The following is a 54,170-nucleotide window of genomic DNA, read 5'->3' as shown; positions in this document are numbered from 1 at the left end:
CGGCCGTGCCCACCGCCGTCGCGCAGCGCCTCCCCGAGATCGCCGCCGCCATCGACGCCGTCGCGGAACGGATGGCCCAGGGCGGCCGCCTCATCTACGCGGGCGCGGGCACCGCCGGGCGCCTCGGTGTGCTCGACGCCTCCGAGTGCCCGCCCACCTTCAACACCGACCCCTCCCAGGTCGTCGGCCTCATCGCGGGCGGCCCCGAGGCCATGGTCGTCTCGGTCGAGGGCGCCGAGGACTCCAAGGACCTGGCCCGCACCGACCTCGACGCCCTCGCGCTCACCCCCACCGACACGGTGGTCGGCATCTCCGCCTCCGGACGCACGCCGTACGCGATCGGCGCGGTGGAACACGCCCGCACACAGGGTGCGTTGACGATCGGCCTGTCCTGCAACCCGGCCAGCGCCCTGGCGGCGGCCGCCGAGCACGGCATCGAGATCGTCGTGGGCCCGGAACTCCTCACCGGCTCGACCCGCCTGAAGGCGGGCACGGCCCAGAAGCTGGTCCTCAACATGCTCTCGACGATCACGATGATCCGCCTGGGCAAGACCTACGGAAACCTGATGGTCGACGTCCGAGCCTCCAACGACAAGCTACGAGCCCGCTCCCGCCGCATCGTCGCCCTGGCCACGGGCGCCGACGACGCAGACATCGAGCGTGCCCTGACCGAGGCGGGCGGCGAGGTGAAGACGGCGATCCTGATCCTCCTGGCGGACGTGGACGGGCCGACGGCGACCGGGCTTCTCGACGGTGCGAAGGGTCATCTGCGGGCGGCGATGAGCGCGGGCGGGCGGGCGCAGGACCGCTGACCGGACCCGTCGGCCGTATCAACTCCCCTGTTAGCGCGGCCACATGACGGCACCGAAGACGTTCCGCATCGGCGGCGATCTGGAAGTACGACGACTCGGGTTCGGGGCCATGCATCTGCGGCCGGAGACCGACGAGGCCCGGGCCGCCCACCTCGCGGTCGCCCGGCGGGCCGTCGAACTGGGCGTCACGCTGATCGACACGGCGCACCTGTACGGCTGGGGAGCGAACGAGGATCTGCTCGCCGAGGCCCTGCACCCGTACCCGGCCGACCTCGTGATCGCCACGAAGGTCGGGTTCCGCCAGACCACCTCGGGCGAGGGCTGGCGGCACGCGGGCGCGCCCGACGACCTGCGCGAACAGGTCGACGAGGCCCTGCGCCGCCTCCGCCTCGACCGCATCGAGCTGCTCCAGCTCCACCGGCTCGACCCCGGCGTACCGCTCCCCGACCAGCTCGGCGCGCTGCGCGACCTGCGCGCCGAGGGCAAGGTGGGCCGGATCGGCCTGTCCGAGGTCACGGCCGCCGAGCTGGCGGAGGCCCGGACCGTCGTCGACATCGCGAGCGTCCAGAACCGGTACAACCTCCTCGACCGCGAGCACGAGTCCGTACTCAAGGCCTGCGAGAAGGCGGGCATCGCCTTCCTGCCCTGGCGGCCGGTCGCCGCCGGACAGTCGGGGGCGAAGGCCGAAATCGCCGCGGTGGCAAAGGAACTGGACGCCACCCCGACGCAGGTCGTCCTCGCCTGGCTCCTCGCCCACTCCCCGGTGATCGTCCCCATCCCGGGGACGACCAGCATCGCGCACCTGGAGGAGAACGTGGGCGCCGCCGCCGTACAGCTCACCCCGGACCAGTACGACCGTCTGACGCGGAAGTCCGCTCCCTCCGGGCAAGGCGGACAGCATCTGACCTAAATGGTTCCTAACGTGAGTCCCATGACCGAGACCACGAACAACACCGTCACCGACGAGCGCGCCGACCTCCTGGAGGCGCTGGCCAAGCAGCGGCACTTCCTGCGCTTCACCACCCGCGACCTCACCGACGAACAGGCGGGACAGCGGACCACGGCCGGCGAGCTGTGCCTCGGCGGCCTGATCAAGCACGTCACGTCGACGGAACGGGGCTGGGCGAACTTCATCGAGCAGGGGACGTCGGCGATGCCCGACTTCGACTCGATGACCGAGGCCGACTACGCCCGACGGGCGGACGACTTCCGCATGCTGCCCGGCGAGACGCTGGAAGGCGTACTGGCGGCGTACGAGGAAGTGGCCCACCGCACCGACGAGCTGGTCGCCAAGCTCGCCGACCTGAACGCCTCCCACCCGCTCCCCAAGGCCCCGTGGTTCGAGCCCGGCGCCCGCTGGTCGGCCCGCAGGGTGCTTCTGCACATCATCGCCGAGACGGCCCAGCACTCCGGCCACGCCGACATCATCCGGGAGTCGCTGGACGGCCAGAAGAGCATGGGCTGACCGGACCGGGTACGTGTACGTGGTCGCACCGCGGCTGGTTCAGGGCAGTCGGCCCTCCCGGTTGACGCTCTGAACCTGCGCCCGCAACACCTCCGCCCGCGGTGCGGCCTCCAACGTCTCCTTAGGACAATCCCACTCCCGCCCACCCCCGACGGGCCGCAACTGCACCCTGCCGCCCACGCGCCCCCTGACCTCGCCGATCCGCCCGTCCCGCGCGTCCACGGCATGACTGCCGACCACCGGCCGCTCCCCGCGCACCACGGAGGCGAGCTTCTCGGCGACACGGACGTTGCAGCGCCCGAGATCCACGAGCGGGAACGGCTCGTCACCGGCGCCGGTCACCGGATCCACGCACAGAGACGGCAGTACAACGCCGGCGCCCACCAGGGCCTCCCTCAGGGACACCACGACTTCTTCGGTCGACCGCACCCTTGCCTCCACGTCCACGCTGAGTTTGCGATTCGCAACACAGCGTGTCGGTCGTGTGCCTAACCTGGCCATACGGGACGTCCCAACAACCACGTCCGGTGGACCGGGAGTTGCACATGCCAGGACCGAAGGACCTCGACCCGTCGTCATCGCCGCGGGCCCTGCTGGGGGCGGAGCTGCGACACGCACGCGAGAAGGCGGGGCTGAGCCAGGAGCAGCTGGGCCAACCGCTGTTCGCGAGCGGCTCGTTCGTCGGACAACTGGAGGCCGGGACGCGGCGGATCCAGCCGGAACAGGCGCGGGTGCTGGACGAGGTGCTGGGGACGGGGGATTTCTTCCAGCGGAACTGCAAGGCCACGGCCAAGTCCCGCTATCCCGAGCACTTCGCGGAGGCGGCGGAGGCGGAGGCGGGGGCCGTGGCCATCCGAATGTACGCGCCGATGCTGATCCCCGGGCTGCTCCAGACGCGCGGGTACGCACGGGCCGTGACTCGCGCATACGGCCCAACGGCGCCGGAGGAGAGCGTCGACGAGCGGGTGGATGCCCGGATGGCGCGGACCCGTCTACTCGATGATCCAACAGAGCCGTTGTTGTGGGCGGTGCTTGACGAGGCAGCACTGCGTAGGGTGGCCGGCGGCCGAGCGGTGATGGCGGAAGCCCTGCGTCACGTCGCGGACCTGGCCCGACGGAGCCGCGTCATTATGCAGGTACTGCCCTTCAGCGCGGGAGCGCACATGGCGATGCAGGGCCCCCTGAAGCTAATGGACTTCGAGGACGCCCCTCCGCTGGTGTACTTCGAGGGTGTCGGCACGGGACGGCTGGAGGACGACCCGGCCACCGTCGCCCACTTGAGGTTCACCTTCGAGCTCCTCGCAGCCTCCGCACACTCGCCGGAGAAGTCCCTAGCCCTCATCGAGGCGTTGGCCCAGGATTACACCCATGAGGAACATCCCTGACTACGACCTGAGCACAGCCACCTGGCACAAGTCCAGCCACAGCGGCGGCAGCGGCGGCGACTGCCTGGAGGTCGCCCGCTGGCGCAAGTCGACGTACAGCGGCGGGGATGGCGGCGACTGCCTCGAAGTAGCCGACGGCCACCCCGCCCTTATCCCCGTCCGCGACTCCAAGAACCCCCACGGCCCGAAGCTCGTGTTCCGAGCCTCCGCCTGGGCGGCGTTCGTCAACGCGGTCAGAAACTGACCTAGAGGATTCCTACCGTAGGTCTCATGATGGAGACCACGAACGAAACCGTCACCGACGAGCGCGCCGACCTCCTGGAGGCGCTGGCCAAGCACCGGCACTTCCTGCGCTTCACCACCCGCGACCTCACAGACGAACAGGCGGGACAGCGGACCACGGCCGGCGAGCTGTGCCTCGGCGGTCTGGTCAAGCACGTCACGTCGGTGGAGCGGCACTGGGCGGACTTCATCCTCGACGGCCCGTCGGCGATGCCCGACTTCACCGCCATGACCGAGGCCGACTGGGCCAAGCGGGCCGACGAGTTCCGGATGCTGCCCGGCGAGACGCTGGAAGGCGTCCTGGCGGCGTACGAGGAAGTGGCCCACCGGACGGACGAGTTGGTCGCAGCCCTGCCCGACCTGAACGTCACCCATCCGCTGCCCAAGGCTCCGTGGACTGAGCCCGGGGCTCGAATGTCGGTCCGCAGGGTCCTGCTGCACATCATCGCGGAGACGGCCCAGCACGCCGGCCACGCCGACATCGTCCGCGAGGCCCTGGACGGCGCGAAGAGCATGGGCTGACGTACCGCCAGAGTCGGCCCGAAGCTCAAGCGGCCAGCCCCGAGCCCTCTTTTCAAGGAATGGTTGGAGGGCCTCAACCCACCCTCCCACCCGGCGAGTTGACTTGACGCATCCGGTTTGCCACGCACGGTGACGATCGTCTAGCGTGCCCGCATAACGAACAGCCCCCGCCAGGTGCTACCAACACCTGCGGGGGCTTGACCTACGAGATCGAAGGACAAGTTCGATCGCATGGCTGAAGCCAAGCTTAGTGCTGCCTCCCCGCCCGCGCACGCCTCCCCGCACCCGATGGCCAACCCGGGTTACGGCAAACGCTCCGCCCCCGACCAACACCCCCGCACGAACCACGACTTCGCCGCCCTCCCACCCCGCGAAGCCGCCATCGCCGCGTACATCGACCGCCTCCCCGACGGCGCCGACATCTCCGTAAAAACGCTGGCCAAGCAGCTCCCGTACGGACAGTGCGCACTCCGTACCGCCCTCAACAACCTTCAGCGGGCAGGCCACTTGCGCCGGGGCCGTGAACGGATCACCGGTCAGGGCAGCTCGCGATGGATCACCCGATCGTGGTTCACCCGTACCGCGCGCGACGACGGCTGGTGGGCGACGTTCACCCGGGGCGACGTACCGCAGGAGCCCCCGGACCACGGCCCCCGCCCGACCCGCTCCCGCGCACACATCCTGCTCGCCGCCCTCGGCCGCGAGACCCCGGCCCTCTCCCTCTCGGAGGCCGACTGCGCGCGCCTCGCCCCGCTGGTCACCGACTGGTACGCCCGAGGCGCCACCGACGCGGACGTACTCCGCGCCCTGACGGCCGGGCTCCCCACCCCGGTCCACCACCCGGCGGCCCTGATCCACAACCGACTCACCACCAAACTCCCGCCGGAGAGAGCCGCCCCACGCCCACCCCTCCGGGTCTTGGAGTGCGCGAAGTGCGGAGTCCCCGGCCGCCCGGAGGCCTTGCCGGGCGGCACCTGCGGAGCGTGCCGGGGCGAACGCGCCTCGGGCCACGACAACGCACCCCTGCGCGCCTCCGCCATCCAAGCCCACGCGGCGGAAATCCGTGCCGCGATGTCCCAACGCCGACAGGAGGCACGCCTGTGACGAACACCCGGAATCCACTGCACACACCAGCAGGTGTGTACAGTTTTCCCATGGATCGTTACCCCCTCGTGGAAGCCCGCAACCAGCTCGGTCAACTGGTCGGCCGGGTCCGACACGGCCAGGAACACATCCTGATCACCGAATACGGCAAGCCCGCCGCCGCCCTCATCCCGATAAGCGAACTGGAAGAGCTGCAGCGACTGCGCGACGAGGCCGACATCGCCGAAGCGAAGGCGCGTGAAGCAGCTCCGTCCGGCCCGTCGATGATCCACGACGAGTTCATGGCACAACTGGAGGAAGAGGACCGGCGAGAGGTCGCTTCGTGACCTACACGGTGGTGTGGGAACACCACGCCATGAACGAGTTCCGTCGGCTCCGTGCCATCGACCCCATCGGTGCCAAGGCGACTGCCGCAGCGGTCCGCGCACTCGGCGACGACCCCAGCCCAAAGGCAGCCCGCGCCCTGGGCGCCTCCGGCTACTACCGCTTACATGTGGGAAGTTGGCGTGTCCTCTACCACCCGGACGGCGACACCGTCACCATCCACGTGCTGAAGGTCGGCCGCAGCACCTGACCAAGGCCCCCGCAAGCCCCGGAGCCACTCCATGAACCACGCCCAGCTCACCGCCCTGGGCCGAGCCCTCCGCCTCATCGGCGAGCACGGCGAGGCCCTCACCGCCGACACCCCGGACGCCAGACTCCACGAGGTCAAGGCCGACCTCCGCCGTGCCCTCGACCTCCTCGACGAGAGCGTCACCGGTGCCGCCCCCACCACCCGCTGCCCGGAGCACCCGAACGGCCCGGTCGACGAGAACGCCCAGGACCTCTGCCTGCTCTGCGAGACCCGCCGCCGGGCCGCCCGCCGGGCCGAGTACAACGGTGGTCCCGCGGCACCGCGCCCCTCCGACACCGCCCCGTCCCGCTACGGCGTCCGCGGCGACCGCCCCCAGCCCCAGCAGCGCTGGCTGCCGGAGCTGTGGAACGGGCAGGAGTGGCAGCTGTGCGGCACGCCGCGCCGCGACCGCCGGGAGGCCGAGCTGTACATCGCCGCCCAGCGTCGCGGGCCGCGCCCCGCCATGGCCTACCGGCTCGTGCACGAGTTCACCGACTACGAGGTGCTGCGCGTGTGGGGCACGCCGGTGAAGGTCGACATCGAGCCGCTGGGCAACCTGTAGCCGGCGGCCACTACTTGGCCGCCGCTCCCGTCGGCGCCGCCGCCTGCGCCACGGGCTCCTCGACGGCGGCCGGCTCCGCCTTCGGAATGAACGACGCCACCACGAACGCCAGCAACGCCGCCCCGGCGCCCACCGCCAGGACCACCTTGAAGCCGTTCTCGGACGGGAGGGCGTACCCGCCGAGGTCCGTCGTCATCTGGGCGAGGATCACGCCCGCGACGGCGCTCGCCGTGGACGTTCCGAGGGAGCGCATCAGCGTGTTGAGGCTGTTCGCGGCGGCCGTCTCCGACGCGGGCACGGCGCTCATGATGAGGGCGGGCATCGAGCCGTAGCCGAACCCGACGCCGGCGCCGATGATGCAGGCGACCAGGACGAAGTGCCAGACCTCGGACATCAGGACGATGTTGAGGCCATAGCCCACGGCGACGATCAGCACGCCGATCATCAGCGTGACCTTCGGGCCCTTGGCCCGCGAGATGGCCGCCGACACCGGTGCCGTCGCCATCATCACCAGACCGGACGGGGCCATGCACAGGCCCGCGACCAGCATCGACTTGCCGAGGCCGTAGCCGGTCTGCGCGGGGAGCTGGAGGAGCTGCGGGATGACGAGGCTCATCGCGAACATGGCGAAGCCCACCGCGATCGAGGCCAGGTTGGTCACCAGCACCTGACGCCGGGCGGTCGTCCGCAGATCCACCAGCGGCTGCTCGGTACGCAGCTCCCACCGGCCCCAGGCCACCAGGACGACGACGGCCGCCACGAAGAGACCGAGTGTCGTACCGCTGGTCCAGCCCCAGTCGGCGCCCTTGGAGATGCCGAGGAGCAGGCAGATCAGTCCGGCCGCCATCCCTGTGCCGCCCACCAGGTCGAAGCGCCCGCCGGTGCGCACCTTCGACTCGGGCACGAACAGCACCACGCACACCAGCGCCACGACACCCATGCCGGCCGACGTCCAGAACAGCATGTGCCAGTCGAAGTTGTCCGCGATGAGCGCCGCGGCGGGCAGCCCGAGCGCGCCGCCGATGCCGAGGGAGGCGCTCATCAGGGCGGTCGCGGAGCCGAGACGCTCGGCGGGGAGTTCGTCGCGCATGATGCTGATGCCGAGCGGGATCACACCGGAGGCCAGGCCCTGGAACGCCCGTCCGACGATCATCGGGACCAGCGCGTCGCTCAGCGCACAGACCACGGAACCGGTCACCAGCAGCACGACGCTGACCAGCAGCATCCGCCGCTTGCCGTACATGTCGCCGAGCCGCCCCATCACCGGCGTGGCGACGGCGGCGGCGAGCAGCGTCGCGGTGACCGCCCAGGCGGTGTCCGAGGCCGGCGCGTCGAGCAGGCGTGGCAGCTCGGGGACGATCGGGATGACCAGGGTCTGCATCAGCGAGACGACGATCCCGGCGAAGGCCAGTACCGCCACCACGGCGTTAGGCCTCGGCGGGGCACCGCCCCCGGCCTCGGCGGCAGGGGCAGGGGCGTGGGACATGGCGGGGCCTCCGTCGGCGTACGAACGTGAAAGGTACGTAATTGACCAAGGCAACCTTAAGTCAGTTGATTGACTTACTCAAGGGATGCAGGTCACGCCCCGGACCGCCCGAGATCGCCTCGGATCACCCAGGTCAGGCGGGCACCCGGCTCAGGCCCCCCGCTCCACGAACGCCCGCGTCCGCTCCTCGTCCAACTCGTACACCGTCTCGTGCGCCCGGGGATCGCGTGCATGGAAGGTGTGGAACAGCGGCCCTTCCGCCCCGCCCAGCTCCACCAGCGAGGCAGAGGCCCCGCGCACCACGCGTTCCGTGCCGGGCGCCGCCGTGAGGTCGATGCGGTTCACGACACCAGGGGTGACCCAGACCGGCACCGCGGCCAGGAAGCCGAGGAGCTGGAGGTGGTAGTGCCCGGTCAGGACGACCTGTACGTCACTGCCCCGGATCGCCGTCGCGAGCTCGGCCGGGTCGCGCAGGCCGAAGTGCGGCTGGGTCGCCGAGATGTCGAGGGCGATCGGTGGGTGATGGAGGGCGAGGACGGTGCCCTGCTCGGCCGGAGTGCTCAACACAGCCTTCAGCCAGTCGAGTTGTGCCGCGCTCAGACGGCCGTACACCTTCCCCGGCACCAGCGAGTCCAGCGTGATGAACCGCCGGCCGCCGACGGTGCTCACGGCCGCCCGCTCCCCCGCCTCGGACTCCAGGACCACCGCCGGTTCCGGGTGGCCGCTGCCCAACACCTTCCCGAAGGCGCCGCGCTCGTCATGGTTGCCGGTGGTGTAGAACACGGGCGCGCCCAGGCCGCGGGCGAACTCGCCCACGAGCTCCTTCACGGCCGTATACGCCTCCACCGCACCGTCGTCCGCGATGTCCCCCGTGACGACGATCGCGTCGACGCCCCGCACATGCCTCAGCTCGGCGAGCATCAGGCGGAGCGAGTCGGTGGCATTGACGCCGTATGCGTTGGGGGCGTCGGCCCGTTCGATATGGGTGTCGGAGAGATGAAGGATCCTCATCTCTCCGACAGTAGCGGCTGGTTGGGCCTCAGCTCAGGGTCTTCAGCGACGCCGCGTCATACGGCGCCAGCTCCTCGAAGCGGCCGCCCAGCACCTTCGCCGCCCACTCGGGGTCCTGGAGCAGCGCCCGGCCGACGGCGACGAAGTCGAACTCCTCCGCCTCCAGACGGTCCAGCAGATCGTCGATGCCCTTGACCCCGGAGCCCTGGCCGGCGAACGCGCCCAGGAACTCGCCGTCCAGGCCGACCGAGCCGACGCTGATGGTGGGCCTGCCGGTCAGCTTCTTCGTCCAGCCGGCGAGGTTGAGGTCGGAGCCGTCGAACTCCGGGACCCAGTAGCGGCGGGTGGAGGCGTGGAAGGCGTCGACGCCGGCCGCGGCGAGCGGGGCGAGGATGGCCTCCAGCTCCTCGGGGGTCTCGGCGAGCCGGGCGTCGTAGGCCTCCTGCTTCCACTGCGAGTAGCGGAAGATGACCGGGAAGTCCGCGGAGACCTTCTCGCGTACGGCGGCCACGATCTCCGCCGCGAACTTCGTACGGGCGACCGGGTCACCGCCGTACGCGTCGGTGCGGCGGTTGGTGCCGCCCCACAGGAACTGGTCGACGAGGTAGCCGTGGGCGCCGTGGATCTCCACGCCGTCGAGGCCGATGCGCTCGGCGTCCGCGGCGGCCTGGGCGAAGGCGCCGATCACGTCGTCCAGGTCGCTCTGGGTCATCGCCTTGCCGGTGGGCTCATCGGCGCCGATGCGCAGGCCCGAGGGGCCGACGGCGGGGGCCTCGGCGTAGGGCGGCTGGCCCTGCTTGCGCACCATGCCGATGTGCCACAGCTGCGGCACGATCGTGCCGCCCGCCGCATGCACGGCCTCGGCGACCTTCGCCCACCCCGCCAGCTGCTCCGCACCGTGGAAGCGCGGCACCCTGTCGCTCTGCCCGGCCGAGTCGTGCCCGACGTACGTGCCCTCGGTGACGATGAGACCGACGCCCGCGGCGGCGCGGCGCGCGTAGTACGACACGACATCCTCACCGGGCACGCCGCCCGGGGAGAACATCCGCGTCATCGGCGCCATCGCGATGCGGTTGGGGACGGTCAGACCGTTGATCACGGTCGGCCGGGACAGGATCTGGGCCGCACGGGAGGCGGTGGGCTGGGTGACGGTCACGTAGGGGCTCCTGGGGAAGGGGTCTGCCTATACCGGTCAGTATGTGCACACGCATTGTTGCACCTCATTAAGCAACGGTGGGTGTGAGGCTTCGCATTCCCAGGGAGGGGCTCGGTTCTGCGAGGGCGCGCGGGGACGCCCCTTCTTTCAAGGGCGCGGGGAACTGCGCGACCAGCCACGCCCCACCCGCACCCGCCAACGCACCGAGGGCGGCACCCCCTGTCGCGAATATCGCAACTGGAGGTGCCGCCCTCGGGAAGGACGTTGATCAACCGGAGACCGAAGCCCCCGAGGTCGATCAGAAGTCCATGTCACCGCCCGGCATACCGCCACCGGCAGGCGCGGCGGCCTTCTCCGGCTTGTCGGCGATGACGGCCTCGGTGGTGAGGAACAGCGCGGCGATCGACGCGGCGTTCTGCAGCGCGGAACGCGTCACCTTCGCCGGGTCGATGATGCCCTCGGCGATCATGTCGACGTACTCGCCGGTCGCGGCGTTCAGACCGTGGCCGACGGCCAGGTTGCGCACCTTCTCGACGACGACGCCGCCCTCGAGACCACCGTTGACGGCGATCTGCTTCAGCGGGGCCTCCAGCGCGAGCTTCACGGCGTTGGCGCCGGTCGCCTCGTCGCCGTCCAGCTCCAGCTTCTCGAAGACCGCGGAGGCCTGGAGCAGGGCCACGCCACCACCGGCGACGATGCCCTCCTCGACGGCCGCCTTGGCGTTGCGCACGGCGTCCTCGATGCGGTGCTTGCGCTCCTTGAGCTCCACCTCGGTGGCGGCACCGGCCTTGATGACCGCGACACCGCCGGCGAGCTTCGCCAGGCGCTCCTGCAGCTTCTCGCGGTCGTAGTCCGAGTCGCTGTTCTCGATCTCGGCGCGGATCTGGTTGACGCGGCCCGCGACCTGCTCGGAGGAGCCGGCACCGTCGACGATGGTGGTCTCGTCCTTGGTGATGACGACCTTGCGGGCCTTGCCCAGGAGGTCCAGGGAGGTGTTCTCGAGCTTGAGACCGACCTCCTCGGAGATGACCTCGCCACCGGTGAGGATGGCGATGTCGTTCAGCATCGCCTTGCGGCGGTCACCGAAGCCCGGGGCCTTGACGGCGACGGACTTGAAGGTGCCGCGGATCTTGTTGACGACCAGGGTCGACAGGGCCTCGCCCTCGACGTCCTCGGCGATGATCAGCAGCGGCTTGCCCGACTGCATGACCTTCTCCAGGAGCGGGAGCAGGTCCTTGACGGAGCCGATCTTGGAGTTGGCGATCAGGATGTACGGGTCGTCGAGCGACGCCTCCATCCGCTCCATGTCGGTGGCGAAGTACGCCGAGATGTAGCCCTTGTCGAAGCGCATACCCTCGGTGAGCTCCAGCTCCAGACCGAAGGTCTGGGACTCCTCGACGGTGATGACGCCTTCCTTGCCGACCTTGTCCATCGCCTCGGCGATGAGCTCGCCGATCTGGGTGTCGGCGGCGGAGATGGAGGCCGTGGAGGCGATCTGCTCCTTGGTCTCGACGTCCTTCGCCTGCTCCAGCAGGGCGGCGGAGACGGCCTCGACGGCGCGCTCGATGCCGCGCTTGAGGGCCATCGGGTTGGCGCCGGCGGCTACGTTGCGCAGGCCTTCCTTGACGAGGGCCTGGGCGAGAACGGTCGCCGTGGTCGTACCGTCACCGGCGACGTCGTCCGTCTTCTTGGCGACTTCCTTGACCAGCTCGGCGCCGATCTTCTCGTACGGGTCCTCGAGCTCGATCTCCTTGGCGATGGAGACACCATCGTTGGTGATCGTGGGGGCGCCCCACTTCTTCTCGAGGACGACGTTGCGACCCTTGGGGCCGAGCGTCACCTTGACGGCGTCCGCGAGCTGGTTCATGCCGCGCTCGAGGCCGCGCCGCGCCTCCTCGTCGAACGCGATGATCTTGGCCATGTGAAGTGGTCCCTCCAGGACTGGGGGTGATTCCTTCGGACCGCGCCCGCGCCCGCGACGGACGGCTCACATGCCTCGTGGTTCCTTGCCCCACCCGGCCTGCGGGCCTCACCGACCCGGTCCTTCTTTGTCACTCTCACCTTCAGAGTGCTAACGCCAATGATTAGCACTCGGGGTAGGCGAGTGCAAGCGGCTCTCGGGTATCGGGCGGCGCGCTCTGCGGTGCGCGAACAGGGGCGGCGGGGCCGGGGCCGGACCCGGGCAGGCCCCGGACAGGACCCGGACGGACCCGGACATGGCGAAGGGCCCGCACCCCGGGAGGTGCGAGCCCTTCGAAGAAGAACGTCGCTGCTGTTAGTCGACGCGTGCTTCAGCCGGTGGCCAGACGAACCATGTCCGCCTGCGGCCCCTTCTGGCCCTGCGAGATCTCGAAATCGACCCGCTGGCCTTCCTCCAGGGTGCGGTAACCGTCCATCTGGATCGCGCTGTAGTGGACGAAAACATCCGCACCACCGTCGACCGCGATGAAGCCGTACCCCTTCTCCGCGTTGAACCACTTGACGGTGCCCTGAGCCATGCCTAACTCCCCTATTACTGGCCCTTGCACAGATCCACACTTCGCGGATCCGGGTCAGACCTCACCCCCCATCGGTCGGGGGCGTGCGCCGGAACGCGTCGACCGCGGCTGAATGTATCTGCCCAACTGCCGTCTGCAACAGGTCAATCGGACGAGAAATCCGGGCACGACCGGTCGGGAATGTGGGGACAATTCCGCTGACTTCAGGTCAAGTCGGACCCGGCATACGGAAGAAAAGCCGCAAAAAACCCACACACTTTGGCTACTTCTTGTCGGGCTTGCGGCAGAAATCAAGGGCGGCCGACCAGTGGATCGGCGGCACGTTCCCCAACTGTACCTCGCTCAACCACACAGAATTGCCCCCTCCGCTTCTCTCACGGAGGGGGCAATTCGATGAACTCTTGGTAACCGGTGTTACCGATGGTAATGATCGGTCATTCGGTCAGCCTGTCAGCCACCCGCGACGGCCGGAATGATGGAGACGCCGGCACCGTCCGGAGTCGCGGTCTCCAGACCCTGCTCGAAACGGACGTCGTCGTCATTGACGTACACGTTGACGAACCGACGCAGCTTGCCCTGGTCGTCGAGAACCCGGGCGGCAATCCCGGTGTGGTTCTTCTCCAGGTCGGCGATGACCTCGCCGAGGTTGGCACCTTCGGCGGCGACCTCGGCCTGGCCACCCGTGTAGGTGCGCAGGATGGTGGGGATGCGGACGTTGACGCTCATACGGTGTGACCTCCGGTCAGTGTGCAAGTTCGGTGGGACGGGGCTTCTCAGACGAGACCGGCCTCGCGGAACGAGTCCAGGTTGGGACGAATCGTCGCAGTCAGCCCAGTACCGGCCACCGCGTCCAACGTCTTCAGCCCATCGCCGGTGTTGAGCACGACAGTCGTGAGGCTCGGGTCCAGCACACCGCTCTCGATCAGCTTCTTCGTGACACCCACGGTCACCCCGCCCGCGGTCTCCGCGAAGATGCCCTCCGTCCGGGCGAGGATCTTGATCGCGTCGACGACCTGCTCGTCCGTCACGTCCTCCACGAAACCACCCGTGCGGCGGGCGATGTCCAGGACGTACGGACCGTCGGCCGGGTTGCCGATCGCCAGCGACTTGGCGATGGTGTTCGGCTTCTGCGGCCGGACGACGTCGTGGCCCGCCTTGAACGCGGTCGACACCGGCGAGCACCCCTCGGCCTGCGCGCCGAAGATCTTGTACGGCTTGTCCTCGACGAGCCCGAGCTTGATCAGCTCCTGCAGACCCTTGTCGATCTTCGTGAGCTGCGAGCCGGAGGCGATCGGCACGACCAGCTGGTCCGGCAGCTGCCAGCCGAGCTGCTCGCAGATCTCGTACGCCAGGGTCTTGGAGCCCTCGGCGTAGTACGGCCGCAGGTTGACGTTGACGAAGCCCCAGCCCTCACCGGCCGGGTCGCCGATCAGCTCGGAGCAGAAACGGTTCACGTCGTCGTAGTTGCCCTCGATGCCGACGAGCTCGCCACCGTAGACCGCGGCCATGACGACCTTGCCCTGCTCCAGGTCGTGCGGGATGAACACGCAGGACCGGAAGCCGGCGCGGGCGGCGGCGGCACCCACCGCGCCGGCGAGGTTGCCGGTGGAGGAGCAGGAGAGGGTGGTGAAGTTGAAGGCGCGCGCAGCCTCGATCGCCTGGGCGACGACGCGGTCCTTGAAGGAGTGCGTCGGGTTGCCGGAGTCGTCCTTGACGAACAGCTTGCCGGCGTCGACGCCGAGCTCGTTCGCGAGGTTGTCGGCCTGGACGAGCTTGGTCCAGCCGGGGTTGATGTTCGGCTTGGTGGCCACGTCCGCGGGGACGGGCAGCAGGGGGGCGTAACGCCAGATGTTCGCGGGGCCCGCTTCGATGCGCTTGCGGAGCTCCTCGGTGTCGTAGGCCGAGAAGTCGTACGCGATCTCCAGCGGGCCGAAACACTCCTCGCACGCGAAGACCGGTCCGAGGGGTACCCGGTGACCGCACTCGCGGCAGGACAGCGCCGCGGCGGGACCAAGGTCTACGGTGGAGTCGGTGGTGCTTGCAACAGTCTGCACAGCCATGTGAGGCGAGGCCCTTTCTCCTCATCTTCCTCACGACGCATCTCGCCGTGAGACGGATTTGGCACCTTCCCTAGCCGGGAGCCTCGCGGAGACGATCGACAGTGATCGCCACGAGACCGGCTGGAGGGTTGCCGGGGCTTCATCGGGCCGTTTCCCTCTGCCCCTCTGGATGAGCTGTATTCGGTTGTCAACTATGGGCGACCTCGGACATGCGATGGTCACCCGCGTTGTTCAAGACTGTAACCGAAGGCCAGGACAGTTGAGATAGTCGTCCGAACCGCGAGATGGATCACACGATTACCTGCTGTGATCACGACAGTGAGGAGTCGCCGACTGTGCTGGAAGAAGTCGAGCGCTGGCTGAGCACCCGCTCCTGGTCCGCGACCGATCGCCCGCTCCACCACATACTCGCCGCCAAACAGCGTTCGGGCCAGTCGGTCTCCGTCGTGCTGCCCGCGCTGAACGAGGAGGAGACGGTCGGCGACATCGTCGCGATCATCCGTCACGACCTCATGCAACAGGTCCCGCTGGTCGACGAGATCGTCGTCGTCGACTCCGGGTCCACGGACCGCACCTCCGAGGTGGCCGCCGCGGCGGGCGCCACCGTGGTGCACCGGGACGCGATCCTCCCGCGCATCCCGGCCGCGCCCGGCAAGGGCGAGGTCCTGTGGCGCTCCCTGCTCGTCACGACCGGGGACATCGTCTGCTTCATCGACGCGGACCTGAAGGAGTTCTCCTCCGACTTCGTCTCCGGGATCGTCGGCCCGCTGCTCACCGACCCCGGGGTCGACCTGGTCAAGGGCATGTACGACCGTCCCCTCGGCGGGGCGGCCGGACAGGGCGGCCGGGTGACCGAGCTGATGGCGCGCCCGCTGCTGAACATGCACTGGCCGCAGCTGGCCGGTTTCGTGCAGCCGCTGGGCGGCGAGTACGCGGCCCGCCGCTCCCTGCTGGAACAGCTCCCGTTCCCCGTCGGGTACGGCGTGGAGCTGGGCATGCTGGTCGACGCCCTGCATCTGGTGGGCCTCGACGCGCTGGCGCAGGTGGACGTGGGCGTCCGCAAACACCGCCACCAGGACGGACAGGCCCTGGGCCGGATGTCCGCCGCGATCTACCGCACGGCCCAGCTGAGGCTGGCGCGCGGCCATCTCGTCCGGCCGGCGTTGACCCAGTTCGAGCGCGGCGAGGACGGGTTCGAGCCGCGCACGTACTCCGTGGACACCGAGGAGCGGCCGCCGATGGTGGAGATCGCCGAGTATGCGAAACGGAAGGTCGCATAAAGCCACGTACCGGGTCATACGCCGGGCAGGGCCGCTGATCGTATACGGACCGGCCACTGAGTGGAACCGCACGTTTGAGCGTTTCCGGGCCGGGCTAGGTTGAGGCGTATGGCTTCCACGCAGGGTGCTGCCAAGGTGCTGGTCGCGTCGAATCGCGGCCCGGTCTCGTACGAGGTGCGCGAGGACGGCTCGCTGCACTCCAAGAGGGGCGGTGGCGGACTCGTCTCCGGGCTGTCGGCGATCGGGCCGGACGCCGACGCCCTGTGGGTGTGCTCGGCGCTGTCCGACGGGGACCGGGAGGCGGTGCGGCGCGGCGTCGGCGAGGACGGCGTCCTGATGCTGGACGTCCCGGCCGACGTGCACGCGGACGCGTACAACGGCATCGCCAACTCGGTCCTCTGGTTCGTCCACCACATGCTCTACCAGACCCCGCTGGAGCCGGTCTTCGACGCGGAGTTCCGGCGCCAGTGGGAGTCGTACGAGACCTACAACCGTGCGTTCGCGCAGGCGCTGGCCGACCGGGCCGCGCCCGGGGCGGCGGTGCTGGTGCAGGACTACCACCTGTGCCTGGTGCCGGGGATGCTCCGGGAGCTGCGGCCGGATGTCCGGATCGGGCACTTCTCGCACACGCCGTGGGCGCCGCCGGAGTACTTCTCCATGCTTCCGGACGACATCCGCTCGCAGCTCGTATCGGGGATGCTGGGCGCCGACCGGCTGGGCTTCCTCACGTGGCGTTGGGCGCGGGCGTTCATGGCATGCGCCGAGGCCGTGGACCGCGAGCGGTTCTTCCCGTCGTGGCCGAGCGGTGCCCCGGCGTCCGTCCAGCACACGGCGACCGGGCGTCCCCCGTTGCGGACCACGTGGATCGGTGTGCACGGCCTGGGTGCCGACGCGGAGTTCCTGCGCGCCCGCTCCCACGAGGCCGATGTCGGGGAGCGGATCGCCGCGCTGCGTTCGGAGATCGGCACAGCGCCGGACGGGACCGCCCGCCGGACCGTCGTCCGCGTCGACCGGACCGAGCTGTCCAAGAACATCGTGCGCGGCCTGCTGGCGTACCGGCAGCTGCTCGACGACCACCCCGAGTGGCGCGAGCGGGTGGTCCACGTGGCGTTCGCCTACCCCTCCCGCCAGGACCTGGCGGTGTACCGGGACTACACGGCCGAGGTCCAGCGACTGGCGGACGAGATCAACTCCGCTTACGGCACGGCGACCTGGACCCCGATCGTCCTCCACGTCAAGGACGACTTCGCCCGCTCCCTGGCCGCGTACCGCCTGGCCGACGTGGCTCTCGTCAACCCCATCCGGGACGGCATGAACCTCGTCGCCAAGGAGGTGCCGGTCGTCTCCGACGAGGGCTGCGTCCTCGTCCTGTCCCGCGAGGCGGGCGCCTTCGCGGAACTGGGCGAGGACGCGATCGCCGTCAACCCCTACGACGTGATCGGCACGGCGCGGGCTCTGCACGAGGCGCTGTCCATGGGTCCGGAGGAGCGGGCGGAACGCTCGAAACGGCTGGCGGAAGCGGCGACGGCACTGCCGCCTGCGCAGTGGTTCCTGGAGCAGTTGGGGGCGTTGGAGGACGGGGAGGCGGGGGCGGCCGCCCGGGGGGAGTGAGCGGCGGAGCCGGATTCGCCCGGTTCAGGTTGCCTGGTTCAGGTTGCTTACCGGCGATCGTCGGCCGCGGCTAGCTCACGGCGTCTGCCTGCGGCATCGGTACGTGGCGGCGATCGCCCGGTTCAGGCCGCCCGCACGGCGATCACTTGAACCAGGCCGCCTGACCGCGAACGCTCACACCAGTCGGCCTCACGGCGACCACCTGCCACAGCCCGCCTGACCACGACCGGCTGCAGCGGCTTACCTCGCCCCGGCACGGACGACTAGCGGCAGCAGCCTCCACGACGCGATCGCCCCGTTCACGCCGCCCGCACGGCGATCACTCGGATCAGGCCGCCTGACCACGACCGACTGCGGCAGCGTGCCTCGCGGTGGCCCTCTGGGTCAGGTTGCCTGCGTGGCGATCGCCTGGAGGAGTCGTACGACGCCCTCCGGGCCTTCGACCACGACGTCCGCCCTCTCCGAGAGTTCGGTGACCTCCTCGCTGCCGCTGCAGACCAGGAGGCCGGGGGTGCCGTCGGAGCGGAGTTTGCCGACGGCGGCGTAGGCGGGGAGGTCGCCGAGGTCGTCGCCGGCGTAGAGGACGGACTCGGCGCCGAGTTCGCGGACGTATTCGCTCAGCGCGACGCCCTTGTCCATGCCGGGTGGGCGGAGTTCGAGGACCATGCGCCCCGGTTCGACGATGAGGCCGTTGCGGGTGGCGAGGTCGGTGAGCGGGGCTCGGAGGGCGTCGAAGGTGCCCTGGGGGTCGGGCGCGCGGCGCGTGTGCACGGCCAGGGCGTGTCCCTTGTCCTCGATCCAGGTGCCCTGCGCCGCGGATTCGAGAAGGTCCGGCAGGGCGGCGCGGACTGCTGCGACGCCGGGGTGGGGATCGGGGGCGGTGACCTCGCCGCTGACGGCATCCCAGCGTTCGGCTCCGTAGTGGCCCAGCACGACGAGGTGCTCCAGGCCCGGGGTGTCGGCGAAACCGCCGTACTTCACGGCGACCTCGGCCGGGCGGCCGGTGATCACCGCGACGGCGGCGACCTTGGGCGCGAGTGCGGCCAGGGCGGGGATGGCGTCGGGGTGGGCTCGGGCCTTCTCGGGGTCCGGGACGATCGGGGCGAGGGTGCCGTCGAAGTCCAGCGCGATGAGTGAGTGCGCCGGGTGGGTGAGGATGGCGGCCAGGCCGTCGCGGCCGGGCTGCGTCGTGGGGGTCGGGAGATGATCCTTGTGACTGCCCATGGGGCGACCTTATCCGGGAACGGGGGCGGGCCGGGGAGGGGCTGAATTTCCAGCGCCGGTCCAGGCAATCCAGCCCGTCCGGCGTTTGAGGACGAGGCCGTTCAGGCCGAAGCGGGGGTCTGGGGGCGGCAGCCCCCAGTGACGGGACAGGTAGGGGCGGCGGAGGCAAAACCCCCTGCCGCACCGCCGCGCGTCACCGCTCCCCCCGCCGCCCCTCCCGAACCCGCCGCAACCGATTCACCGTCACCGGATCGTGCGCCAGCGCCCGCGGATCATCCAACAGCGCGTTCAGCAGCTGGTAATACCGCACCGGAGCCAGCCCCAGCCCCTCCCGTATCGCCCGTTCCTTGGCCCCGGGCCCCGAGAACCCCCGCCGCTCCAGCGCGAGAATCGCCCGCTCACGCTCGGCGAGATCGGCGGCCTCGGGCTGCTCCTGGTCCATGTGCCGCACCGTAGCCCACCCCACTGACAGCCGAACCGGCAGCGAACCGACAACCGAACCGGCCGGAAGCTACTCCGCGCTCTCCGCCCGAGTGGCCCCTGACTGCAGCTGCCCCAGAATCGCCGACGGGCTCCCCCCGGACGTCACCGTCCTGCCGATGCTCTTCTTGACGTCCGCGCTCACCGCGGCCCAGGACGTCCGGCCCACCGGATAGAGCTCGGAGAGCGGGAGCTGGTCGAGGAAGGGCTTGAGGGCGGCGTCCTGGTCGGCCCCGGCCATCACCGTGGAGGCGGAGTTGGTGACGGGAAGCAGGTTGTACTCCCGGGAGAAGTCCAGGACGTTCTGCTTGCCGTAGGCGAAGTCGAGGAACTCCCCCACCTGCTCGGCATGCCCGTTCTGCTTGAAGGCCATCATCCAGTCGGCCACACCCATGGAGACCTTGGTCGGCCCCTCCAGCCCGGGCATCGGCACCATGCCGAACTTCACGCCCTTCTTCTCGGCCATCTGCATCAGCGAGGGATGCCCGTTGAGCATGCCGACATCCCCCGCGGCGAAGGCGGAGAACGCGTCGGCCCGGTTGAGCTCCCCGGGCGGGACGGGCCCCGTGAGCCCCTTGCCGACCAGGTTGTTCTTGAGCCAGTTGAAGGTGGAGACGTTCTCCGCGGAGTCGATGCTGTACGTACCGGTCTCCGCGTCGGTGTACCCGCCCCCGCCGCTGAGCAGCCACTGCATGGTCTCGGCCTGTGCCTCCTCGGCACCGAGCGGCAGCGCGTACGGGTACTTCACGCCCTCCGCCTTGAGCGCCTCGGCGTCGGCGGCCAGCTCCTTCCAGGATGTCGGCGGAGTGAGGCCGGCGTCCTCGAAGAGGGACTTGTTGTAGAAGAGCAGACGCGTGGAGGAGGCGAACGGGATGCCGTACTGGACGCCGTTCACCTGCCCCGCGTCCGCGAGCTGCGAGACGAAGTCGGCCTGGACGGGGATGGAGAGCAGTTCGTCGGCCTCGTAGAGAAGGCCCTTCGCGGCGTAGTCGGCGTACGCGCCGATCTGCGCGATGTCCGGCGCGTCCCCGGCGTCGACCATCTCCTTGACCTTGGCGTCGACGTCGTTCCAGGAGTACACGGTGACGTCGATCTGCACGCCCTCGTGCTGCTCCTCGTACTCCTTGACGAGCCTGTCCCAGTACTTCTGGGAACTGTTCGCCGCACTGTCGCCGTAGTCCGCGGCGACCAGCTTCAGCGTCACCTCGTCCGAACCACCGGTCAGCCCACAGCCGCCCAGAACCGCCGACAGGCCCAGCGCGGACACCGCCGCGATCGTTCCCGTACGTCTACGCCGCTGCACGCAAAACCGCCCCACACCCATATTCGAAACTTTCGAAACGTCATACATATTGCCCCCATAAGGTCTACACCACGTAAGTGGACTAGACCTCTCGCGGGTATGCAAGACACACTGTTCCCGTGAGACACGTCATCGCCCTCGATGTGGGCGGCACCGGGATGAAGGCCGCCCTGGCGGCAGCGAGCGGTGAGCTGCTCCACCAGGCCCGCCGCCCGACCGGGCGCGAGCGCGGGCCGGACGCGGTCGTCGAGGGCATCCTCGACTTCGCCGGCGAGCTGCGCGCGTACGGCGAAGAGCGCTTCGGCGAGCCCGCGGCCGCCGTCGGCATCGCCGTCCCCGGCATCGTCGACGAGGAGCAGGGCGTCGCCGCCTACTCGGCCAACCTGGGCTGGCGGGACGTACCCCTGCGAATGCTGCTCGCCGACCGGCTCGGCGGCGTGCCCGTCGCCCTCGGTCACGACGTGCGCAGCGGCGGTCTCGCGGAGGGCCGGATCGGCGCGGGCAAGGGCGCCGACCGTTTCCTGTTCGTGCCGCTCGGCACCGGGATAGCCGGCGCCATCGGCATCGACGGCCGGGTGGAGGCCGGTGCGCACGGCTTCGCGGGCGAGATCGGCCACATCGTCGTACGGCCGGACGGAGCGCCGTGTCCCTGCGGGCAGCGCGGCTGCCTGGAGCGGTTCGCGTCCGCGGCGGCGGTGAGCGAGGCGTGGGCCGCCGCGTGCGGGGACCCGGAGGCGGACGCGGCGGACTGCGCCAAGGCCGTCGCGTCCGGTGATCCGAACGCCGTACGGGTCTGGCACGCGGCCGTGGACGCCCTGGCCGACGGCCTGGTCACCGCGCTCACCCTGCTGGACCCGCGCACCCTGATCATCGGTGGCGGCCTCGCCGAGGCGGGGGAAACCTTGTTCACACCACTGCGGGAGGCCGTCCGGCAGCGGGTCACGTTCCAGAAAGTGCCATCCATCGTCCCCGCGGCCCTCGGGGACACGGCCGGCTGCCTCGGCGCCGGCCTCCTGGCATGGGATCTCCTCGACCACACCGACCGTACGGAGGCAACTCCCTGATGGCAGCCCACCCAGGGGCGCGGGACAGCGCCAAATTGCGGCTCCGCCGCGGGGCGCGACCAGCCCCCCACAACCCGCACCCCGCACCCCGCAAGGTGCCCCTCGTCCTCTCCGGCGCCAACGTGGTCATGCCGACGGGAACCCTCGAACAGGGCCAAGTGATCGTCGACGGCACCCGCATCGCCGGCACGGCCCCGGAGCACGCTCACCGCATCGACCTCACCGGGCACTGGCTCCTGCCGGGGTTCGTGGACATCCACAACCACGGCGGCGGCGGAGCCTCCTTCACCTCGGGCACCCCCGACGACGTACTCAAGGGCATCCACACCCACCACCTGCACGGCACCACGACCCTCGTCGCCTCCACCGTCACCGGTGACATGGACTTCCTCACCCGCCGCGCGGGCCTGCTGTCCGAGCTGGCCGAGCAGGGCGACATCGCCGGCATCCACTTCGAGGGCCCCTTCATCTCCCCGTGCCGCAAGGGCGCGCACTCCGAGGAGCTGTTGCGCGACCCCGACCCGGCGGACGTGCGCAAGCTGATCGACGCGGCGCGCGGCCACGCGACGATGGTCACCCTCGCCACCGAACTTCCGGGCGGCATCGACTCCGTACGGATGCTCGCCGAGCGCGGCGTGATCGCCGCGATCGGGCACACGGACGCGACGTACGAGCAGACGGTGGAGGCGATCGATGCGGGCGCGACGGTCGCCACGCACCTTTTCAACGCGATGCCGCCGCTCGGCCACCGCGAGCCGGGCCCGATCGCGGCCCTGCTGGAGGACGAGCGGGTGACCGTGGAGCTGATCAACGACGGCACGCATCTGCACCCGGCGGCGCTGGAGCTGGCGTTCCGTCACGCGGGCGCGGACCGGGTCGCGTTCATCACGGACGCGATGGACGCGGCCGGCTTCGGCGACGGCCGCTACATGCTCGGCCCGCTGGAGGTGGAGGTCGCCGGCGGCGTGGCCCGCCTCGTCGAGGGCGGCTCGATCGCGGGCTCGACCCTCACGCTGGACCGGGCCTTCAAGCGGGCGGTGACGATCGACCGGCTGCCGGTCGAGGACGCGGTGGCGGCCCTGTCGGCCAACCCGGCGAGGCTGCTCGGCCGCTACGACCGCATCGGCTCCCTGGAGCCCGGCAAGGACGCCGACCTGGTGGTGCTGGACTCCGACTTCGACCTCAAGGGCGTGATGCGCCGGGGCGAATGGGTGGTCGATCCCCAACTGGGGTGATCTGTCCTGCTGTTGAGGGCGGTGGTTGTCCTGCCAGACTGGGACGGCCGCCGCCCTTTTGGCATGATCGGCAGCTGCCGGAAGGAACAACCGGCAGACGGACGGCACACGCGTGCCGAACTCTTCGGGGGAGGTCGAGTACAGGTGATCCTCACTGTCACCGCGAACACCGCTCTCGACATCACCTATCGCGTACGGTCCCTGCGCCCGCACGCCTCCCACCGCGTCTCCGAGGTGACCGAACGCCCCGGCGGCAAGGGTCTGAACGTGGCCCGGGTGCTGGCGGCCCTCGGCCACGAGGTGACGGTCACGGGCTTCACGGGCGGGGCGACGGGCCGCGTGGTCCAGGACCTGCTCACGGCCACGCCGGCCGTGGTGGACGCGCTGGTCCCGGTGACGGGAGCGACCCGCCGGACCATCGCCGTGGTGGACGAGCTCACCGGCGACACGACCCAGCTCAACGAACCCGGCCCGACGATCACGCCTGCCGAGTGGTCCGCCTTCCAGGAGGCCTACGAGGACCTCCTCGCCTCGGCCACCGCGGTGGCCCTGTGCGGCAGCCTGCCACCGGGCGTACCGGTCGGGGCGTACGCCGGCCTGGTCCGGTCCGCGAGGGCCGCGGGCGTCCCCGTCCTGCTGGACACCAGCGGCGAGGCCCTGCGCCGGGGTGTCGCCGCCCGCCCGGACATCATCAAGCCCAACGCCGACGAACTTGCCGAACTCACCGGCTCCCACGAGCCGTTGCGCGCCACGCAGGACGCGCGTCGCCGGGGCGCCCGTACGGTGGTTGCCTCCCTCGGCAAATCCGGCCTCCTGGCCGTCACCCCCGAGGGCCGCTGGCAGGCCACCCCACCGACCCGCCTCCACGGCAACCCGACCGGCGCGGGCGACGCGGCGGTCGCGGGCCTGCTGTCGGGTTTGGTGGAGCGGCTGGCATGGCCGGCCCGCCTGGCCCGCGCGACGGCGCTCAGCGCGGCGAGCGTGGTGGCGCCGGTGGCGGGGGAGTTCGACCGGGGGGTCTACGAGGAGTTGCTGGGGCGGGTGGCGGTGACGGGGGAGGTCAGCGCGGCCTGACAAACCCCTCCTGGCATGCCCCTGTCGCCCATATATGATCAAGGGCGACAACGGATCCACCTGACCAGGGATCCACTCCTCATTGGGGGAAGTAATGCACAGAGCAAGGAAGTTCGCGCGGCTCGCTGCCGTCGGCGTCGCCTCAGTGGGCCTCGTCGTCACCATGAACAGCTCGGCGACAGCGGACGCCGGGCCGACCGCCGCCGCGGCGGACGCCCTGACCATCCGCGCGGCGGGCTGGGATTGGGGCGGCGGCTCGAACGACGACCGGGACGTCAGCATCCGGGAGAAGCCCAGCACTACGGCACGCAAGGTCGGCACCCTGAAGAAGGGGAAGATCGTCAAGTGCTGGGTGGCTGGCTGCAGCGCCGTGGACGGCGGCAGCTACAAGTGCACCAGCACCTCGCCCACCGAGAAGCGCTGGCATGAGGTGCGGTGGAACGGCAAGAAGGCCTACGCCGCGACGAGCTGCCTCGAGTGGGGCCGCGTCGCTTGATCTGATCGCTGATCCTCTGCAGACGACGGCGGCCGTTCCCAGCACCGAGCTGGGAACGGCCGCCCTCGCATCGATCAGCTCGCGCCCTTGCTGAGATACATCTGGTCGAGGACCGCGTCACACTGGTTGCCGTCGTTGCAGGCAACCTCGATCGTGTTGGTGCCCTTGTTCAGGTTGACGTTGGCCCAGGTGGTCTTCCAGCCCTTTTCCCAGTCACCCTCGGGCGTGTTGCCGAAGTTCTCCATGTTCAGCGGCTGGGTGTTGGCGGTGCCGTTGACGAGCAGTGTCGCGTTGGCGTCCTTTCCGGGGATGCCGTAGCGCACATACAGCCGGTAGCTGCCGGCCTTCTCGATGCCGTTGACAGACCAGATGACCTTGGCGCCAACCTGGTTGAAGTTCGTGACGTAGACGCCGCCGTTCGCCTTGGCGCCCTTGAAGTCGGAGGCCGTGGCGGTGCCACCCTCCAGGCGCAGCGCCTTGGCGTCGACCGCCGGCAGGTCCGCGGCACCCGCCCCGGCACTGCTGCTCGCCGAAGGACGCGAGTCCGCGCTCTCGGACTGTGACGGAGTCGACCCCGTGTCGCCCCCCGCATCGTCCTTCTCGCCGTCGCCGCCCAGCATGGCCACGCTGATGCCGATGACGACCGCCGCGACGACCGCGATCGCGCCGATCAGCAGGCCCTTGGTGTTGGGGCCGCCGCGGCCGCCCGAGCCGTTGCCGCCGCTGTATGCCGGCTGCTGCTGGGCCGTGGTCGCGCCGCCGGGGTGGGTCTCCGGGGCCGCGTAGTGGGCGCTCGGCTGGCCGTAGGCGCCCTGCTGTTGCGGTACCTGGCCGTAGGCGGCCGTCGGTGCCTGCTGGCCGTACTGGCGCTGTCCGACCGCGCGCACACGGTTGACCGAGCCCGGGTAGCCGTAGCCACCGGACGGCGGCTGGGCGCCGTTGGCCTGCCCGTCGGCGTAGAGGTAGCCGAACGGGTCGTCGTCCTCGGGCGTGCTGGCGCCGTTGTTGCCGGACGTCATCCCTTGGTACTCCTCACCAGGTGCGGGCGGATGCGATGCGTGTGGTCAGAATGGCGAGCCTACCCGCTCCTGATGGCCCAAACGGGTGACTCGGATCGCATCGGCTCGCTGACCTGGGGGTTACCCGGCGCGTCTGTGTTGTTTGGGACGAGATCGTTTCTCTACGTACATCCGCTCGTCAGCGGACTTCAACACTTCGTCCGCAGTCATCCCGCAGTGTGCCCACCCGATGCCGAAACTGGCGCCGACCCGCACGGCCCGCCCCTCGGCCCGGATCGGCTGGATGATCTCGTTGCGCAGGCGTACGGCGAGGTCCTGGGCGTCCGCCTTGCCGAGCCCGTCCGCGAGGATCACGAACTCGTCGCCGCCGAGCCGGGCCACGGTGTCGCCGTCGCGGACCTGGCGGGACAGGCGCCTGGCCACCTCGATGAGAACCGCGTCACCCGCGTTGTGCCCGAACCGGTCGTTGATCGACTTGAAGCCGTCGAGGTCGCAGAAGAGCACCGCGAGCCCCTTGGCGCCGTCGTCCCGCTCACCCTCGACCGGCGCGACGGTGTGCACGTGGTGGTCGTAGGCGTCGAACGCCGCCACAGCCGGCCGGAAGTCGAAACCGTGGCCGTTGGCGTCGAAGGCCGGGTGGCCGTAGGCCGCGTCGACCGACTCCAGGGCGGCACCCGGGTGCGTGGAGCGCTGACACAGCCGCGAGGCGAGGCGGGAGCGCAGCTCGGCGGAGTTCGGCAGCCCGGTGAGCGAGTCGTGGGAGGCGCGGTGGGCGAGCTGGAGCTCGCGACGCTTGCGCTCCTCGATGTCCTCGACGTGGGTGAGCAGGAAGCGGGGCCCGTCGGCGGCGTCGGCGACCACGCTGTTGCGCAGCGAGACCCACACGTACGTGCCGTCCCGGCGGATGAGCCGGAGCTCCGCGCGGCCCCCCTCGGCGGACGTCCGCAGCAGCGTGCCGATGTCCTCGGGGTGGACGAGGTCGGAGAAGGCGTAGCGGCGCATCGCTGAGGCCGGGCGGCCGAGGAGGCGGCACAGCGCGTCGTTGGTGCGCAGGATCCGGCCGTGCTGGTCGCCGCCCATCTCGGCGATGGCCATGCCGGACGGGGCGTACTCGAAGGCCTGCCTGAAGCTTTCCTCACTGGCGCGCAGGGCCTGCTGCTCGCGTTCGAGCCTGACCAGTGCCCGCTGCATATTCGCGCGTAGACGTGCGTTGCTGATGGCGATCGCCGCCTGGAACGCGTACATCTGGAGCGCCTCGCGCCCCCATGCGCCCGGCAGCCGCCCGTTGCGGGGCCGGTCCACGGACAGGACCCCGATCAGCTCGCCGCACGCGCTGCCCTGCACGCCGGGCGTGTACATCGGGGCGAAGAGGCGGTCCGAGGGGTGCCACTCGTCCTCGAAACGGGGCGCGGGGCCGTCGGTGTACCACTGCGGGACGTCGTCGTCGTCGAGTATCCAGCCCTCGGTGTGCGGGATGAAGACGAGGTCGCCCCAGCGCTCGCCCATGCTCAGCCGGCGATCCCAGGAGTCGCGGGAGCCGACACGGCCGGTGATGAGGGCCTCGGCGGCGGGGTTGCCGGAGAAGGCGGCGACGACGAGATCACCGTCGGGGCGTACGAGGTTGACGCACGCGAGCTCATAACCGAGGCCGTTGACGACACCGTCGGCGACGGTCTGCAGCGTGTCCGCCAGGCTGCGGGCCGTGTTCATGTCAGCCATGACCTGGTGCAGTTGCCGCAGGGTCGCAAGACGGACATACGGCTCCGACTCGGTCTCCATGCTCGCCCTCCCCCCGAGACCTCGCAGCGAATCAAGGGTTCTACTTCGGCGTAACTTCCCTTGCTAGTTCCCCGCCACTGAATCACAGCGCGCTGCTCACTCGGTACACAGGGTCAACAATTAATGGCCCTTGTGACTCAAGTCACAGGTAAACGTGAACAATTGAGCGGTGTTTCTGCGTTTTTCCTGTGCGTTTACTGAACGCAAACTTTGTGCGTGTGTGGAGATGCCACGAAACGGTCTTGATCAGGTACGTCAGTCGTCCGTCCATGGTCCTAGGACCACCTCCCGGTCCCTTCTCGGACGAAGGCCCGATGCCGGGTGCGCGGTGCCGACATTAGCGTTTTCGGCGTGCCGAACACTTCACCGCCCGCGCCGCCCGTGACCGCCGTCCTCCCCGCCTCGCGCAACGCCGCCGGGCATGCTGAGGGAGTGAGCAACGACGAGTTCCGTGCCGCCATGTCGCGGCTGGCCGCCGGTGTGGTCCTGGTGACCGCGCTGGAGCCGCCGCTGGACCCGGACGACCCGCACGCACCCGTCGGCGAGGACGTCGGCATGACGGCCACGGCGTTCATGTCGGTGTCCCTGGACCCGCCGTTGGTCCTGGTCAGCGTGCGCGAGGGGTCCCGCATGGACGACCTGCTCGACGAGCAGCCCCTGTGGGCGGTCTCGGTCCTGGCCGAGAGCCAGCGCCACATCGCCGGCCGCTTCGCCATGAAGGGCCGCGTCAGCGACCGCCTGCTGTTCGCCGACATCCCGTACGTGCGCGGCCAGGAGACCGGCGCACCGCTCGTGGGCGGCGCCCTGGCCACCCTGGAGTGCCGCACCGAGCAGCGCGTCACGGCCGGCGACCACACCCTGGTGATCGGCCGCGTCCTGTCGGCCTCTCTGCCGAGTGCGAACGGGGGGCCGCTTACGTATTTCCGGGGCCGTTACCGGCAGTTGGGATGATCTCGCGGACGCAGCCGTTCGCAATTCCATGGCGGGGAACTGATCATCCGCCTTACGGTGCCGGGATGACGTCGAACACTTCAGCGCCACACCTCGAAGAAATCACACCCGCGAACTTCGAGGCCGCCACCGGCATACGCGTGCGTCCCGAACAGGAATTCGCGGTCTCCCCGGTGATGCAGTCCCTGGCCGAGGCATACGTCCACCCCGCGGGCGTCGCCTGGCCGCGTCTGATCGTCGACGGCGACCGCCCGGTCGGGTTCCTGATGGCCTTCTTCGACATCGACTGGCGCGGCGACGGCACCCTCCTGCGCTCCGGGCTGTGGCGGCTGAACATCGCCGCGGACGAACAGGGCCGGGGGTACGGCCGGTTCGCGGTCGAGTCGGTGGCCGCGGAGCTCCGCCGCCGGGGCGACAGACAGCTCTACGTCACCTGGCACCCCGGCCCGAACGGCCCGGAGGGCTTCTACCTGGGCCTCGGCTTCCGACCCAACGGCGAGACGGTGGGTGTGCTGGAACTGGACCAGCACCGCGCCGGCTAGATCGGCCTGACATCGAGCCGGGACACCCGCTCGGGGTCCGTCACGATGTCGATCACGGCGATCCGGTCCCGTACGAACGCGAACCTCAGCGCCCGTTCCACCCGCCCGCCGACCAGCACGACGGCCCCCATGGCCCCGTCGACCAGCATGAGCCGCGCGACACCGGCGAGCGACCCGTACGTCGCCGCACCCCGCGCCACCGCCGCCGCGCCCGTGGCCACCCCGGCCTCGGCGCGCGCGATGACGTCCGGGTCCAGGACCTCGAGCAGCCCTTCGAAGTCGCCCTCGCGCGCGGCGGCGAGGAAGGCGCCGACGACCTCCCGCTGTCTGCGCCGCCCGGCCGCGCCGGCCTCGTGCACATCGGCGCCCCGCACGCGGCGCCGGGCACGGCTGGCGAGCTGCCGTGCCGCGGCGGGCGTACGGTCCACGACGTCCGCGACCTCCTCGAACGGCACCCCGAACAGGTCGTGCAGCACGAACGCCAGCCGCTCGGCAGGCGTCAGGGTGTCCAGTACGACCAGCAGGGCGACGCCCACCGAGTGGGCGAGGAGGGCGTCCTGCTCGGGGTCGGCGATGGTGCCGGGCACGGCCGCACCCGGACCGGAACCCGCGGTCGCGCCGTCCAGCGGCTCCTCGGCACGGGACTTGCGCGAGCGAAGCATGTCGAGACAGACCCGGCCCACGACGGTCGTCAGCCATCCCCCGAGATTGTCGATCCGGGTGGTATCGGACCGGCTCACCCGAAACCAAGCCTCCTGCACCGCGTCCTCGGCCTCGACGACCGATCCGAGCATCCGGTGGGCGACAGCCCTGAGGTGTCCGCGGTGCGCCTCGAAGCGCTGGGCGAGAAGGTCGGTGTCCTGAAAGCCGGTGTCCCGGAAGCCGGTGTGGTCGCCATTCATCGGTCGCACCCTCTCGTCGCGGTCCGTCGTCAGTGGGTTGACGGATGCGCGGACGGGGATGTGACAGCGGGGTCCCGCCTTCCTTTCCGCTACGTGGCGGAGGCGAGCCCGGCCTCGGGGGCGCCGGCGTGGGACACGGGTGCCACGGCGGCGGCTTCCGGAGCGGGTGCGGGCGCGGGCGTGGCGACCGGTGAGGCGATCGCGGCGACGATGGCGAGGACGGCGACAGCGCGCAGGGTCCACTTCAGCACGATGGAGATCCAATCCGGACGTGTGACGGCATGTGCCTCGATCGTCGCCGCCGATCCGGTGCCCGGGGATCGTCCGAAGGTCGTGACCGTATCCCCCGCGCGGCGGAGATGGCGGGCGGCGCCGACCCGGACTACGTCCAGCCCCGCCCCGTCCGCCCCCGCTTGGTCTCCGAGCGCTGCTTCTTCTCCCTCAACCGGCGTTCGTTGATGCCGCGGGGGATGCGGGTCGGCGTGCGCGGCTTGGGGGGCGGGGCCGTCGCCTCGGCGAGGAGGGCGGCGAGGCGGACGGCGGCGGTCTCGCGGTTGCGCCACTGCGAGCGATGCTCGGAGGAACGGACGGTGAGGACACCGTCCACGAGGCGGGACGCCAGCCGCTCCAGCGCCCGCTGCTTCCACACCTCGGGCAGCGCCTGCGTGCCCGCCAGGTCGAACCGCAGCTCGACCTGGGAGTCGCTGGTGTTGACGTGCTGGCCCCCCGGGCCGCTCGACCGCGAGAAACGCCACATGAGCTCGGCCTCGGGCAGGGAGACGGAGCCACGGATGACGTAGGGACCAGACATGCCGTACATGTTCCCGCTTCTGTCCGGTCCACGTCACGCGAATATCCCCTACGGGTGCTCTTTGGCAAAGAAAGTAAAGACACCTGGAACTTGAGGTACCCCTCTCCGCGTTCATAGGGGTAGCTGTAGCTTCTAGCCGTACCGCAACGAGGGAAGGGACTCCCAACAATGGCTGTAAGCCTGTCCAAGGGTGGCAACGTCTCGCTCACCAAGGAGGCACCGGGCCTGACCGCCGTCACCGTGGGCCTCGGCTGGGACGTCCGCACCACCACCGGCACGGACTTCGACCTCGACGCCTCGGCGATCGCGGTCAACCCCACGGGCAAGGTCTACTCGGACGGACACTTCGTCTTCTTCAACAACAAGCAGACCCCGGACCAGACCATCGTCCACACCGGTGACAACCGCACCGGCGAGGGCGCGGGCGACGACGAGGCGATCAACGTCAACCTGGCCGGCCTCCCGGCCGACGTCGACAAGATCGTCTTCCCGGTCTCGATCTACGACGCGGAGAACCGCTCGCAGAACTTCGGCCAGGTCCGCAACGCCTACATCCGCATCGTCAACCAGGCCGGCGGGGCCGAGATCGCCCGCTACGACCTGTCCGAGGACGCGGCCACCGAGACCGCCATGGTCTTCGGCGAGCTCTACCGCAACGGCGCCGAGTGGAAGTTCCGCGCCGTCGGCCAGGGCTACGCCTCGGGCCTGGTGGGCATCGCGCAGGACTTCGGCGTGAACGTCTGACGGACGCCTCGCTGTGCAGGAACCCCCGGCTTCGGCCGGGGGTTCCGGCGTTCAGGGACTTCATCGTCCAGCGCCTCGATCGTCCGGGGGACCGGTCGTCCAGGGTCTCGATCGTCCAAGGCCTCGATCACCCCCGTCCTCGATCGTTCATGTCTTCGATAGGTTGCCCCACGTGATCCTCGACCCGCTCCCCCTCAGCCCCGACCACGACATCCCGGCCCCGCTCCTCACCGAGCTCACCGCGCTCTACGCCTCCAACCGTGAGTTCCACGCGCTCAGCGGCGAGTTCCCGGACCCGGACGACGTACGGCCCGAGCAGGTGGCGGCCGCGCTGGCCGACGAGTTGGTCAACCCTGACGTGGAGGTCCTGCTGGCCCGCAGTGCCGGGCAGCTGGTCGGGATCGTGATCACGCTCGCCCGGCACCCGGACCCGTCCGACCCCGACCCGTGGATCGGCCTGCTGATGGTCGACGCGAGTGCCCAACGCCGGGGGCACGGACGCCACTTGGCCGCCCTGGTCGAGGAGCGCCTGCGCACCGCGGGCCGTACGGCCGTGCGCCTGGCCGTCCTCGACAACAACCCCGACGCCATCGCCTTCTGGACCGCCCTCGACTACGAGGTCGTCGGCTATGGCGAGGACCTCCAACTCGGCCGCGCCTGCACGGTCCTGCGCAAGCCGCTCATCGATCCCGACAGCGCCCCGCGCACCCCGCGCCAAGCCGCCCGAGTCGCCGTACTCGACCCGGAGGGCTCGGTCCTCATGTTCCGGTACGACAACGTCGAGGTCGGCGTCCACTGGGCGCTCCCCGGCGGCGGTCTGGAGGCGGACGAGACGCCCCAGGAGGGCGCCCTGCGCGAGCTGCGCGAGGAGACCGGCTGGACCGACCTCGAACCGGGCCCCCTTCTGTGCACCTGGGAGCACGACTTCACCCACTCCGGCACCCCGGTCCGCCAGCACGAGCACATCTACGTCACCCGCGGCCCACACCGGGACCCGACCGGCCCCGACCTCCCCGCGGCCCACGCCGCCGACGGCATCCTCACGTGGCAGTGGTGGCCCCGAGCAGACCTCGCCAAGGCCCCGGAACCCCTGTGGCCCCCGGACCTGGCCCGCCTCCTGGACGAGTGGGAAGCGGGTGCCTGAACCGGCGTGGACTGGACGCCCCTGGCAGGCACCGCCCTCGGCGCGTTGGTCGGCGTCGGCTCGACGCTGCGCGCCGACCGCACCCGCCGGCGCCGAGACCTGGCCGACCGGACCCGGCAGGAACGCCGGCGTCACGGTTGTTCGGGCTTTCCCTCCCCGTACAGCCAGTCCTCCCAGACGGACGTGAAGTCCTCGTCCGGGGCCGTCTTCTCCACGTGCTCCGTGAAGTCCCCGGTGCCCGCGTTCCCGTGCCGGTGCTCGGCCGTCCAGCCCTGGACGATGTCGTAGAAGGTGTCGTCGCCGACGACCTGGCGGATCTTGTGGAGGACCATCGCGCCGCGCTGGTAGACCGGGTCGCCGGAGATGTGCGCGGCACTCGTGGGCTTGGCGGGCGGGAAGGACCAGAGGTCCTCGTACTCGTCCTCGCCGTGGTCGTACAGGGCGTCGAAGGTCTCCTGCGCGCTGTCGCCGCCGTTGTCCTCCTGCCACAGCCACTCCGCGTACGTCGCGAAGCCCTCGTTCAGCCACATGTCCTGCCAGCTCTCCGGTGTCACGGAGTTGCCGAACCACTGGTGGGCCAGCTCGTGGACGAGCAGTTCGGTGCCGGGGGCGCCGGGGAAGACGGGCCGGTTCTGGGTCTCCAGGGCGTAGGCGGAGGCGTTCTCCCGGGCGACGATCGCGCCCGTGGAGGAGAAGGGGAAGGGACCGAAGTTGTACTCGGCCCACTCCACGATCTCGGGGAGCCGGGCCAGGACTTCACGGCTGGAGCGGGCCTGGGAGGGGGCGACGGCCGTGTAGACGGGCAGCGCGCTACCGGCCGCGCCCGGCACGCTGGAGCGGCGGATGTCGTAGTCCCCGATGGCGAGCGTGGCGACGTAACTCGCCATCGGCTCGGCGGTGCGCCAGTGGAACGTCGTACGGCCGCCGTCGGTGCGCCGCTCGGCCAACTCACCGTTGGAGACGACCTGGAGGCCCTCCGGGACGGTCACCGCGATGTCGTACGACGCCTTGTCGGACGGGTGGTGATTGCCGGGGAACCACGCCATGGACCCCGTCGGCTCCCCGAGCGCGAGCGCGCCGTCGGCGGTGGGGAGCCACCCCTCCTCCGAGCCGTCCGGGTCGGTGATGGTCTGCGGGGTGCCGGAGTAGCGGACGGTGAGCCGGAAGGTCTCGCCCTTGTCGAGCTCGTCGCGCGGCCGGACGACGACCTCCTGGCCGTTACGGCTCCACCGGGCACGCTCGCCCTCCACCGTGACCCGCTCTACGTCCGTGCCCTTCAGATCGAGGTCGAAGGCGGAGAGGTCCTTGCCCGCACGTGCGGTGATCTCGGCGGTGCCGGTGAGGTGGCGGTCGTCGGGGTCGTAGGCGAGGTCGAGGTCGTAGTGCGTGACGTCGTAGCCACCGTTCCCGGCCTTGGGGAAGTACGGGTCGCGCACACCGGACCCACCGGGGGTGCCGTGGACGCCGCCGCACGCGGTGAGGACGAGGGCGAGCAGGCCGCAGCCGATGGCCGGAACAACAGGAACGGAACGGGACACACCAGCGATCCTATGAGCGCGGGCCGCGCCGGCCATCACCTCCACGCACCACGACGCCGGCGGGCCTGCCTGCCCGCACGCGAGCCGCATCACCCCCGCCTCCGTGGCCCCCACCCGAGCCGGGAAACCGTCACCTCCGCACACCGCACGAACCCCGGCCCCACCGACCCCCGCGCTCACAGCCGAGCCGCCGCACCTCACCGCCGCGCCCTCCACCGACCCGTGACACCATCACCCCCGTGCTCGACATCGGCTACGCCCTCTCCAACCGCTTCCCGGACCCGCCGCAGACGGACTACCGTCGCGCGGACGTCCGTGCCCTGCGCCACGACCTGTTCTGCGGCGACGTCTACCTCGCCGACACCAAGGCGGACCGGGAGTTGTCCACAGCCTGGGGATGGGTGCCGGTGCTCGACTTCGCCTGGGCCCTGTGCGACATCGCCGAGCTGCTGGACCAGGATCCGGCCGGCTCCCGCGCCTCCCGCCCCCAGCACGCGGAACTGGACTTCACCGAGTCGACCGACCGCATGCTCTTCGAGCGCCGCTTCGGCTGGGTCGACATCGAGGCCGACTGGATGCGGGCGGAGGAGCCCCCGCTGACCTTCTCGCACGCCGAACTGCGCCGTGAGGCCCGTGACTTCCTGCACGACCTGATCGCCGACCTGATCGACCTGCACGAGGACCTGGCCGAGAACCCGGCGATCTGGACCCTGCAGGCCCGCTTCCCCAGGCCGGCGTAGCTCCCGCTTCCCAGGAGCGACGAACGGGCCTGGGACGCCGGTGGGGCCGACGGACAATGAAGGAGCCCCATCCCGCACAACATGGGATGGGGCTCCTGATCCGAGCGCCGGGCAGGCCTTGCACCTGCATCTCCCCGCAGGAAGCGGGACGTCTTTCCTTGGACCACCAACGCAACACCGACCGCCGCGAGTTCCGGCGACCAGCTCAAGATTGATCATACCGCAGGCGTCCAGGCACCGCACACCAGCCGGCCACCGGCCTCCTGATCGACCCGGGGCCTACTCCTCGGTCTCCACCCGCAGCCCCACCGCCGCCGCCAGCACCGGCGCCAGATCCAGCAGCTGCGAAGGACTGATGACCGCCCCGGCCAGCCGGTCCACCCCTCGCGCGATGTCCAGCTCGCCCGCCCTGCGCAGGTCCACGTCCGTCAGAGTCACCCCGGTGAGGTCCGCCCCCTTCAGCGCGCAGTCCACGAACTCCACCCGCTCCAGCCTGGCGCCCCCGAAGTCCGGCTCCACCAGGACGCAGCCCTCGAAGACGACGTCTCTGAGCTTGGCCTTGCGCATGTTCAGGTAGTCGATCTTGCCGCCTCGGATCACGACCCGTTCCAGCACGGCCCCGTGCAGCTGCACCCCGCCCAGCCGGGCGTCCACCAGCTCCACATCGCGCAGGGTCGACTCGGCGAGGTCGGTCCCGACTCCCCGCGGGCTCGTGAGGACCGAGTCGAGGATGCGGGCGTGGTGGAGTCTCGTCTCGTCCAGGGCGCAGCCCCGCAGCGCGCAGTCCATGAAGCGGGCGCCCCCGCCGTCCTGTCCGGTGAAGTCCTCCTCCTGGAACTCCAGGCCGTCGTAGTCCCCTTCCGGCCCCAACTCCCCCTCGCGGAACGGCTCCAGCCGCGGCAGCCGCACCTCGGGCCGCCGCGCGCGCTTCACGCCGCCCCTGCCCGGACCGCCCGCCCCGCCGGAACCGCCGCCCGCACCCATCGCTCTCCTCGCCATGCACCCATGCTGCACCCCACCACTGACAATCCCTCCGACCTGCGCCGACGCCCGCCAACTCGACGCCGAGCCAATACCGGGGGCCGCGCCGGCACCGCACCCCCACCACCCCCATGTCACATTCCGGGCGCCCAGGACCGTCGTACTCACAGAACAGGGAAGCAAGGCGACCCGAGCACGAGGGAGACCCCAGTCATGCACCGCATCACCGTCATCGGCGGCGGCTTCGCCGGACTCACCGCGGCCATCACCGCCGCAGAGGCGGGCGCCAAGGTCACCGTGTACGAAGCCCACCACACCCTCGGCGGGCGGGCGCGGACCGCCGAGGGGCCGTACCGGACGAACGAAGGACCGCACGCCCTCTACAACGGAGGCCCGCACTGGGCCTGGCTCAAGCAGCGGGACCTCATCGGGCCGCTCGCGCCGATCCCGCCCCTGGAGGCGGCCCGGCTGCGGCTGCGGCACCGGGGCGTCCTGCGTCGCACCCCGCCGTTCGCCATGCTCAAGCTGCTGCGCCGGGGGGTGCCGCAGGCTCCCGTGGACGTCGACTTCATGACGTGGGCCACCGGGATCGCCGGCGAGGAGGGCGCCCGTGCCGCCGCGCACTACTCCGCCGTCGCGCTGTTCCACCACGACCCCGGCGCCCTGTCCGCGGCGTTCGTGCAGGAGCGGCTGCGCCGGGCCACCAAGTTGCCGCCGGAGGCGCACTACCCGCGCGGCGGCTGGGCGACCGTGATCGACCGGATGGCGGCCCGGGCGTGGAATCTCGGGGTGCGGATGGAGACCCTCTCACGCATCGACAGCCTCGACGACCTGAGCACCGACGCGCCCGTCGTCGTCGCGACCTCACTCGACGCCGCCCGCCGCCTCCTCAGGGACGACTCGCTGACGTGGACCAGCGGGCGTACGGCACTCATCGACCTCGCCGTGCGCACCCGGCGCGGGGATGCCTTCGCGGTCTCCGATCTCGACGAGACCGGGTGGCTGGAGCGGTTCACCGCGCAGGACCGGTCGCTGGCGCCGGCCGGGGAACAGCTGATCCAGGGGCAGATCCCGATCGCCCCGCACGAGAACAAGGCGGCCGGCATCGCGCGTGCCGAGCAACTCCTCGACCTCGGTTTCCCCGGCTGGCGCGAGCGCGTCACCTGGCGGCGCGCGTCCGTGGCGAACGGCCGTACGGGCGCCGTCGACCTGCCCGGCACCAGCTGGCGCGACCGCCCGGCCGTCGACCGGGGTGACGGGCGCTACCTGGCGGGGGACCAGGTCGCCGCCCCCGGCGTGCTGTCCGAGGTCTCCTTCAACAGCGCGCTCACGGCCGTCTCCCTGGCCCTCGGCCGGAACGCCCTTGACCTCAAGCAAGCTTGAGGTTGAAGGCTGGCTTCCCGACAGCTTCCGAGCACATGGCCAGCTCCACGTGGCCCGTCCACGTGGCCCGTCTCCTGGGGGATCCCGATGCACGCCATCCGTCTGCACTCCTTCGGCCCGGCCGAGAACCTCACCCACGAGGAGCTCGACGACCCCGTACCAGGACCCGGCCAGGTCCGGATCGCCGTGGCCGTGGCCGGCGTCCATCTGCTCGACACGGCCCTGCGCGAGGGCATCCAGGGCCCGGCGCCCGAGCCGCCGGCGCTGCCCACGATCCCCGGCCGTGAGGTCGCCGGAGTCGTCGAGTCCCTCGGTGAGGGCGTCGCGCGGCTCTGGCTCGGCAAGCGCGTCGTCGCCCACCTCGGGTTCGCCCCGGGCGGTTATGCCGAACTCGCCGTCACGGACGTCGACCGCGTCCACGAGATCCCGGAGAACCTCGACTTCGCCGAGGCCGTCGCCATGATCGGAACGGGGCGTACGGCGATGGGGATCCTGCAGTTCGCCGAGCTCGGCCCGGACACGGTGGCCCTGGTCCCGGCGGCGGCGGGCGGCATCGGCACCCTGCTCGTGCAGTACGCGAAGAACGCCGGCGCCGTCGTCGTGGGGCTGGCCGGGGGGCCGGAGAAGGCGGCCCGGGTACGGGACAACGGCGCCGATCTCGCCGTCGACTACACGGACCCGGCGTGGCCCGCGAAGGTGCGCGCCTTCCTGGGCGGCCGGGGTGCCACGGTCGTCTTCGACGGCGTCGGCGGCGACGTGGCCCGCGCGTGCGTCGCCCTGCTCGCGCCGGGCGGCAGGCACCTCGTCTTCGGCTGGTCCGGACAGGGGCTGCACGACGGTGAGCCCTACCTGGTCGACGGCGTCTCCGAGAACGTCCTCGGCCCCGCGATGATGCGCCGGGCCGGCGGCCCCAACCCCGTGCGGACCCTCGAGCTGCATGCTCTCGCCGAGGCCGCCGCGGGGCGCCTCACCCCGGCCGTGCAGCGCTTCCCGCTCGCCGGGGCGGCAGCCGCGCACCGCGCCCTCGAAACCCGTGCGACCACCGGAAAAGTGGTGCTGGAGCCCTGACCGGCCACAAGCACTCCCCGGATGCGATACACCCCGAATCATGGTCTTCTGACCGGGTGACCGTCACCCGAACGGGTGAACACGCCCGGGACGTCGATCCCCGCCGCTGGTGGGGTCTGGTGATCATCGCGCTCGCCCAGCCCATGGTCGTCCTGGACGCGACCATCGTGAACATCGCGCTCCCATCCGCGCAGCAGGACCTCGGGATATCCGACGGCAACCGCCTGGGGGTCCCCCACGCCTTTAGGGCAGTGGGGGAGGGTGATCACCGCATACACCCTGGCCTTCGGCGGACTGCTCCTGCCGGGCGGCCGGATCGCCGACCTGGTGGGCCGCCGCCATCATGCTCCCGGCCGGTGTGGTCGCTGCCCTGATGGTGACGGCGAAACCCCCCGAAGCACGGCGCCGCACAGGAGGCGCAGATCCCGGAGCCGGTGGCCTGACCGCCACCCCCGACCGGCCTCCACAAACGGGGGGAGGGGCCCCACCGGACCGCGGAGCCCCTCCCCCACCCACCGCCCCGGCGGTGGGCATGTCAGTGCCGCCCGGCCACCCGGTCGGCCACCCGGGCCAGCCGCGACGACTCCCCCGCGCCGCTCAGCCGCTCCCGCCGGTCGGCGGCCCGGTAGGTGGCGTACAGGCCCTGCACACCGAGCCACCGCAGCGGCTCCGGCTCCCACTTGCGGACCTTGTGCCCGACCCAGGGCAGGTCGATCAGTTCGGTCTGCAGGCCCTGTCCCGAGTCCAGTTGGACGAGATCGCGGAGCGTGCGCGCGGCGAGGTTTGCGGTGGCCACGCCCGAGCCGACGTAGCCGCCCGCCCAGCCGATCCCCGTCGACCGGTCCAGGGTGACGGTGGCGCACCAGTCGCGCGGTACGCCCAGTACGCCCGACCAGGCGTGCTCGATGCGCACCCCGGCCAGTGCCGGGAAGAACCCGACGAGGATCTCCCGCAGGGCCTCGATGGTCTCGGGCTGCGTCCGGCCGTCGTTGTCGGTGCGCGAGCCGAATCGGTACGGCACCCCGCGCCCGCCCAGCGCGATCCGCCCGTCGGCCGTGCGCTGCGCGTACATGTAGGCGTGCGCCATGTCGCCGAGCGTCTCCAGGCCCGCCCAGCCCACCGACTCCCACTGCTCCTGCGACAGCGGCTCGGTGGCGATCATCGACGAGTTCATCGGCAGCCAGGTCCGCCGCTGGCCCTTCAGGCCCGCCGTGAAGCCCTCGGTGCAGCGCAGGACGTAGGGCGCGCGGACGGTGCCGTACGGGGTGACCGCGTGCTTGGGCCGGATCTCCGTGACCGGCGTCAGCTCGTGGATCGTCACGCCCAGCGCCTCGACGGCCGCCGCGAGCCCCTTGACCAGCTTGACGGGGTGCAGGCGCGCGCCGTGCGGCGTCCACGTCGAGCCGACGGCGTCGGCCACCCGGATCCGCTCGGCGGTCTCGCGGGCGCCGTACAGCTCGCGGTCCTTCTCGCCGTACGACAGCTCGTGCGCGTGGAACTCCTTCAGCCGCGCCAACTGGGCGGGCGTACGGGCGACTTCGAGCACCCCGCCCTTGTGGACGTCCGCGTCGATGCCCTCTTCCGCGGCGGCCCGAACGACCTCGTCAACGGTGTCGTTCATCGCACGCTGCAGCCGTACGGCGGCCTCGTGGCCGTGCAGCTTCGCGTACCGGTCGCGGCCCGCGATGCCGTTGTACAGCCAGCCGCCGTTGCGTCCGGAGGCGCCGTAGCCGCAGAACTTCTGTTCCAGGACGGTGATCCGCAGGAAGGGGACGGCCTTCTTGAGGTAGTACGCCGTCCACAGTCCCGTGTACCCGCCGCCCACGATCACCACGTCCGCGGAGGTGTCCCCCGCGAGCGGCTCACGCACCGCGGGGAGGCCGTCGTGCGCGTACCAGAAGGAGATGGCGCCGTTCACGGCACCGTTGACCGAGCTGCTCATGGGAGGACGTTAATTCGCGTGAGCCGATTCCGGCAGCCCAGTAGGGTCCGCAAAGTGATCGACATTCCGCAGGAGCTCACCGCCTCACAGCAGGAGTACAACGGGGAGGCGGGCCGTGCCTTCATCGCCGGGCTCCCGGACCTGACGGCCGGGTTCCTCGACCGCTGGGAGCTGACGGTCGACGGACGGCCGATGCACGGGGTCAGCGCCCTGGTCCTGCCCGTGACCCGCCGGGACGGCACCCCGGCCGTGCTGAAGCTGCAGCTCCTCGACGAGGAGAGCGAGGGCGAACCGGTCGCCCTGCGCCTGTGGGACGGCGACGGGGCGGTACGCCTCCTCGACCACGACAAGCCCACCGGCACCATGCTCCTCGAACGCCTCGACTCGTCCCGCATGCTCGCGCACCAGCCGGACGTCCACGAGTCGGTCCTGGTCATCGCCCGCCTGCTGGCCCACCTCACGTCCTTCCCGGCACCCGCCGGCCTGCGCCGCCTCGGCGACATCGCGCAGGACATGCTGGAGCAGACGCCCGATGCGCTGCGGCAGATCCCGGACCCGGAGGCCCGCCGTGTCGTCGCCGACTGCGCCGCCGCCGTACGCGAAGTCGTCGACGAACCGGGCGACCGCCTGCTGCACTGGGACCTCCACGACGAGAACGTCCTCGCCTCCGCACGCGCCCCCTGGCTCGCCATCGACCCCAAGCCCCTCGCCGGCGACCCGGGCTTCGAACTGTGGCCCGCCCTCGCCAACCGCTTCGACGCCGACGACATCCGCTGGCGCTTCGACGCCATGACCGACGTCCTCGCCCTGGACCGCGCACGCGCGCGTGCATGGACCTACGGCCGGCTCCTGCAGAACTGCCTCTGGGACATCGAGGACGGCGGCCCGCTGGACGAGGAGCAACTGGAGATCGCCAGAAGGCTGCGCGACTGACCTCGCTCACGCGCACGAGGTCGTCACCCGCCGACCGCGCCTGACCGGACGCTGCCCTTCAGCTCACCCACGCGGCAGACGCCGCCACCGCCTTCAGTTCCTGGGCCACCGCGTCACCGATCATCTCGGCGTCACCGGCGCGCAGGTGGCTGACGACGGTGAGTGTGTAGGCGTCGGCGGTGTGTACGAGGCAGAGGTTCGCCGTGCCGGGTGGGGACAGCTGCGGCAGGGGAACGATGCGGGCCAGCGGGCGGCCGTGCAGGCGGCTCGGGTTGTCACGCCACTTGAACGCGGTGCACAGGCTCGTGGTGAGCTCGGGGCGGGCCAGCCGCTCGGCCATCACCCCGGCCAGCCACGGCACGGTCCGTGCGGCGCCCTTCAGCGCGGGAAGGAACGCGCGGTGGGCGTCGCAGCGGCGGTCGAACCCCGCGACCTCGTCCTGGCATGCCTGCAGCCGGGCCACCGGAGACTCGACGTCGACGGGCAGCGGCATGCGCAGCGCGGTGACGCCGTTGCCGAGTTGGCCCGCGTTCTGGCGGTTCCGCAGGTCGACCGGCACCGTGGCGTAGAGGGGGGTCGGTGCGTTCGGCCAGGTCCGCAGGGGCCCGTAGCAGGCGTGCAGGGCGCCGGCGTACGCGCTCAGCAGCAGCTCGTTGAGGGTCGCTCCGCGCCCGCCGGCCGGCTGCCGTCGGGCGGCCCGCATCACCTGCGGGTCCAGCTCGACCACGGCCACCGAGGGCCGCAGTTCGGGCGTCGCGGGCAGGGACTGGCCGGGGAACCCGATGCGCCGCAACTCCCGGTACACGGTGCGGGCACCGACGCGCGAACGCTGCCGCACGACCGCGGCGGGGTCCGCCCCGGCCGGGACGCCGGGCCGCGGGGTCACGGCGTCGTCCATCAGCAGCCGGAACAGCATCTCCAGGGATCTGCCGTCCAGCAGCGCATGATGGGCGAGCAGCACGATGCCGTGCCGCGTGACCAGCAGCCGCCACAGGGGCCGTTCAGCCGGCAGCAGGTCGCTGACGCCGTCGGTGAGCAGGGACCGCAGGTCCTGGTCGGTGGCGGTGACGTGCGCGACGGGATCGAACGGCCGGGCCGTCCGCCATCGATGGCCCGACAGCGCGGCCGGTCCGCCGGGGCGCCGGAGCACCAGACTCATCCGGTCCAGCCCGCCCCACCGGTCGCGGACCCGGGACCGCACCTGCGCCAGGTCGAACGGCGCACCGGGAAACACCGCGGCGATACCGATCGTCCCCGGCATCCCGTTGCGCAGGTGCCCTTCCTCGACGGCGGTCAGCCGCATGCTCCACAACCTCTCGTGCTCTCGTGATCAACCGCGGGGTGAGTCGAACACGACACAGGCGTTGTGACCGCCGAAGGCGAAGCTGTTGCTGAGCACCGGCCCGTCCAGGATCTTGCGCGGTTCACCGGTGACCACGTCCAGTTCGCACCGGGGGTCCAGCCGCGTCAGATGGGCGGTCGGAGGCGCGAGCCCTTCCCGCACGGACCAGGCCGTGATCACCGCCTCCAGCGCTCCGGCCAGTCCGAGCCCGTGCCCGGTCACGGCCTTGGGCGCGGTGACCGGCACCGCACGCGGGCCGAACACGGCCGCGATGGCCTGCGCTTCCGCGAGGTCGTTCAGCTCGGTGCCGGTGCCGTGCGCGTTGACGTGGGTGACGGCGTCGGCCGTCGCACCGGCGTCGGCGAGCGCCTGCTCCATGCACGCCCGGGCCCCCGCACCGTCGGGGTGCGGCGCCGTGAGGTGGTGGGCGTCGGAGGTACGTCCGTAGCCGGTCAGCGTGGCGTAGATCCGGGCGCCCCGCGCGCGGGCGAGGTCCAGCCGCTCCAGCACCAGGAAGGCGGCCCCTTCGGCGAGGACGAACCCGCGCCGCCCGACGTCGAACGGCCGTGACGCGGAAGAGGGATCCTCGCACTCGGTGACCATCGCACCGGCCCGCCCGAAGGCGAGCGCGGTCGTGGGTGTCAGCGGGCTGTCATGGCCCCCCGCGACCACCACGTCCGCGCACCCCGCCCGGATCATCTGCATCGCCTCACCCACCGCATGCGTGCCCGAGGCACAGGCGGTGGAGATCGTCAGACTGGGTCCGGTGATGCCGAGGCGGGCACTGACCCAGTAGGCACCCGCGTTGTTCATCAGCCGGGGCGCGTAGAGCACATCGGGGTGGCCGATGCCGTTCTCCTGACTGATCACCCCGCCGTACCCGGTGCCGGTGACCACCGCCCGCCGCCCGGCACCGACGTGCAGTCCGCCGGCGTCCTCCACGGCATCCACGGCCGCGCACACGGCCAGCTGCACCGACCTGTCCGCCCGCCGTACCTCCTTGGGCGCGAGATAGCCGGTGGGATCGAAGTCGGTCATCGGGCAGGCGGGGTAGCGGACCGCGCCCTCGTCGTCGAACGCGTGCAGCCGCGTCGCCGAACGGCACTGCACGAGACTCTCCCAGAGCGCGGCCGGACTCGCTCCGGCCGCGCAGCGAACTCCCAGGCCGGTGACGGCGACAACGGGTCGGCCGGTCATCGGGCGAGGGGGGTGCGGGCGGCAGGGGTACGCAGCCGCACGATGAGGTCGGCGACATCGCCCACGGTGGACACCGCGGCCTTGTCGGTCCCCCGCAGGGACACCCCGAACAACTCCTCCGACGCCGCCTCCAGTTCGGTGATGTCCAGGCTGTCGGCTCCCAGGTCGGCGACCAGCCGGGCCTGCGGGACCACCGCCTCCGGCGGCACCGACATCACCCGCGCGCACAGCGGGCGCAGCGCTTCCCATACGTCGCCGTGTCCCGCTACGCCGCCGTGTTCCGCTTCCATGCAACTGCCTCCATCTCCTGGTGCCGTCAGGGCACTGACGGCGTCGCCATCCGGGCCCATGTCTCGAACTCCGTGACGACCGCCTCCGCGAGCCGTCCCGCGTCGTTCGGGCGCAGGTTGCACACCACGGTGAGCGTGAACGCGTCCCCCGCCTGGGCCAGGGTCAGGCTGACGGTGCCCGGGTACTGCAGGGGCGGCAGCCCGACCGTGCGCACCAGCCGGCGGCCCTGGAAGGTGCTCGATCCGCCGGGCCACTTCATGGCCGTGGTCGCGGTCGCCGCGAAGCAGGAGGGCCGGCTGCGGCCGGCCAGAAACCTGGTGACCCAGGAGCCCGTCCGGCGAACCGCTTCTGCGGCGGGGAACAGCACGTTCGCGTGGACGGCGGCCCGGTCGGGGACGGTGGCCATCGCGGCCTGGCAGGCCCGCAGCCGCGCCACGGGACCGTCCACGTCGACGGGCAGCGGAACCCGGATCACCGTGAGGGTGTTCCCGAGTTCCCCCGTGTTCGCGCGACTGCGCAGGTCACACGGTACGGCCGTGTAGACGGGCTCGTCCCGCTGCCGCCACCGCCGCACCGGACCGTACTGCGCGCGCAGTGCCCCGGCCACGGCACCCACCAGGAGCTCGTTCAGCGTCGCGCCACGGCCGTCGGCGGGTTGCCGGCGTGCGGATCGGATCGTGTGCGCGGGCAGTTCCGTCACCGCGACCGAGGAGCACGCCCGCCCGGGCGGCCGCATCGGCAGGGATTGCCCCGCGGCCGTCATCGTCCTGAGCTCGCGGCCCGCGGCCAGCAGCCCGGACCGCGCGAGCGGCACCGGCCGGGCAGACTCCCGTACCGTCACGGGGCTGTCCATCAGCGAGCGCATCAACGTCGCCAGGGAACGCCCGTCCAGCAGTGCGTGCTGGGCGACGAGCGCCAGGGCGAAGTCACCGCCGTGCGTCGCGTCCGGAACGACGAAGAGCCGCCAGGGCGGCACCCCGCCGGCGAGCGGCCGGCGCACGCTCTCCGCCCACAGGTCGTCCAACTTGTGCCGCGCCACGGCGACCTGCACGACGGGATCGAACGGCCCCGGTACGACCCACCGCACCCGCCCTGACCGCCCGGGCCGGCCGAACAGACCCGGCCGCGCCGTCCCGCCACCGCCCTTCGGCCCCTCGAGCACGCAGTTCATCCGCTCCATGCCCGCCCACCGCTCGGCGACGAGGGCCCGCACCTGATCCACATCGGGCTGCTCGCCGGAGAGGACCGCCGCCAGGCCGATGACGCCCGGACACCCGTTGAACAGCAGCATCTCGTCGGCATAGGACAGTCTCATGCGGTCTCTCCGGCTCGCAGTCCAAACGCCCGCCCCGTGATGGAGCGGGCGTTGAACCGAATATTTCCTACGGTCTACTTGAGCGCTCCGCTGTTGCAGCCCATGTCCGAGCCGAGGTGGCTGGGCTGCGCACCCGGGGAGCCTTCGCCGTTGAGGGCGTTGCCCAGCGCGCCGTTGATGAGACCGAGGCTGCCGAGGACATCGATGTTCATGTCGTGCGAGCGACACTCGATGCCCTGCGTGATGTCGACGTCGTGGGCCCGCGCCTCACCGTGGGCGAAGGCGGTACCGACACCGAAGGAGCCGACACTGCCGAGGACGGCGCCCATGAGGGCGACCTTCTGAAGCTTGCGCATTTCTACTCCGTTGGTCGAGCGGATGTGGGGTGCAGCGAAACGCTGTGGAACGGTGGCGAGTTACGGAACGGCTGTCAGCCGAGCCGGGGCAGACCCAGCTGGCCCACCGGAGGCGCCGCGACCTGGCCGAGGCCGAGCCCGGGCACCTGCGGTGCGCTGGCCGGCGAGATCAGCGGGTTGATGAGCGGGTTCACCTCAGGGTTCACCTGCGGGTTCACCTGCGGAGCGACCTTCGGCGCGGGCTCCGGGTTGAAGACCTGCGGTGCGGAGACCTGCGGGGCGACCTGCGGCATCACCTGCGGTGCCGTCTGCGGGGTGACCTGCGGAACGACCTGCGGAACGGACGGCTGGGCAGCGGCCGGCGCCGAAGCCTGCGGCGAGCCGGAGGCCTGCGCGAAGCCGCCCGAGGTGGCCGAGGCGGAGGCGTAACCGGACTGCTGCTGCGGGGCCGGGGCCGGCGCGGGCGCCGGGGCCGCGTAGTGGGGCGCCGACTGCGGACGCGTGACCTGGGCGGTGCCCGTCGACCTGGTCACCGCCGTCGCCTGCGGAGCACTCTGCTGGGGCGGCGCGTACTGCGGGGCAGGCGCCGGAGCGTACTGAGGTGCGGCGTACTGCGGAGCCGGCGCCGGAGCGTACTGAGGCGCCGCGTACTGCGGAGCCGGCGCCGGAGCGTACTGGGGCGCCGCGTACTGGGGAGGAGGCGCCGGAGCGTACTGAGGCGCCTGATACTCAGGAGCGGGCGCCGGAGCACCGCTGTACCCGACGGGATAGTCGGCGGCCTCGCTGACGCCGGCGCCGATGGCGGTCAGACCGCCGGCCGCTGCTACGACGAGCGCGGCCTTGTGAAGCTTGCGCATGGAACCCTCGGCCCTTCATTACCTGTACAGGGAAATCCGTTGTATTCAGTGCAGTCGTGCGTGCGCTCAGTCTGATATTCGTACTGCGCCCTTACAGGGGTAATGCCTGAGCTGTCATGTGGACTTCACGCCGGAGCAGGCAGCGGATCCTCTTGTCTCGCTCTGATTCCAGATCGCTGCCCTCTCCCAGCTGGCAACGAATTCCCTCCGGCCAGGTCACGGGATCCGAATTTCCGTCACTCCATTGCCATCGATCCGATAAAAGGCTCTGCGGCTTGTCGACGAATAACACCCTCTGGCAAACGGGTGACCACGCCCCGACTCACGTGACCCGCCCGGCAATTGGCTCGTTCCCCCCACAGGGTCAGAGCGATGGTCCATCGCAGCCGCATTTTCATACGTTCCAAGCACAGGTCAATGAAGGGCCGGGGTTCCATGCGCAAGCTTCATCAGGTCGCGCTCGTCGTAGCAGCAGCCAGTGGTCTGTCGGCCATCGGAGTCGCGCCCAGCGTCGCGGGCGACGTACCCCTCGGGTACGGCGGTGCTCCGGCACCCGTTGGACAGCCGGACACCCAGGCCGCCTCGTGGACCCGCTCGCAGGCGACCGTGCAGTCCTCCAACTCGCCTACCGCGCACCGGCAGGCGGCCCCGGCTCCGCAGCGGGGCGCCGAAGTCAGCCCGCAGGTCAACCCCCAACTGAGCCCGAAGATCAGCCCGCACGTCAACCAGCAGCCCGCCGCGGCGCCGGCCGGCCCGCTGGAGCAGGCCAACCTGTTCCGCCCGTACCAGGAGTGCAGCCCGCAGTCCGTGCTCAACGCGGCCGTCCCGGTCGCCGTCCTCGCCGCCGCCGAGACCCGCGGCGTCGACTGCGACCAGGCCAACAGCCAGGCGAACTCCTTCGCCCACGCCCAGTCGCGCTAGAGCGCACGGCTCGAGGAGCTCAACGAGCCGCCGTGACCAGCACTTTCATTTCACGCCACGGTTGGCGATGCGACTTCCGGGTGCTTCTGCGACGAGATCATGTGCCCCGGCGTGCCTACGGGACATAACGGGATACTTCGTATTAATCTTCCGTAACTGTACGAAGTCGATCTCCTACAGATCGCACCCACCTCACTCCACCGGAGATGACATGCACAAGCTTCGCAAGGCTGCCGTCGTGGCCGTGGCCATCGGCACCGTCGGACTCCTGGGCGCCGGCACGGCCACCGCCGACGGCCACGGCGGCAAGGACGGGGGCAAGTTCAGCGTCCTGCAGAGCTCCAACTGCAAGTCGCACGACCTGAACGTCGACGTCCTCGGCCAGGTCGGCGTCCTCAACGGCCTGCTGGGCAGCGCGCTCAACGGCGAGGGCGACCCGGGCGCGCAGGACACCCACCTGGGCTCGTCGATGGGCTGCAACAACAGCGCCTTCTGATCCAGGCACTGACGGTCGCCTAGTCGACCGAAGCGGGAAACAGGTCCCGGTACCGAGCCTCAGGCCCGGTACCGGGACTCTTTCTTGTTTCACACATACGCATCTTAATTCGCTCCAATTCCCTATAACAATATGAATTCCTTATCCATCGGCCAAGATGGTGAGACTTTCCCCGAACCGGCGTGCCGCCGATTTCTCCCAAATACTTCCTATTAGCCTCCGTAACTGTTCGAAGTCGATCTCTCAGGGATCGCACCCACTCCACTCCACCGGAGATGAATATGCACAAGCTCCACAAGGCCGCCGTCCTGGTCGCCGCTCTCGGGAGCGTCGGACTCCTGGGCGCCGGCGTCGCCCACGCCGACGGAGGCGGCTGGGGCCAGAAGGACAAGGGCACGGGCTCGAGCTTCAGCGTCCTGCAGAGCAGCAACTGCAAGTCGCACGACGCCAACGTGGACATCCTCGGCCAGGTCGGCATCGCGAACGGCCTGGGCGGCAACCTGCTGAACGGCGAGGGCAACCCCGGCTCGCAGGAGACCGGCCTGGGCTCGTCCATGGGCTGCAGCAACACCGTCGGCGGCAAGTGACCTAGAGCCGCACGCTTCCCCTCGGTGCCCCGGCCCTCAGGCCGGGGCACCGGTCTTTTGCCGACCGGGCACAGCCCCGGAAAGAACGAAATGCCGGACCGGGATCACACCCGGTCCGGCATTTCGTTCGCGCCTCGGAAGCGCCTCAGAAGTCCCTCAGAAGTCGAATTTGGGGAGCTTGACGCCCTTGGGCAGCTCCGCCCGGTTGTTGCATTCCACGACCGGGCCGCTCGTCGTGGACTCGCCCTCCGCCATGCGGCCCTCGGGGAGCGTGAAGCGCGGCCGCTCCGTCGTCGAGCAGTCGTGCTTCTGCTTGACGACATAGCCGTTGCGCTTGTCGTCGCGGACGACCTCGCTCTTCTTGACGCAGACGATGTCCCCCTGCGCGGTGATCGTGCAGGCACCCTTGGGGTCTTCGTCGGCGTACGCCGGCGCGGCACCGCTGTAGATCACGGCGAGAGCCCCGAGGAGCCCCGAAACGGTTGCGATCTTCTGTCGACCGATCATGTACGGCGTTCCTTTGCAAGGAGAAGGTCGGATACGGAAACTGCTGCAGCCCGGACGCGCACCCTGATGGGTCTGCCGCGCGTCCGGGCTGCATTTGCTAAGGGTGTTGTCCAGCACACCGCCGAAAACAGCTCGATCCGGTCCAGGAGCTGGGGTGCGGATCGCGCGATATGCATAACGGTGTTCCGACGGATTTCGATGCGCCCGTCGCGACGCTCCGAGGCGATGCCCTAAGAGGCCGACTGCGTCTCGCAGTTGGGAGCCACCCGCCTCGCGGTGGTCACGACGACATTCGCAGTGCCCTGAGACTCGCGCACCGAACCCTCGGCACTTCCTTACTGAGCGGCGTACGGAGCGGAGTACTCGCCGTAGCCGTACTCCGGCGCGGCAGCCTTGGGAGCGGCCTCCGGCGCGACCTGCGGGGCAGCCTCCGGAGCGACCTGCGGAGCGGCCTGCGGGGCAGCCTGCGGAGCGGCGTGCGCCTTGTCGGCCGGAACGCCCCACGTGGCAACGGCGTTGGCCGTCGAGGTGGACACCGCGGAGACGATCTGACCGTCAAAGCCGTCGCCCTCGTGAGCGAAGGCACTGCCGGCGGCACCGAAGGCGGACAGCCCTGCGACCGCTGCGGCTACGACCGCAACGCGCTGAAACCTGCGCATAGTTTGACCCTTTCTTCCCGGGCATGAAGCCCTGGTTGACTACTTAATGTGAGCATATACAAACGAACCGTAGCAATTTGGGACCTTTCACCCTTCCCTGTGTCGTGTCGGCATACGAAACGGCGGATGGCCGGACCGGGTTGACCCGGTCCGGCCATCCGCCGTCGGAAGCTCAGCCCAGGATGCGGGAAAGCAGCGGGCTGGCGTCGTTCGTGTCGCTGGTGTCGGAGGCCGGCACGGGCGACATTTCGGCGCAGGTGATGTGGGGGCCGATCCGCGTCTGCCCGTTGGACAGAAGTCCGGGAGTGGGCAGGGTCAGGGGCTGGGTGGGCTGGCAGTTCACCGACCGGCGGACGATGAACCCGTCACCCTCGGGGGTCTGACCCTGGACCTGCTGGGTGCAGATGATGTTGCCCTGGGGGTCGAGCGAGCAGACGCCCGGGCCCGCCGCGTGAGCCTGGCCGGCGCCGAGACAGGTCATGGCGAGGCCACCGAGAAGTCCGGTGACAGCCGCGATCTTCTTTCCGTTGAACATGTGTTGCGTCTCCTTTTGCGGGGGGTGCCCGAGCGCAATACACCGCGAACCGGCCGCGCCGGGCCCTGGGGAAATCGGAGAGACGGGTCCCCTCGTCCGGTTCACATCCCGGACGTTCGGGGCCGTTTCGCTAGAAATGAAGGACCGACCTGAGGGTGGCTGGCCCTCGGGGGACCAACCGCTCATCGGTGCGCCGGAGTTCAGGACAGCAGCGAACGCATACGGACCCACGGAGCGGCCTCGCGCTCCGGGCAGCCGCACATGAACGGGCCCCTTCGGGAGTGACCCCGAAGGGGCCCGCGGAAGGCGTCGCGCACGACTAAGCCGCCGACCTCAGCCAGTGAAGGCGTTGTTGAACTGGCCGCAAGTGGTGTCGAAGGTCTCGGACAGACCGAGCACCGCGACCGGGATGGAGGCCTCGCCAACCGTCTGCGGGCTGCACTCCTGGTACGGGCGGTAGAGGTCGGACACACTCGGCCCGCTCTCGTACGCGACACCGGTACCGGCACCGATGGCGGACAGGCTGCCGGCCGCCGCCGCGACGATCATGACCTGGTGAAGCTTGCGCATGGAACCCTCGGTTTTCATTACATGTACATTGAGGCTGATTGCCTACTGTGACTGAACGAACACTAGCAGTAGCGATGCTAATCCACTTTGAGCATGTCCCGTGTCCCAGCGGGGACATGAGGGTGTTCGAAGGTGCATTCGCGGACCGGCAAAGTCGCTCGGCGGGCGAATGAAATGAGGGGATGAAAAAACGAACCGCGGGGCGGTGTCATCGACAACCGCCCCGCGCTGATTGAGCCCCCTGTCGGATTCGAACCGACGACCTGCTGTTTACAAGACAGCCGCTCTGGACCAGCTGAGCTAAGGAGGCCTGCGCGCGCTGTCACGCACGCGCCCGTGCAGTGTACCCAGGTTCCGAGTGGGCCCTGTCGAAAATTTCCGCGAAGTTCACATGCCCTCGGGTACTGACAGATCAGGCGAACGCCAGGTACCGTCCAGAGCCAGTCCGCACATGTGGACTAAACCAACCACCTTCCTACAACGGATCGTCCGGCACGTTCCTGCCGGTAGAAGGGGGCCCATTCATCATGGCCACTGTCTCGTTCGACAAGGCGACCCGGATCTACCCGGGTTCCGAGAAGCCCGCTGTTGACGCGCTCGACATCGAGATCGAGGACGGGGAGTTCCTCGTTCTGGTCGGCCCGTCCGGCTGCGGCAAGTCCACCTCGCTCCGGATGCTCGCGGGGCTCGAGGACGTGAACGCCGGCGCCATCCGCATCGGTGACCGCGACGTCACGCACCTGCCGCCGAAGGACCGGGACATCGCCATGGTGTTCCAGAACTACGCGCTGTACCCGCACATGACCGTCGCCGACAACATGGGCTTCGCGCTCAAGATCGCCGGCGTGCCGAAGGCGGAGATCCGCCAGAAGGTCGAGGACGCGGCGAAGATCCTCGACCTCACCGAGTACCTCGGCCGCAAGCCGAAGGCGCTCTCCGGCGGTCAGCGCCAGCGTGTCGCGATGGGCCGCGCCATCGTGCGTGAGCCGCAGGTCTTCCTCATGGACGAGCCGCTGTCCAACCTGGACGCCAAGCTCCGTGTCTCGACCCGTACGCAGATCGCGTCGCTGCAGCGCCGTCTCGGCATCACCACGGTCTACGTCACCCACGACCAGGTCGAGGCCATGACGATGGGCGACCGCGTGGCGGTCCTCAAGGACGGTCTGCTCCAGCAGGTCGACACCCCGCGCAACATGTACGACCGCCCGGCCAACCTCTTCGTCGCCGGCTTCATCGGCTCTCCGGCCATGAACCTGGTCGAGGTCCCGATCACCGACGGCGGTGTGAAGTTCGGCAACTCGGTGGTGCCGGTCGACCGCGACGCGCTCGCCGCCGCCACCGACAAGACCGTCACCGTCGGTGTCCGTCCCGAGCACTTCGACGTGGCCGGCGCCGACTCGGACCAGGGCCTCGCGGTCACGGTGAACGTCGTCGAGGAGCTCGGCGCCGACGCGTACGTCTACGGCACCGCCAAGGTCGGGGGCGACGACACCAAGGACCTCGTCGTCCGCGTCAGCGGCCGTGACGTCCCGGAGAAGGGCAGCACGCTGCACGTCGTCCCGCGCGCGGGCGAGAGCCACGTGTTCGCGACCTCCACGGGCGCGCGGCTCTCCGACTGAGAGAGCGCCGACCGTCCGAGCCAAAGGCAGCACAACCCCGGGTAATTCACCCAGGTTGACGAAGAGGGCCCCGCAGAGCGCTGCGGGGCCCTTCTCGTTGTCGACAAATACCCCGGCATACCCGGCCATTTCGAGCGCTGTACGTCAACACGCCGCAAGGGAATGGGCACCTCCTCGTCCCCCGAAACGGTGACCAAATGTCGCCATATCAGTACTGAACGCTACCCTCACTCGCGTGAAGCACTCCACCATCCAACAGACACGACGCGGCCAGCGGGGCCCCGCCCGCCAGCTCGGCCGCACTCTCGCCCTCGTCCTGCCCGTCGTCCTGGTGCTCTCCGGGACGCTCGCGGTCACCCGGGTCAACTGGTCGGGGAACCCCTCGGACTCGGTGCTGACCGCGACCGACGTCTCGAGCGCGCGTGACACCAAGAACGCCGCTCCGCGCGCCCCTCAGGAGGTGCTGCGCGACCAGCTCCTGACCGAGCTCCAGGAGGAGGACCCGGGCGTCGCCCTCACCCACCTCCAGCAGGCCGTCCACGACCGTCCGTCGCTGGGGCGGCACTGCGCCTCGATCGCCCGTGCCCTGGGGCGTGCGGCGGTCCGTGTGTACGGGCCGACGCGGGCGCAGTCGTATGCCCGGCCCGTCTGCGACACCGCGTTCGCGTCGGGGGTGGCGGCGGTGCACGGCTAGCCATCCCCTTTTCGGAGAACACTGCGCTTCCGGACCGTAACGGCTGATTAAGGAACGGTTGCTGGTGAATGCCGTGAGCGGGGCGCCGCGTACAGTTCGGTCATGACTGATCCGAACGCCGCGTCCCGCCCCGTTCAAGCCGTTGTCCTGGCCGGTGGCCAGGGTTCCCGGCTGCGCCCGTACACCGACGACCGGCCCAAGCCGATGGTGGAGATCCCCGGTACGGGGACGCCGATCATCGGCCACCAGCTCGTCTGGCTCGCGGAGGAGGGCGTGACCGATGTGGTGGTCAGCTGTGGGCATCTCGCCGAGGTGCTGCAGGACTGGCTGAAGTCGGCCGAGCTGCCGGTGCGGGTCACGACCGTCGTGGAGACGGAGCCGCTCGGGCGGGGTGGCGGTCTGAAGTACGCGGCGGCGCATCTGCCGCATCCGGACCGGCCCTGGTACGCGACCAACGGTGACATCTGGACCCGTTTCTCGCTGCGCGACATGGCGGACTTCCACGCGGAGCGCGACGCGGTCGCGACGCTGGCGCTCGCGCGGCCCCGGATTCCCTGGGGCGCGGTGCAGACGGACGGCTTCGGACACATCACGGACTTCATCGAGGCGCCGCCGTCGACCTTCGAGATCAACGCGGGCGTCTACGTCTTCTCCCCCGCCTTCGCCGGCCTCCTCCCTGAGCGCGGCGACCACGAACGTACGACCTTCCCCCACCTGGCCCGCGAACGCCGCCTGGCCGGGTTCCCGATCCCGCAGGGCGCGTACTGGCGAGCCATCGACACGGCGAAGGACCTGACGGAGGCGGCGAAGGAACTGGCGGCGCTGGGGCGGTGAGCCTCCGGCGGGTGGGCGGGGGATGCCTGCGGCGGCCTGTGGCTGTGTGGTGGGGGTGCGCGTAGCGCCTGCTGTTTCGTCGTGGGTCGGGGCCGCGCCGGGGGGTGTCCGTCCTCGGACCGGCGGTCGCCTTAGGCCAAGAGGTACCGCGTGTTGACGCCGGCCACTGCGGGCGGACACCCCCCGGCAC

The 54,170-nt window shown here is 70.5% G+C and carries 59 protein-coding genes, 1 tRNA gene, 1 pseudogene and 1 riboswitch (1 of these 62 running past the window's edge); of the genes and pseudogenes, 31 read left to right on the top strand and 30 right to left on the bottom strand.

Translation table 11 applies throughout. The features are described 5' to 3' along the window. The 3 genes in view from murQ to ACWGDB_RS08310 are tightly spaced (at most 43 nt apart) and all read left to right on the top strand, a layout consistent with a single transcriptional unit that may run on beyond the window. Window positions 1-812 carry the 3' portion of an N-acetylmuramic acid 6-phosphate etherase gene (murQ, locus tag ACWGDB_RS08320; RefSeq protein WP_453821697.1) on the top strand. 136 nt of this gene lie to the left of the window's left edge, so 812 of the gene's 948 nt are visible here — the last part of the coding sequence; its start codon lies off the left edge, out of view; it ends in the stop codon at window positions 810-812. 43 nt (window positions 813-855) lie between these two features. Then, complete coding sequence (locus ACWGDB_RS08315) at window positions 856-1,722, top strand: aldo/keto reductase (protein ID WP_453821696.1); 867 nt, start codon at window positions 856-858, stop codon at window positions 1,720-1,722. Between the two features lie 21 nt (window positions 1,723-1,743). Further along, window positions 1,744-2,277 carry a DinB family protein gene (locus ACWGDB_RS08310; RefSeq protein ID WP_453821695.1) on the top strand — a complete coding sequence of 178 codons (534 nt, stop codon included), beginning with the start codon at window positions 1,744-1,746 and terminating at the stop codon, window positions 2,275-2,277. A 39-nt stretch (window positions 2,278-2,316) separates the two neighbouring features. Here the strand turns inward: ACWGDB_RS08310 and ACWGDB_RS08305 are convergent, their stop codons facing one another. After that, a complete protein-coding gene (locus tag ACWGDB_RS08305; protein ID WP_453821694.1) occupies window positions 2,317-2,706 on the bottom strand; it encodes a hypothetical protein in 390 nt (129 codons plus the stop codon). Between the two features lie 116 nt (window positions 2,707-2,822). Here ACWGDB_RS08305 and ACWGDB_RS08300 point away from each other — a divergent pair, with 116 nt between their 5' ends. The 7 genes from ACWGDB_RS08300 to ACWGDB_RS08270 all read left to right on the top strand — a co-directional run bounded on the left by ACWGDB_RS08300 (window position 2,823) and on the right by ACWGDB_RS08270 (window position 6,745). After that, a complete protein-coding gene (locus ACWGDB_RS08300; protein WP_453821693.1) occupies window positions 2,823-3,662 on the top strand; it encodes a helix-turn-helix domain-containing protein in 840 nt (279 codons plus the stop codon). After that, window positions 3,646-3,906 carry a DUF397 domain-containing protein gene (locus tag ACWGDB_RS08295; RefSeq protein ID WP_453821692.1) on the top strand — a complete coding sequence of 87 codons (261 nt, stop codon included), beginning with the start codon at window positions 3,646-3,648 and terminating at the stop codon, window positions 3,904-3,906. Before ACWGDB_RS08300 ends, ACWGDB_RS08295 begins: the two co-directional genes overlap by 17 nt. Before the next feature lie 26 nt (window positions 3,907-3,932). Next, window positions 3,933-4,466: a DinB family protein gene (locus ACWGDB_RS08290; protein WP_453821691.1), complete on the top strand. Its 534-nt coding sequence runs from the start codon at window positions 3,933-3,935 to the stop codon at window positions 4,464-4,466. 231 nt (window positions 4,467-4,697) lie between these two features. Further along, window positions 4,698-5,570, top strand: coding sequence for a hypothetical protein (locus ACWGDB_RS08285; protein WP_453821690.1), 873 nt, complete (start codon window positions 4,698-4,700; stop codon window positions 5,568-5,570). Between the two features lie 50 nt (window positions 5,571-5,620). Continuing rightward, window positions 5,621-5,896 carry a type II toxin-antitoxin system Phd/YefM family antitoxin gene (locus ACWGDB_RS08280; RefSeq protein WP_453821689.1) on the top strand — a complete coding sequence of 92 codons (276 nt, stop codon included), beginning with the start codon at window positions 5,621-5,623 and terminating at the stop codon, window positions 5,894-5,896. Then, entirely contained in the window at window positions 5,893-6,144 is a 252-nt protein-coding gene (locus ACWGDB_RS08275) for a type II toxin-antitoxin system RelE family toxin (RefSeq protein ID WP_453821688.1), read from the top strand. Before ACWGDB_RS08280 ends, ACWGDB_RS08275 begins: the two co-directional genes overlap by 4 nt. A gap of 31 nt (window positions 6,145-6,175) precedes the next feature. Beyond that, window positions 6,176-6,745 carry a hypothetical protein gene (locus ACWGDB_RS08270; protein ID WP_453821687.1) on the top strand — a complete coding sequence of 190 codons (570 nt, stop codon included), beginning with the start codon at window positions 6,176-6,178 and terminating at the stop codon, window positions 6,743-6,745. Window positions 6,746-6,755: 10 nt separating this feature from the next. Here ACWGDB_RS08270 and ACWGDB_RS08265 read toward each other — a convergent pair whose 3' ends face one another. The 7 genes from ACWGDB_RS08265 to thrC form a co-directional block, all read right to left on the bottom strand. Beyond that, a complete protein-coding gene (locus ACWGDB_RS08265) occupies window positions 6,756-8,231 on the bottom strand; it encodes an MFS transporter (RefSeq protein WP_453821686.1) in 1,476 nt (491 codons plus the stop codon). A 150-nt stretch (window positions 8,232-8,381) separates the two neighbouring features. Next, entirely contained in the window at window positions 8,382-9,242 is an 861-nt protein-coding gene (locus ACWGDB_RS08260; RefSeq protein ID WP_453821685.1) for a metallophosphoesterase family protein, read from the bottom strand. 28 nt (window positions 9,243-9,270) lie between these two features. Then, window positions 9,271-10,398, bottom strand: coding sequence for an NADH:flavin oxidoreductase (locus tag ACWGDB_RS08255; RefSeq protein ID WP_453821684.1), 1,128 nt, complete (start codon window positions 10,396-10,398; stop codon window positions 9,271-9,273). Between the two features lie 298 nt (window positions 10,399-10,696). Next, on the bottom strand, window positions 10,697-12,319 hold the full coding sequence (gene groL / locus ACWGDB_RS08250; RefSeq protein ID WP_269638490.1) for a chaperonin GroEL: 1,623 nt from the start codon (window positions 12,317-12,319) through the stop codon (window positions 10,697-10,699). Window positions 12,320-12,689: 370 nt separating this feature from the next. After that, entirely contained in the window at window positions 12,690-12,896 is a 207-nt protein-coding gene (locus ACWGDB_RS08245; protein WP_007493268.1) for a cold-shock protein, read from the bottom strand. A gap of 450 nt (window positions 12,897-13,346) precedes the next feature. Further along, on the bottom strand, window positions 13,347-13,622 hold the full coding sequence (locus tag ACWGDB_RS08240; RefSeq protein ID WP_148000006.1) for a MoaD/ThiS family protein: 276 nt from the start codon (window positions 13,620-13,622) through the stop codon (window positions 13,347-13,349). A gap of 47 nt (window positions 13,623-13,669) precedes the next feature. After that, complete coding sequence (gene thrC, locus ACWGDB_RS08235; protein ID WP_453821683.1) at window positions 13,670-14,956, bottom strand: threonine synthase; 1,287 nt, start codon at window positions 14,954-14,956, stop codon at window positions 13,670-13,672. A gap of 18 nt (window positions 14,957-14,974) precedes the next feature. Next, a riboswitch (SAM riboswitch) is annotated at window positions 14,975-15,132 on the bottom strand. Window positions 15,133-15,291: 159 nt separating this feature from the next. On the opposite strand from thrC, the gene ACWGDB_RS08230 reads away from it, so the two are divergent. Then, window positions 15,292-16,236, top strand: coding sequence for a glucosyl-3-phosphoglycerate synthase (locus ACWGDB_RS08230; protein ID WP_453821682.1), 945 nt, complete (start codon window positions 15,292-15,294; stop codon window positions 16,234-16,236). A gap of 108 nt (window positions 16,237-16,344) precedes the next feature. Next, complete coding sequence (locus tag ACWGDB_RS08225) at window positions 16,345-17,847, top strand: alpha,alpha-trehalose-phosphate synthase (UDP-forming) (RefSeq protein WP_453821681.1); 1,503 nt, start codon at window positions 16,345-16,347, stop codon at window positions 17,845-17,847. 384 nt (window positions 17,848-18,231) lie between these two features. Here ACWGDB_RS08225 and otsB read toward each other — a convergent pair whose 3' ends face one another. The 3 genes from otsB to ACWGDB_RS08210 form a co-directional block, all read right to left on the bottom strand. Then, a complete protein-coding gene (otsB, locus tag ACWGDB_RS08220) occupies window positions 18,232-19,071 on the bottom strand; it encodes a trehalose-phosphatase (RefSeq protein WP_453821680.1) in 840 nt (279 codons plus the stop codon). Between the two features lie 193 nt (window positions 19,072-19,264). Next, entirely contained in the window at window positions 19,265-19,513 is a 249-nt protein-coding gene (locus ACWGDB_RS08215) for a DUF3263 domain-containing protein (protein ID WP_383607011.1), read from the bottom strand. Window positions 19,514-19,582: 69 nt separating this feature from the next. Beyond that, window positions 19,583-20,875, bottom strand: a complete 1,293-nt coding sequence (locus ACWGDB_RS08210) for an ABC transporter substrate-binding protein (RefSeq protein WP_453821679.1) — start codon at window positions 20,873-20,875, stop codon at window positions 19,583-19,585. Between the two features lie 98 nt (window positions 20,876-20,973). On the opposite strand from ACWGDB_RS08210, the gene ACWGDB_RS08205 reads away from it, so the two are divergent. From ACWGDB_RS08205 to ACWGDB_RS08190, 4 genes are all read left to right on the top strand, one after another. After that, window positions 20,974-21,918 carry an ROK family protein gene (locus tag ACWGDB_RS08205; protein WP_453821678.1) on the top strand — a complete coding sequence of 315 codons (945 nt, stop codon included), beginning with the start codon at window positions 20,974-20,976 and terminating at the stop codon, window positions 21,916-21,918. Between the two features lie 128 nt (window positions 21,919-22,046). Next, on the top strand, window positions 22,047-23,153 hold the full coding sequence (gene nagA, locus ACWGDB_RS08200) for an N-acetylglucosamine-6-phosphate deacetylase (RefSeq protein ID WP_453821945.1): 1,107 nt from the start codon (window positions 22,047-22,049) through the stop codon (window positions 23,151-23,153). A gap of 144 nt (window positions 23,154-23,297) precedes the next feature. After that, window positions 23,298-24,227, top strand: coding sequence for a 1-phosphofructokinase family hexose kinase (locus ACWGDB_RS08195; protein ID WP_453821677.1), 930 nt, complete (start codon window positions 23,298-23,300; stop codon window positions 24,225-24,227). A gap of 94 nt (window positions 24,228-24,321) precedes the next feature. After that, entirely contained in the window at window positions 24,322-24,723 is a 402-nt protein-coding gene (locus tag ACWGDB_RS08190; protein ID WP_453821676.1) for a hypothetical protein, read from the top strand. A 74-nt stretch (window positions 24,724-24,797) separates the two neighbouring features. Here ACWGDB_RS08190 and ACWGDB_RS08185 read toward each other — a convergent pair whose 3' ends face one another. Together ACWGDB_RS08185 and cdgB are read right to left on the bottom strand one after the other, a co-directional pair. Next, window positions 24,798-25,742 carry a CBM35 domain-containing protein gene (locus ACWGDB_RS08185; protein WP_453821675.1) on the bottom strand — a complete coding sequence of 315 codons (945 nt, stop codon included), beginning with the start codon at window positions 25,740-25,742 and terminating at the stop codon, window positions 24,798-24,800. Window positions 25,743-25,862: 120 nt separating this feature from the next. Then, on the bottom strand, window positions 25,863-27,521 hold the full coding sequence (gene cdgB / locus ACWGDB_RS08180; protein WP_453821674.1) for a diguanylate cyclase CdgB: 1,659 nt from the start codon (window positions 27,519-27,521) through the stop codon (window positions 25,863-25,865). A gap of 351 nt (window positions 27,522-27,872) precedes the next feature. Between cdgB and ACWGDB_RS08175 the strand changes: the two genes are divergently transcribed. Continuing rightward, entirely contained in the window at window positions 27,873-28,472 is a 600-nt protein-coding gene (locus tag ACWGDB_RS08175) for a flavin reductase family protein (RefSeq protein WP_383607031.1), read from the top strand. A 65-nt stretch (window positions 28,473-28,537) separates the two neighbouring features. Beyond that, complete coding sequence (locus ACWGDB_RS08170) at window positions 28,538-29,014, top strand: GNAT family N-acetyltransferase (protein WP_453821673.1); 477 nt, start codon at window positions 28,538-28,540, stop codon at window positions 29,012-29,014. On the opposite strand, the gene ACWGDB_RS08165 is transcribed toward ACWGDB_RS08170, so the two are convergent. The 3 genes from ACWGDB_RS08165 to arfB all read right to left on the bottom strand — a co-directional run bounded on the left by ACWGDB_RS08165 (window position 29,011) and on the right by arfB (window position 30,736). Further along, on the bottom strand, window positions 29,011-29,916 hold the full coding sequence (locus tag ACWGDB_RS08165) for a sigma-70 family RNA polymerase sigma factor (RefSeq protein ID WP_453821672.1): 906 nt from the start codon (window positions 29,914-29,916) through the stop codon (window positions 29,011-29,013). The two genes, ACWGDB_RS08170 and ACWGDB_RS08165, sit on opposite strands and share 4 nt — an antisense overlap. Window positions 29,917-30,005: 89 nt before the next feature. Continuing rightward, window positions 30,006-30,167: a hypothetical protein gene (locus ACWGDB_RS08160; RefSeq protein ID WP_453821671.1), complete on the bottom strand. Its 162-nt coding sequence runs from the start codon at window positions 30,165-30,167 to the stop codon at window positions 30,006-30,008. A gap of 131 nt (window positions 30,168-30,298) precedes the next feature. Further along, window positions 30,299-30,736: an alternative ribosome rescue aminoacyl-tRNA hydrolase ArfB gene (arfB, locus tag ACWGDB_RS08155; RefSeq protein WP_389454770.1), complete on the bottom strand. Its 438-nt coding sequence runs from the start codon at window positions 30,734-30,736 to the stop codon at window positions 30,299-30,301. A gap of 159 nt (window positions 30,737-30,895) precedes the next feature. Between arfB and ACWGDB_RS08150 the strand changes: the two genes are divergently transcribed. Continuing rightward, window positions 30,896-31,471 carry a TerD family protein gene (locus ACWGDB_RS08150; RefSeq protein ID WP_107906089.1) on the top strand — a complete coding sequence of 192 codons (576 nt, stop codon included), beginning with the start codon at window positions 30,896-30,898 and terminating at the stop codon, window positions 31,469-31,471. A 172-nt stretch (window positions 31,472-31,643) separates the two neighbouring features. Then, window positions 31,644-32,615 (top strand): GNAT family N-acetyltransferase, encoded by a 972-nt coding sequence (locus tag ACWGDB_RS08145; RefSeq protein WP_453821670.1) that lies wholly within the window; start codon window positions 31,644-31,646, stop codon window positions 32,613-32,615. A gap of 131 nt (window positions 32,616-32,746) precedes the next feature. On the opposite strand, the gene ACWGDB_RS08140 is transcribed toward ACWGDB_RS08145, so the two are convergent. Next, window positions 32,747-34,153 carry a M1 family metallopeptidase gene (locus tag ACWGDB_RS08140; RefSeq protein WP_453821669.1) on the bottom strand — a complete coding sequence of 469 codons (1,407 nt, stop codon included), beginning with the start codon at window positions 34,151-34,153 and terminating at the stop codon, window positions 32,747-32,749. 239 nt (window positions 34,154-34,392) lie between these two features. Between ACWGDB_RS08140 and ACWGDB_RS08135 the strand changes: the two genes are divergently transcribed. After that, a complete protein-coding gene (locus tag ACWGDB_RS08135; RefSeq protein ID WP_369276232.1) occupies window positions 34,393-34,893 on the top strand; it encodes a hypothetical protein in 501 nt (166 codons plus the stop codon). A 279-nt stretch (window positions 34,894-35,172) separates the two neighbouring features. Here ACWGDB_RS08135 and ACWGDB_RS08130 read toward each other — a convergent pair whose 3' ends face one another. Beyond that, window positions 35,173-35,892 carry a pentapeptide repeat-containing protein gene (locus ACWGDB_RS08130; protein ID WP_453821668.1) on the bottom strand — a complete coding sequence of 240 codons (720 nt, stop codon included), beginning with the start codon at window positions 35,890-35,892 and terminating at the stop codon, window positions 35,173-35,175. A gap of 195 nt (window positions 35,893-36,087) precedes the next feature. Between ACWGDB_RS08130 and ACWGDB_RS08125 the strand changes: the two genes are divergently transcribed. From ACWGDB_RS08125 to ACWGDB_RS08115, 3 genes and pseudogenes are all read left to right on the top strand, one after another. Continuing rightward, window positions 36,088-37,257 (top strand): FAD-dependent oxidoreductase, encoded by a 1,170-nt coding sequence (locus ACWGDB_RS08125; protein ID WP_453821667.1) that lies wholly within the window; start codon window positions 36,088-36,090, stop codon window positions 37,255-37,257. 87 nt (window positions 37,258-37,344) lie between these two features. Continuing rightward, on the top strand, window positions 37,345-38,325 hold the full coding sequence (locus ACWGDB_RS08120; RefSeq protein ID WP_453821666.1) for a zinc-binding dehydrogenase: 981 nt from the start codon (window positions 37,345-37,347) through the stop codon (window positions 38,323-38,325). Window positions 38,326-38,381: 56 nt separating this feature from the next. Beyond that, window positions 38,382-38,664, top strand: a pseudogene (locus ACWGDB_RS08115) (hypothetical protein); the annotation flags it as partial. A gap of 196 nt (window positions 38,665-38,860) precedes the next feature. On the opposite strand, the gene ACWGDB_RS08110 reads toward ACWGDB_RS08115, so the two are convergent. After that, a complete protein-coding gene (locus tag ACWGDB_RS08110; RefSeq protein WP_453821665.1) occupies window positions 38,861-40,267 on the bottom strand; it encodes an NAD(P)/FAD-dependent oxidoreductase in 1,407 nt (468 codons plus the stop codon). Window positions 40,268-40,285: 18 nt separating this feature from the next. Here ACWGDB_RS08110 and ACWGDB_RS08105 point away from each other — a divergent pair, with 18 nt between their 5' ends. After that, window positions 40,286-41,200: an aminoglycoside phosphotransferase family protein gene (locus tag ACWGDB_RS08105; RefSeq protein WP_453821664.1), complete on the top strand. Its 915-nt coding sequence runs from the start codon at window positions 40,286-40,288 to the stop codon at window positions 41,198-41,200. A 58-nt stretch (window positions 41,201-41,258) separates the two neighbouring features. Here ACWGDB_RS08105 and ACWGDB_RS08100 read toward each other — a convergent pair whose 3' ends face one another. From ACWGDB_RS08100 to ACWGDB_RS08075, 6 genes are all read right to left on the bottom strand, one after another. Continuing rightward, the gene (locus ACWGDB_RS08100) at window positions 41,259-42,503 is read right to left on the bottom strand and encodes a wax ester/triacylglycerol synthase domain-containing protein (RefSeq protein ID WP_453821663.1); all 1,245 of its coding nucleotides are present in this window, start codon (window positions 42,501-42,503) and stop codon (window positions 41,259-41,261) included. A gap of 27 nt (window positions 42,504-42,530) precedes the next feature. Next, entirely contained in the window at window positions 42,531-43,739 is a 1,209-nt protein-coding gene (locus tag ACWGDB_RS08095) for a beta-ketoacyl-[acyl-carrier-protein] synthase family protein (RefSeq protein WP_453821662.1), read from the bottom strand. Beyond that, window positions 43,736-44,029 carry an acyl carrier protein gene (locus tag ACWGDB_RS08090; RefSeq protein WP_383607073.1) on the bottom strand — a complete coding sequence of 98 codons (294 nt, stop codon included), beginning with the start codon at window positions 44,027-44,029 and terminating at the stop codon, window positions 43,736-43,738. The genes ACWGDB_RS08095 and ACWGDB_RS08090 overlap by 4 nt, the downstream gene beginning before the upstream one ends. Before the next feature lie 26 nt (window positions 44,030-44,055). After that, entirely contained in the window at window positions 44,056-45,345 is a 1,290-nt protein-coding gene (locus ACWGDB_RS08085; protein ID WP_453821661.1) for a WS/DGAT domain-containing protein, read from the bottom strand. A 74-nt stretch (window positions 45,346-45,419) separates the two neighbouring features. Further along, window positions 45,420-45,701, bottom strand: a complete 282-nt coding sequence (locus tag ACWGDB_RS08080) for a hypothetical protein (protein WP_383607079.1) — start codon at window positions 45,699-45,701, stop codon at window positions 45,420-45,422. 74 nt (window positions 45,702-45,775) lie between these two features. Then, the gene (locus ACWGDB_RS08075) at window positions 45,776-46,558 is read right to left on the bottom strand and encodes a hypothetical protein (protein WP_453821660.1); all 783 of its coding nucleotides are present in this window, start codon (window positions 46,556-46,558) and stop codon (window positions 45,776-45,778) included. A 435-nt stretch (window positions 46,559-46,993) separates the two neighbouring features. On the opposite strand from ACWGDB_RS08075, the gene ACWGDB_RS08070 reads away from it, so the two are divergent. The 3 genes from ACWGDB_RS08070 to ACWGDB_RS08060 all read left to right on the top strand — a co-directional run bounded on the left by ACWGDB_RS08070 (window position 46,994) and on the right by ACWGDB_RS08060 (window position 48,562). Beyond that, entirely contained in the window at window positions 46,994-47,479 is a 486-nt protein-coding gene (locus ACWGDB_RS08070; RefSeq protein WP_453821659.1) for a hypothetical protein, read from the top strand. 211 nt (window positions 47,480-47,690) lie between these two features. Next, the gene (locus ACWGDB_RS08065; protein WP_328426779.1) at window positions 47,691-47,975 is read left to right on the top strand and encodes a hypothetical protein; all 285 of its coding nucleotides are present in this window, start codon (window positions 47,691-47,693) and stop codon (window positions 47,973-47,975) included. Window positions 47,976-48,256: 281 nt separating this feature from the next. Beyond that, window positions 48,257-48,562, top strand: coding sequence for a hypothetical protein (locus ACWGDB_RS08060; protein ID WP_453821658.1), 306 nt, complete (start codon window positions 48,257-48,259; stop codon window positions 48,560-48,562). Window positions 48,563-48,718: 156 nt separating this feature from the next. Here ACWGDB_RS08060 and ACWGDB_RS08055 read toward each other — a convergent pair whose 3' ends face one another. From ACWGDB_RS08055 to ACWGDB_RS08035, 5 genes are all read right to left on the bottom strand, one after another. Next, window positions 48,719-49,069, bottom strand: a complete 351-nt coding sequence (locus ACWGDB_RS08055; protein ID WP_453821657.1) for a hypothetical protein — start codon at window positions 49,067-49,069, stop codon at window positions 48,719-48,721. A 335-nt stretch (window positions 49,070-49,404) separates the two neighbouring features. Further along, on the bottom strand, window positions 49,405-49,728 hold the full coding sequence (locus tag ACWGDB_RS08050) for a hypothetical protein (RefSeq protein ID WP_453821656.1): 324 nt from the start codon (window positions 49,726-49,728) through the stop codon (window positions 49,405-49,407). A gap of 172 nt (window positions 49,729-49,900) precedes the next feature. Beyond that, entirely contained in the window at window positions 49,901-50,263 is a 363-nt protein-coding gene (locus tag ACWGDB_RS08045) for a hypothetical protein (RefSeq protein ID WP_453821655.1), read from the bottom strand. Between the two features lie 333 nt (window positions 50,264-50,596). Further along, window positions 50,597-50,833: a hypothetical protein gene (locus ACWGDB_RS08040; RefSeq protein ID WP_369271890.1), complete on the bottom strand. Its 237-nt coding sequence runs from the start codon at window positions 50,831-50,833 to the stop codon at window positions 50,597-50,599. A gap of 235 nt (window positions 50,834-51,068) precedes the next feature. Beyond that, a tRNA-Thr gene (locus ACWGDB_RS08035) sits at window positions 51,069-51,143 on the bottom strand. Between the two features lie 217 nt (window positions 51,144-51,360). Between ACWGDB_RS08035 and ACWGDB_RS08030 the strand changes: the two genes are divergently transcribed. The 3 genes from ACWGDB_RS08030 (at window position 51,361) to ACWGDB_RS08020 (ending at window position 53,980) form a co-directional block, all read left to right on the top strand. Next, entirely contained in the window at window positions 51,361-52,452 is a 1,092-nt protein-coding gene (locus ACWGDB_RS08030; RefSeq protein ID WP_328880817.1) for an ABC transporter ATP-binding protein, read from the top strand. Window positions 52,453-52,687: 235 nt separating this feature from the next. Then, window positions 52,688-53,146 (top strand): hypothetical protein, encoded by a 459-nt coding sequence (locus ACWGDB_RS08025; protein WP_453821654.1) that lies wholly within the window; start codon window positions 52,688-52,690, stop codon window positions 53,144-53,146. 102 nt (window positions 53,147-53,248) lie between these two features. Continuing rightward, window positions 53,249-53,980 (top strand): nucleotidyltransferase family protein, encoded by a 732-nt coding sequence (locus tag ACWGDB_RS08020; protein WP_383607108.1) that lies wholly within the window; start codon window positions 53,249-53,251, stop codon window positions 53,978-53,980. Window positions 53,981-54,170: the final 190 nt, after the last annotated feature.

The sequence above is a fragment of the Streptomyces sp. NPDC055013 genome (assembly GCF_053608645.1).
Note: the sequence above shows the minus strand (reverse complement) of the source record. Positions and strands in the feature narration are given on the sequence as shown.

What these genes read in the sequence shown, in the direction of transcription:
- ACWGDB_RS08315 (WP_453821696.1), top strand. Translation starts at nt 856, where the DNA reads ATGACGGCACCGAAGACGTTCCGCATCGGCGGCGATCTGGAAGTACGA.
- ACWGDB_RS08310 (WP_453821695.1), top strand. Translation starts at nt 1,744, where the DNA reads ATGACCGAGACCACGAACAACACCGTCACCGACGAGCGCGCCGACCTC.
- ACWGDB_RS08300 (WP_453821693.1), top strand. Translation starts at nt 2,823, where the DNA reads ATGCCAGGACCGAAGGACCTCGACCCGTCGTCATCGCCGCGGGCCCTG.
- ACWGDB_RS08295 (WP_453821692.1), top strand. Translation starts at nt 3,646, where the DNA reads ATGAGGAACATCCCTGACTACGACCTGAGCACAGCCACCTGGCACAAG.
- ACWGDB_RS08290 (WP_453821691.1), top strand. Translation starts at nt 3,933, where the DNA reads ATGATGGAGACCACGAACGAAACCGTCACCGACGAGCGCGCCGACCTC.
- ACWGDB_RS08285 (WP_453821690.1), top strand. Translation starts at nt 4,698, where the DNA reads ATGGCTGAAGCCAAGCTTAGTGCTGCCTCCCCGCCCGCGCACGCCTCC.
- ACWGDB_RS08280 (WP_453821689.1), top strand. Translation starts at nt 5,621, where the DNA reads ATGGATCGTTACCCCCTCGTGGAAGCCCGCAACCAGCTCGGTCAACTG.
- ACWGDB_RS08270 (WP_453821687.1), top strand. Translation starts at nt 6,176, where the DNA reads ATGAACCACGCCCAGCTCACCGCCCTGGGCCGAGCCCTCCGCCTCATC.
- ACWGDB_RS08265 (WP_453821686.1), bottom strand. Translation starts at nt 8,231, where the DNA reads ATGTCCCACGCCCCTGCCCCTGCCGCCGAGGCCGGGGGCGGTGCCCCG.
- ACWGDB_RS08260 (WP_453821685.1), bottom strand. Translation starts at nt 9,242, where the DNA reads ATGAGGATCCTTCATCTCTCCGACACCCATATCGAACGGGCCGACGCC.
- groL (WP_269638490.1), bottom strand. Translation starts at nt 12,319, where the DNA reads ATGGCCAAGATCATCGCGTTCGACGAGGAGGCGCGGCGCGGCCTCGAG.
- ACWGDB_RS08245 (WP_007493268.1), bottom strand. Translation starts at nt 12,896, where the DNA reads ATGGCTCAGGGCACCGTCAAGTGGTTCAACGCGGAGAAGGGGTACGGC.
- ACWGDB_RS08240 (WP_148000006.1), bottom strand. Translation starts at nt 13,622, where the DNA reads ATGAGCGTCAACGTCCGCATCCCCACCATCCTGCGCACCTACACGGGT.
- thrC (WP_453821683.1), bottom strand. Translation starts at nt 14,956, where the DNA reads ATGGCTGTGCAGACTGTTGCAAGCACCACCGACTCCACCGTAGACCTT.
- ACWGDB_RS08225 (WP_453821681.1), top strand. Translation starts at nt 16,345, where the DNA reads ATGGCTTCCACGCAGGGTGCTGCCAAGGTGCTGGTCGCGTCGAATCGC.
- otsB (WP_453821680.1), bottom strand. Translation starts at nt 19,071, where the DNA reads ATGGGCAGTCACAAGGATCATCTCCCGACCCCCACGACGCAGCCCGGC.
- ACWGDB_RS08215 (WP_383607011.1), bottom strand. Translation starts at nt 19,513, where the DNA reads ATGGACCAGGAGCAGCCCGAGGCCGCCGATCTCGCCGAGCGTGAGCGG.
- ACWGDB_RS08210 (WP_453821679.1), bottom strand. Translation starts at nt 20,875, where the DNA reads ATGGGTGTGGGGCGGTTTTGCGTGCAGCGGCGTAGACGTACGGGAACG.
- nagA (WP_453821945.1), top strand. Translation starts at nt 22,047, where the DNA reads ATGCCGACGGGAACCCTCGAACAGGGCCAAGTGATCGTCGACGGCACC.
- ACWGDB_RS08190 (WP_453821676.1), top strand. Translation starts at nt 24,322, where the DNA reads ATGCACAGAGCAAGGAAGTTCGCGCGGCTCGCTGCCGTCGGCGTCGCC.
- ACWGDB_RS08185 (WP_453821675.1), bottom strand. Translation starts at nt 25,742, where the DNA reads ATGACGTCCGGCAACAACGGCGCCAGCACGCCCGAGGACGACGACCCG.
- cdgB (WP_453821674.1), bottom strand. Translation starts at nt 27,521, where the DNA reads ATGGAGACCGAGTCGGAGCCGTATGTCCGTCTTGCGACCCTGCGGCAA.
- ACWGDB_RS08170 (WP_453821673.1), top strand. Translation starts at nt 28,538, where the DNA reads ATGACGTCGAACACTTCAGCGCCACACCTCGAAGAAATCACACCCGCG.
- ACWGDB_RS08165 (WP_453821672.1), bottom strand. Translation starts at nt 29,916, where the DNA reads ATGAATGGCGACCACACCGGCTTCCGGGACACCGGCTTTCAGGACACC.
- arfB (WP_389454770.1), bottom strand. Translation starts at nt 30,736, where the DNA reads ATGTACGGCATGTCTGGTCCCTACGTCATCCGTGGCTCCGTCTCCCTG.
- ACWGDB_RS08150 (WP_107906089.1), top strand. Translation starts at nt 30,896, where the DNA reads ATGGCTGTAAGCCTGTCCAAGGGTGGCAACGTCTCGCTCACCAAGGAG.
- ACWGDB_RS08130 (WP_453821668.1), bottom strand. Translation starts at nt 35,892, where the DNA reads ATGGCGAGGAGAGCGATGGGTGCGGGCGGCGGTTCCGGCGGGGCGGGC.
- ACWGDB_RS08125 (WP_453821667.1), top strand. Translation starts at nt 36,088, where the DNA reads ATGCACCGCATCACCGTCATCGGCGGCGGCTTCGCCGGACTCACCGCG.
- ACWGDB_RS08120 (WP_453821666.1), top strand. Translation starts at nt 37,345, where the DNA reads ATGCACGCCATCCGTCTGCACTCCTTCGGCCCGGCCGAGAACCTCACC.
- ACWGDB_RS08110 (WP_453821665.1), bottom strand. Translation starts at nt 40,267, where the DNA reads ATGAGCAGCTCGGTCAACGGTGCCGTGAACGGCGCCATCTCCTTCTGG.
- ACWGDB_RS08100 (WP_453821663.1), bottom strand. Translation starts at nt 42,503, where the DNA reads ATGCGGCTGACCGCCGTCGAGGAAGGGCACCTGCGCAACGGGATGCCG.
- ACWGDB_RS08095 (WP_453821662.1), bottom strand. Translation starts at nt 43,739, where the DNA reads ATGACCGGCCGACCCGTTGTCGCCGTCACCGGCCTGGGAGTTCGCTGC.
- ACWGDB_RS08090 (WP_383607073.1), bottom strand. Translation starts at nt 44,029, where the DNA reads ATGGAAGCGGAACACGGCGGCGTAGCGGGACACGGCGACGTATGGGAA.
- ACWGDB_RS08085 (WP_453821661.1), bottom strand. Translation starts at nt 45,345, where the DNA reads ATGAGACTGTCCTATGCCGACGAGATGCTGCTGTTCAACGGGTGTCCG.
- ACWGDB_RS08080 (WP_383607079.1), bottom strand. Translation starts at nt 45,701, where the DNA reads ATGCGCAAGCTTCAGAAGGTCGCCCTCATGGGCGCCGTCCTCGGCAGT.
- ACWGDB_RS08075 (WP_453821660.1), bottom strand. Translation starts at nt 46,558, where the DNA reads ATGCGCAAGCTTCACAAGGCCGCGCTCGTCGTAGCAGCGGCCGGCGGT.
- ACWGDB_RS08070 (WP_453821659.1), top strand. Translation starts at nt 46,994, where the DNA reads ATGCGCAAGCTTCATCAGGTCGCGCTCGTCGTAGCAGCAGCCAGTGGT.
- ACWGDB_RS08065 (WP_328426779.1), top strand. Translation starts at nt 47,691, where the DNA reads ATGCACAAGCTTCGCAAGGCTGCCGTCGTGGCCGTGGCCATCGGCACC.
- ACWGDB_RS08060 (WP_453821658.1), top strand. Translation starts at nt 48,257, where the DNA reads ATGCACAAGCTCCACAAGGCCGCCGTCCTGGTCGCCGCTCTCGGGAGC.
- ACWGDB_RS08055 (WP_453821657.1), bottom strand. Translation starts at nt 49,069, where the DNA reads ATGATCGGTCGACAGAAGATCGCAACCGTTTCGGGGCTCCTCGGGGCT.
- ACWGDB_RS08050 (WP_453821656.1), bottom strand. Translation starts at nt 49,728, where the DNA reads ATGCGCAGGTTTCAGCGCGTTGCGGTCGTAGCCGCAGCGGTCGCAGGG.
- ACWGDB_RS08045 (WP_453821655.1), bottom strand. Translation starts at nt 50,263, where the DNA reads ATGTTCAACGGAAAGAAGATCGCGGCTGTCACCGGACTTCTCGGTGGC.
- ACWGDB_RS08040 (WP_369271890.1), bottom strand. Translation starts at nt 50,833, where the DNA reads ATGCGCAAGCTTCACCAGGTCATGATCGTCGCGGCGGCGGCCGGCAGC.
- ACWGDB_RS08030 (WP_328880817.1), top strand. Translation starts at nt 51,361, where the DNA reads ATGGCCACTGTCTCGTTCGACAAGGCGACCCGGATCTACCCGGGTTCC.
- ACWGDB_RS08020 (WP_383607108.1), top strand. Translation starts at nt 53,249, where the DNA reads ATGACTGATCCGAACGCCGCGTCCCGCCCCGTTCAAGCCGTTGTCCTG.